Annotated in this window: 60 protein-coding genes, 1 tRNA gene, 1 pseudogene and 1 riboswitch (1 of these 63 cut by a window edge); of the genes and pseudogenes, 14 read left to right on the top strand and 48 right to left on the bottom strand. The window is 40.4% G+C overall.

What is annotated here, in order from left to right; genetic code table 11:
• Positions 1-1,127, bottom strand: partial view of an acetyl-CoA C-acetyltransferase gene (locus tag AKG34_RS22880; protein ID WP_053348443.1) — the 5' portion only. The gene continues 64 nt to the left of window position 1, outside the view; 1,127 of the gene's 1,191 nt are visible here — the first part of the coding sequence; its start codon is at positions 1,125-1,127; the stop codon falls past the left edge of the window.
• Positions 1,128-1,322: 195 nt separating this feature from the next.
• Positions 1,323-3,452 carry a (Fe-S)-binding protein gene (locus AKG34_RS22875; RefSeq protein WP_053348856.1) on the bottom strand — a complete coding sequence of 710 codons (2,130 nt, stop codon included), beginning with the start codon at positions 3,450-3,452 and terminating at the stop codon, positions 1,323-1,325.
• A gap of 318 nt (positions 3,453-3,770) precedes the next feature.
• Between AKG34_RS22875 and cls the strand changes: the two genes are divergently transcribed.
• Both cls and uvsE read left to right on the top strand, forming a co-directional pair.
• Entirely contained in the window at positions 3,771-4,973 is a 1,203-nt protein-coding gene (gene cls, locus AKG34_RS22870; RefSeq protein WP_053348855.1) for a cardiolipin synthase, read from the top strand.
• A gap of 26 nt (positions 4,974-4,999) precedes the next feature.
• Positions 5,000-5,953, top strand: coding sequence for a UV DNA damage repair endonuclease UvsE (gene uvsE, locus AKG34_RS22865; RefSeq protein WP_053348442.1), 954 nt, complete (start codon positions 5,000-5,002; stop codon positions 5,951-5,953).
• 49 nt (positions 5,954-6,002) lie between these two features.
• On the opposite strand, the gene argS is transcribed toward uvsE, so the two are convergent.
• The 4 genes from argS to speE all read right to left on the bottom strand — a co-directional run bounded on the left by argS (position 6,003) and on the right by speE (position 10,120).
• Positions 6,003-7,673, bottom strand: coding sequence for an arginine--tRNA ligase (gene argS, locus AKG34_RS22860; protein WP_053348441.1), 1,671 nt, complete (start codon positions 7,671-7,673; stop codon positions 6,003-6,005).
• Positions 7,674-7,676: 3 nt separating this feature from the next.
• Positions 7,677-8,117 carry a YwiB family protein gene (locus AKG34_RS22855; protein WP_053348440.1) on the bottom strand — a complete coding sequence of 147 codons (441 nt, stop codon included), beginning with the start codon at positions 8,115-8,117 and terminating at the stop codon, positions 7,677-7,679.
• 282 nt (positions 8,118-8,399) lie between these two features.
• Positions 8,400-9,278 carry an agmatinase gene (gene speB / locus AKG34_RS22850; protein ID WP_053348439.1) on the bottom strand — a complete coding sequence of 293 codons (879 nt, stop codon included), beginning with the start codon at positions 9,276-9,278 and terminating at the stop codon, positions 8,400-8,402.
• A gap of 14 nt (positions 9,279-9,292) precedes the next feature.
• Complete coding sequence (gene speE / locus AKG34_RS22845; RefSeq protein ID WP_053348438.1) at positions 9,293-10,120, bottom strand: spermidine synthase; 828 nt, start codon at positions 10,118-10,120, stop codon at positions 9,293-9,295.
• 202 nt (positions 10,121-10,322) lie between these two features.
• Between speE and AKG34_RS22840 the strand changes: the two genes are divergently transcribed.
• Complete coding sequence (locus AKG34_RS22840) at positions 10,323-12,389, top strand: transglycosylase domain-containing protein (protein WP_053348437.1); 2,067 nt, start codon at positions 10,323-10,325, stop codon at positions 12,387-12,389.
• Positions 12,390-12,545: 156 nt separating this feature from the next.
• Here AKG34_RS22840 and AKG34_RS22835 read toward each other — a convergent pair whose 3' ends face one another.
• Entirely contained in the window at positions 12,546-13,055 is a 510-nt protein-coding gene (locus AKG34_RS22835) for a YwhD family protein (protein ID WP_053348436.1), read from the bottom strand.
• A 38-nt stretch (positions 13,056-13,093) separates the two neighbouring features.
• Positions 13,094-13,768, bottom strand: coding sequence for a site-2 protease family protein (locus tag AKG34_RS22830; RefSeq protein ID WP_407946291.1), 675 nt, complete (start codon positions 13,766-13,768; stop codon positions 13,094-13,096).
• A 138-nt stretch (positions 13,769-13,906) separates the two neighbouring features.
• Here AKG34_RS22830 and AKG34_RS22825 point away from each other — a divergent pair, with 138 nt between their 5' ends.
• On the top strand, positions 13,907-14,092 hold the full coding sequence (locus AKG34_RS22825) for a 2-hydroxymuconate tautomerase (RefSeq protein ID WP_053348435.1): 186 nt from the start codon (positions 13,907-13,909) through the stop codon (positions 14,090-14,092).
• A 28-nt stretch (positions 14,093-14,120) separates the two neighbouring features.
• On the opposite strand, the gene AKG34_RS22820 is transcribed toward AKG34_RS22825, so the two are convergent.
• The 3 genes from AKG34_RS22820 to AKG34_RS22810 all read right to left on the bottom strand — a co-directional run bounded on the left by AKG34_RS22820 (position 14,121) and on the right by AKG34_RS22810 (position 16,429).
• A complete protein-coding gene (locus AKG34_RS22820) occupies positions 14,121-14,630 on the bottom strand; it encodes a YwgA family protein (protein ID WP_053348434.1) in 510 nt (169 codons plus the stop codon).
• A gap of 32 nt (positions 14,631-14,662) precedes the next feature.
• The gene (locus AKG34_RS22815) at positions 14,663-15,970 is read right to left on the bottom strand and encodes an HD domain-containing protein (RefSeq protein WP_053348433.1); all 1,308 of its coding nucleotides are present in this window, start codon (positions 15,968-15,970) and stop codon (positions 14,663-14,665) included.
• A gap of 237 nt (positions 15,971-16,207) precedes the next feature.
• Positions 16,208-16,429, bottom strand: coding sequence for a YuzB family protein (locus tag AKG34_RS22810; RefSeq protein WP_053348432.1), 222 nt, complete (start codon positions 16,427-16,429; stop codon positions 16,208-16,210).
• Positions 16,430-16,762: 333 nt separating this feature from the next.
• Between AKG34_RS22810 and AKG34_RS22805 the strand changes: the two genes are divergently transcribed.
• Positions 16,763-17,509 (top strand): RsfA family transcriptional regulator, encoded by a 747-nt coding sequence (locus AKG34_RS22805; RefSeq protein WP_053348431.1) that lies wholly within the window; start codon positions 16,763-16,765, stop codon positions 17,507-17,509.
• 260 nt (positions 17,510-17,769) lie between these two features.
• Here the strand turns inward: AKG34_RS22805 and AKG34_RS22800 are convergent, their stop codons facing one another.
• Together AKG34_RS22800 and pta are read right to left on the bottom strand one after the other, a co-directional pair.
• Entirely contained in the window at positions 17,770-18,621 is an 852-nt protein-coding gene (locus AKG34_RS22800; protein WP_053348430.1) for an octanoyl-[GcvH]:protein N-octanoyltransferase, read from the bottom strand.
• Positions 18,622-18,659: 38 nt separating this feature from the next.
• Positions 18,660-19,646 (bottom strand): phosphate acetyltransferase, encoded by a 987-nt coding sequence (gene pta / locus AKG34_RS22795; RefSeq protein ID WP_053348429.1) that lies wholly within the window; start codon positions 19,644-19,646, stop codon positions 18,660-18,662.
• Positions 19,647-19,905: 259 nt separating this feature from the next.
• On the opposite strand from pta, the gene hemQ reads away from it, so the two are divergent.
• Together hemQ and gerQ are read left to right on the top strand one after the other, a co-directional pair.
• Entirely contained in the window at positions 19,906-20,655 is a 750-nt protein-coding gene (gene hemQ, locus AKG34_RS22790; RefSeq protein ID WP_053348428.1) for a hydrogen peroxide-dependent heme synthase, read from the top strand.
• Positions 20,656-21,085: 430 nt separating this feature from the next.
• Positions 21,086-21,601, top strand: coding sequence for a spore coat protein GerQ (gene gerQ, locus AKG34_RS29065; RefSeq protein WP_082612735.1), 516 nt, complete (start codon positions 21,086-21,088; stop codon positions 21,599-21,601).
• Positions 21,602-21,737: 136 nt separating this feature from the next.
• Here gerQ and AKG34_RS22780 read toward each other — a convergent pair whose 3' ends face one another.
• From AKG34_RS22780 to AKG34_RS22765, 4 genes are all read right to left on the bottom strand, one after another.
• Positions 21,738-22,106 (bottom strand): DUF423 domain-containing protein, encoded by a 369-nt coding sequence (locus AKG34_RS22780; protein ID WP_053348427.1) that lies wholly within the window; start codon positions 22,104-22,106, stop codon positions 21,738-21,740.
• 26 nt (positions 22,107-22,132) lie between these two features.
• Positions 22,133-22,390, bottom strand: coding sequence for a YwdI family protein (locus tag AKG34_RS22775; RefSeq protein WP_053348426.1), 258 nt, complete (start codon positions 22,388-22,390; stop codon positions 22,133-22,135).
• Between the two features lie 88 nt (positions 22,391-22,478).
• Positions 22,479-22,691 carry a hypothetical protein gene (locus AKG34_RS22770; protein ID WP_053348425.1) on the bottom strand — a complete coding sequence of 71 codons (213 nt, stop codon included), beginning with the start codon at positions 22,689-22,691 and terminating at the stop codon, positions 22,479-22,481.
• Positions 22,666-23,346, bottom strand: coding sequence for a uracil-DNA glycosylase (locus AKG34_RS22765; RefSeq protein WP_053348424.1), 681 nt, complete (start codon positions 23,344-23,346; stop codon positions 22,666-22,668). Before AKG34_RS22765 ends, AKG34_RS22770 begins: the two co-directional genes overlap by 26 nt.
• 150 nt (positions 23,347-23,496) lie before the next feature.
• Between AKG34_RS22765 and AKG34_RS22760 the strand changes: the two genes are divergently transcribed.
• A complete protein-coding gene (locus tag AKG34_RS22760; protein ID WP_053348423.1) occupies positions 23,497-24,930 on the top strand; it encodes a phospholipase D family protein in 1,434 nt (477 codons plus the stop codon).
• A gap of 147 nt (positions 24,931-25,077) precedes the next feature.
• Entirely contained in the window at positions 25,078-25,425 is a 348-nt protein-coding gene (locus AKG34_RS22755; RefSeq protein WP_053348422.1) for a YflT domain-containing protein, read from the top strand.
• Between the two features lie 86 nt (positions 25,426-25,511).
• Here AKG34_RS22755 and AKG34_RS22750 read toward each other — a convergent pair whose 3' ends face one another.
• From AKG34_RS22750 to mobA, 4 genes are read right to left on the bottom strand one after another with little or no spacing between them, the layout of a single operon-like run.
• On the bottom strand, positions 25,512-26,531 hold the full coding sequence (locus tag AKG34_RS22750; protein WP_053348421.1) for a thiazole biosynthesis adenylyltransferase ThiF: 1,020 nt from the start codon (positions 26,529-26,531) through the stop codon (positions 25,512-25,514).
• A 25-nt stretch (positions 26,532-26,556) separates the two neighbouring features.
• Positions 26,557-26,790 carry a molybdopterin converting factor subunit 1 gene (moaD, locus tag AKG34_RS22745; RefSeq protein WP_053348420.1) on the bottom strand — a complete coding sequence of 78 codons (234 nt, stop codon included), beginning with the start codon at positions 26,788-26,790 and terminating at the stop codon, positions 26,557-26,559.
• Positions 26,783-27,247 (bottom strand): molybdenum cofactor biosynthesis protein MoaE, encoded by a 465-nt coding sequence (locus AKG34_RS22740; RefSeq protein WP_053348419.1) that lies wholly within the window; start codon positions 27,245-27,247, stop codon positions 26,783-26,785. Before AKG34_RS22740 ends, moaD begins: the two co-directional genes overlap by 8 nt.
• Positions 27,237-27,872, bottom strand: coding sequence for a molybdenum cofactor guanylyltransferase (gene mobA / locus AKG34_RS22735; protein WP_053348418.1), 636 nt, complete (start codon positions 27,870-27,872; stop codon positions 27,237-27,239). The genes AKG34_RS22740 and mobA overlap by 11 nt, the downstream gene beginning before the upstream one ends.
• A gap of 427 nt (positions 27,873-28,299) precedes the next feature.
• On the opposite strand from mobA, the gene pdxK reads away from it, so the two are divergent.
• From pdxK to bshB2, 3 genes are all read left to right on the top strand, one after another.
• Positions 28,300-29,124 (top strand): pyridoxine/pyridoxal/pyridoxamine kinase, encoded by an 825-nt coding sequence (gene pdxK, locus AKG34_RS22730; protein ID WP_083450946.1) that lies wholly within the window; start codon positions 28,300-28,302, stop codon positions 29,122-29,124.
• A 125-nt stretch (positions 29,125-29,249) separates the two neighbouring features.
• A complete protein-coding gene (locus AKG34_RS22725; RefSeq protein ID WP_053348417.1) occupies positions 29,250-29,597 on the top strand; it encodes a YojF family protein in 348 nt (115 codons plus the stop codon).
• 96 nt (positions 29,598-29,693) lie between these two features.
• Positions 29,694-30,359, top strand: coding sequence for a bacillithiol biosynthesis deacetylase BshB2 (gene bshB2 / locus AKG34_RS22720; protein ID WP_053348416.1), 666 nt, complete (start codon positions 29,694-29,696; stop codon positions 30,357-30,359).
• 148 nt (positions 30,360-30,507) lie between these two features.
• Here the strand turns inward: bshB2 and AKG34_RS22715 are convergent, their stop codons facing one another.
• From AKG34_RS22715 to AKG34_RS22590, 26 genes and pseudogenes are all read right to left on the bottom strand, one after another.
• Positions 30,508-31,713 (bottom strand): MFS transporter, encoded by a 1,206-nt coding sequence (locus tag AKG34_RS22715; protein WP_053348851.1) that lies wholly within the window; start codon positions 31,711-31,713, stop codon positions 30,508-30,510.
• A 22-nt stretch (positions 31,714-31,735) separates the two neighbouring features.
• Positions 31,736-32,152 (bottom strand): MarR family winged helix-turn-helix transcriptional regulator, encoded by a 417-nt coding sequence (locus tag AKG34_RS22710; RefSeq protein WP_056524067.1) that lies wholly within the window; start codon positions 32,150-32,152, stop codon positions 31,736-31,738.
• 959 nt (positions 32,153-33,111) lie between these two features.
• Positions 33,112-34,197, bottom strand: coding sequence for a PQQ-dependent sugar dehydrogenase (locus tag AKG34_RS22705; RefSeq protein ID WP_053348415.1), 1,086 nt, complete (start codon positions 34,195-34,197; stop codon positions 33,112-33,114).
• 25 nt (positions 34,198-34,222) lie between these two features.
• Positions 34,223-35,095, bottom strand: coding sequence for a Cof-type HAD-IIB family hydrolase (locus tag AKG34_RS22700; protein WP_053348414.1), 873 nt, complete (start codon positions 35,093-35,095; stop codon positions 34,223-34,225).
• Between the two features lie 178 nt (positions 35,096-35,273).
• A complete protein-coding gene (locus tag AKG34_RS22695; protein WP_053348413.1) occupies positions 35,274-36,392 on the bottom strand; it encodes a PRK06851 family protein in 1,119 nt (372 codons plus the stop codon).
• A 106-nt stretch (positions 36,393-36,498) separates the two neighbouring features.
• A complete protein-coding gene (ybaK, locus tag AKG34_RS22690; RefSeq protein ID WP_053348412.1) occupies positions 36,499-36,975 on the bottom strand; it encodes a Cys-tRNA(Pro) deacylase in 477 nt (158 codons plus the stop codon).
• A gap of 99 nt (positions 36,976-37,074) precedes the next feature.
• Complete coding sequence (gene gntK / locus AKG34_RS22685; protein WP_053348411.1) at positions 37,075-38,619, bottom strand: gluconokinase; 1,545 nt, start codon at positions 38,617-38,619, stop codon at positions 37,075-37,077.
• A 24-nt stretch (positions 38,620-38,643) separates the two neighbouring features.
• A pseudogene (locus AKG34_RS27255) lies at positions 38,644-39,191 on the bottom strand (GntT/GntP/DsdX family permease); the annotation flags it as partial.
• Positions 39,192-39,224: 33 nt separating this feature from the next.
• Positions 39,225-39,920: a hypothetical protein gene (locus AKG34_RS22675; RefSeq protein ID WP_053348409.1), complete on the bottom strand. Its 696-nt coding sequence runs from the start codon at positions 39,918-39,920 to the stop codon at positions 39,225-39,227.
• Positions 39,917-40,411 carry an ECF transporter S component gene (locus tag AKG34_RS22670; RefSeq protein ID WP_053348408.1) on the bottom strand — a complete coding sequence of 165 codons (495 nt, stop codon included), beginning with the start codon at positions 40,409-40,411 and terminating at the stop codon, positions 39,917-39,919. The genes AKG34_RS22675 and AKG34_RS22670 overlap by 4 nt, the downstream gene beginning before the upstream one ends.
• Before the next feature lie 2 nt (positions 40,412-40,413).
• Complete coding sequence (locus AKG34_RS22665) at positions 40,414-40,998, bottom strand: cob(I)yrinic acid a,c-diamide adenosyltransferase (RefSeq protein WP_053348407.1); 585 nt, start codon at positions 40,996-40,998, stop codon at positions 40,414-40,416.
• A gap of 14 nt (positions 40,999-41,012) precedes the next feature.
• On the bottom strand, positions 41,013-41,441 hold the full coding sequence (locus AKG34_RS22660) for a bifunctional adenosylcobinamide kinase/adenosylcobinamide-phosphate guanylyltransferase (protein WP_053348406.1): 429 nt from the start codon (positions 41,439-41,441) through the stop codon (positions 41,013-41,015).
• Entirely contained in the window at positions 41,393-42,010 is a 618-nt protein-coding gene (locus AKG34_RS22655; protein ID WP_053348405.1) for a histidine phosphatase family protein, read from the bottom strand. Before AKG34_RS22655 ends, AKG34_RS22660 begins: the two co-directional genes overlap by 49 nt.
• On the bottom strand, positions 41,968-42,759 hold the full coding sequence (gene cobS / locus AKG34_RS22650) for an adenosylcobinamide-GDP ribazoletransferase (protein WP_053348404.1): 792 nt from the start codon (positions 42,757-42,759) through the stop codon (positions 41,968-41,970). Before cobS ends, AKG34_RS22655 begins: the two co-directional genes overlap by 43 nt.
• Positions 42,756-43,331, bottom strand: a complete 576-nt coding sequence (locus tag AKG34_RS22645) for a bifunctional adenosylcobinamide kinase/adenosylcobinamide-phosphate guanylyltransferase (RefSeq protein WP_053348403.1) — start codon at positions 43,329-43,331, stop codon at positions 42,756-42,758. The genes cobS and AKG34_RS22645 overlap by 4 nt, the downstream gene beginning before the upstream one ends.
• Positions 43,304-44,377 carry a threonine-phosphate decarboxylase CobD gene (gene cobD / locus AKG34_RS22640; protein WP_152952395.1) on the bottom strand — a complete coding sequence of 358 codons (1,074 nt, stop codon included), beginning with the start codon at positions 44,375-44,377 and terminating at the stop codon, positions 43,304-43,306. The genes AKG34_RS22645 and cobD overlap by 28 nt, the downstream gene beginning before the upstream one ends.
• Positions 44,352-45,317, bottom strand: a complete 966-nt coding sequence (gene cbiB, locus AKG34_RS22635; protein WP_053348402.1) for an adenosylcobinamide-phosphate synthase CbiB — start codon at positions 45,315-45,317, stop codon at positions 44,352-44,354. The genes cobD and cbiB overlap by 26 nt, the downstream gene beginning before the upstream one ends.
• Positions 45,314-46,786, bottom strand: a complete 1,473-nt coding sequence (locus AKG34_RS22630) for a heme ABC transporter ATP-binding protein (protein WP_053348401.1) — start codon at positions 46,784-46,786, stop codon at positions 45,314-45,316. The genes cbiB and AKG34_RS22630 overlap by 4 nt, the downstream gene beginning before the upstream one ends.
• Positions 46,787-46,791: 5 nt before the next feature.
• A complete protein-coding gene (locus AKG34_RS22625) occupies positions 46,792-47,847 on the bottom strand; it encodes a FecCD family ABC transporter permease (protein ID WP_053348400.1) in 1,056 nt (351 codons plus the stop codon).
• Positions 47,810-48,778, bottom strand: coding sequence for an ABC transporter substrate-binding protein (locus AKG34_RS22620; protein WP_053348399.1), 969 nt, complete (start codon positions 48,776-48,778; stop codon positions 47,810-47,812). Before AKG34_RS22620 ends, AKG34_RS22625 begins: the two co-directional genes overlap by 38 nt.
• Before the next feature lie 178 nt (positions 48,779-48,956).
• A riboswitch (cobalamin riboswitch) is annotated at positions 48,957-49,133 on the bottom strand.
• A gap of 87 nt (positions 49,134-49,220) precedes the next feature.
• Positions 49,221-50,084, bottom strand: a complete 864-nt coding sequence (locus tag AKG34_RS22615; protein WP_083450966.1) for a polysaccharide deacetylase family protein — start codon at positions 50,082-50,084, stop codon at positions 49,221-49,223.
• A 127-nt stretch (positions 50,085-50,211) separates the two neighbouring features.
• The gene (locus AKG34_RS22610) at positions 50,212-51,054 is read right to left on the bottom strand and encodes an ABC transporter ATP-binding protein (RefSeq protein ID WP_053348397.1); all 843 of its coding nucleotides are present in this window, start codon (positions 51,052-51,054) and stop codon (positions 50,212-50,214) included.
• Entirely contained in the window at positions 51,051-52,049 is a 999-nt protein-coding gene (locus AKG34_RS22605; RefSeq protein WP_053348396.1) for a FecCD family ABC transporter permease, read from the bottom strand. The genes AKG34_RS22610 and AKG34_RS22605 overlap by 4 nt, the downstream gene beginning before the upstream one ends.
• A 14-nt stretch (positions 52,050-52,063) precedes the next feature.
• Positions 52,064-53,194, bottom strand: coding sequence for an ABC transporter substrate-binding protein (locus AKG34_RS22600; RefSeq protein WP_053348395.1), 1,131 nt, complete (start codon positions 53,192-53,194; stop codon positions 52,064-52,066).
• A 17-nt stretch (positions 53,195-53,211) separates the two neighbouring features.
• Positions 53,212-53,805 (bottom strand): hypothetical protein, encoded by a 594-nt coding sequence (locus AKG34_RS22595; RefSeq protein WP_053348394.1) that lies wholly within the window; start codon positions 53,803-53,805, stop codon positions 53,212-53,214.
• Positions 53,802-54,419 carry a hypothetical protein gene (locus AKG34_RS22590; protein ID WP_053348393.1) on the bottom strand — a complete coding sequence of 206 codons (618 nt, stop codon included), beginning with the start codon at positions 54,417-54,419 and terminating at the stop codon, positions 53,802-53,804. The genes AKG34_RS22595 and AKG34_RS22590 overlap by 4 nt, the downstream gene beginning before the upstream one ends.
• Before the next feature lie 398 nt (positions 54,420-54,817).
• Between AKG34_RS22590 and AKG34_RS22585 the strand changes: the two genes are divergently transcribed.
• Together AKG34_RS22585 and AKG34_RS22580 are read left to right on the top strand one after the other, a co-directional pair.
• Positions 54,818-54,891: transfer RNA gene (locus AKG34_RS22585), tRNA-Arg, on the top strand.
• 402 nt (positions 54,892-55,293) lie between these two features.
• Positions 55,294-55,521 carry a hypothetical protein gene (locus AKG34_RS22580; protein ID WP_053348392.1) on the top strand — a complete coding sequence of 76 codons (228 nt, stop codon included), beginning with the start codon at positions 55,294-55,296 and terminating at the stop codon, positions 55,519-55,521.
• Positions 55,522-56,181: 660 nt separating this feature from the next.
• Here the strand turns inward: AKG34_RS22580 and AKG34_RS22570 are convergent.
• On the bottom strand, positions 56,182-56,835 hold the full coding sequence (locus AKG34_RS22570; protein WP_053348390.1) for a hypothetical protein: 654 nt from the start codon (positions 56,833-56,835) through the stop codon (positions 56,182-56,184).
• Positions 56,836-57,671 lie beyond the last annotated feature (836 nt).

Below are 57,671 nucleotides of genomic sequence, written 5' to 3'. Positions count from 1 at the left end.
GCAATACCTAATCCACCGCCACGCCGTTTCAATTCATGCATTAGCGTAATGATGATTCGAGCTCCACTGGCTCCGATTGGGTGCCCTAATGCTACGGCTCCACCGTTCACATTGACTTTTTCCGGCTCGATGTTGGCAATTTTCCCACTGGCCAGTGCCACCGCAGCAAATGCTTCGTTTACTTCAAATAAATCAATGTCTTCTATCGATTTACCTGTCTTTTCTAAGATTTTATTTATGACTAAGCCCGGTGTTTTAGGAAAATCCTTTGCTTCAACAGCCACTTCGGCATGACCTAAAATATAGGCAAAAGGCGTTTTCCCTTCTTTTTCCGCACGATCTTCGCTCATTAACACGAGTGCGCCTGCTCCATCATTGACCCCTGGCGCATTTCCTGCAGTTATAGTCCCTTCGTTATTAAAAGCCGGACCTAATTTAGCGAGTTTCTCAGAGGATGTATCTTTTCTTGGCCCTTCATCATGTTCAATTGTAATTGGTTCACCTTTTCGTACCGGAACCTGTACGGAAATAATTTCTTCAGCAAGGAAACCGCCATCAATTGCTTTTATCGCTTTTTGATGACTTTCGTAGGCCCAGCTATCTTGGTCCTCACGGGTAAGTTCAAGTTCCTCAGCAGTACTATTGCCGTATGTACCCATATGTACGCCGGTAAAGCTACAGCTAAGCCCATCAGAAATCATTGTGTCCTTAAGCGGGGCATCACCCATCCTAAGTCCCCATCTTGCTTTCGGAAGAATATAAGGTGCATTGCTCATCGATTCCATCCCGCCGGCAACAATGATTTCTTCCTCCCCCAAGCGAATAATCTGATCAGCCAATGTCACACTACGAAGTCCTGATGCACATACTTTATTAATGGTTTCGGTTTTCACTTCCCAAGGTAATCCTGCAAGACGTGCTGCCTGGCGAGAAGGTATTTGGCCTTGACCTGCTTGTAACACATTCCCCATAATGACCTCGTCTATCTGGCTGCTTTCAATCCCTGCCCGCTTAACCGCCTCCTTGATTGCAATTCCTCCAAGTTGTGATGCTGTCAAACTGCTAAGGCCTCCGCCGAATTTACCAAAAGGTGTTCTCACACCACTAACAATCACTGTTTTTGTCATCATTTTTTCCTCCTTTAAGTAACATTGATTGAACGCTCGCTCAATATAGGATCAAAAAAATATTTATTGTAAGCGCTTAATATCATATTACATAATTTTTACAAAAATTAAAATATTTAGTTCAAAAATAATTAAAAATTGCCTACTTCAATTGAATTTATTCATTTAAAAGAAGCAGGCAATTTCAATTTAAAATTAAGATGCTATTGACTTATTTTCACCAATAACCGCTTTTTCGAGTAATTCGGCTACATCATACGTTTTTACATTTTCTTCAACTTCTTTTGCTTTTGTACCATCAGATAACATGGTCAAACAGTACGGACAGCCGGAACTGATAACAGTTGGGTTAACGGCGAGTGCTTGTTCAGTACGTGCCACATTTATACGGTTTCCGGTTTCTTCTTCCATCCACATCAAGCCGCCTCCAGCTCCACAGCACATGCCTTTTTCACGGTTACGTTCCATCTCAATAAGCTTGACGCCTTCAATAGATTGTAAAATTTCACGTGGCGGACTGTATACATCATTGTATCTTCCCAAATAACAAGAATCATGGAATGTAATCGTTTCATTAACCGGATACTGTGGTACCAATCTGCCTTCACTGACAAGTTTGGCTAGTAATTCAGTATGGTGATATACCTCAGCTTCCAAACCAAAATCCGGATACTCATTCTTAAAAATATTGTAGGCATGCGGATCAATTGTCACGATTTTTTTAATTTCATTTTTCTGGAATTCCTCTATATTTTTCATTGCAAGCTCTTGAAAAACAAACTCATTACCTAATCGGCGAGGAGTATCTCCTGAGTTTTTCTCCTTATTTCCTAAGATTGCAAATTTGATGCCCGCTTCATTCATTAATTTAGCGAAGGAAAGGGCAATTTTCTGGCTTCGGTTATCGTACGATCCCATTGAACCTACCCAGAATAAATATTCGAATTCCTCGTCTGCTTTTTGCAATTCTTTAACTGTCGGGATGTTAACATCATCACGCAGGACTCTCCAGTCTTCTCTCTCTTTACGATTCAATCCCCAAGGGTTCCCTTGTCTCTCAATGTTTGTCATCGCACGTTGAGCATCTGGATCCAACCTACCTTCAGTCAAGACTAGATATCGGCGCATATCGATAATTTTGTCGACATGTTCATTCATTACCGGACATTGGTCTTCACAGTTCCTGCAAGTGGTACATGCCCAAAGTTCTTCTTCAGTAATGACTTCTCCAATTAAGCTCGGGCTGTAAGCTTCAGTTGCTGCAGCTGATTCCTGTGCTCCCTGCGTGGCACTGGCTAGTGCTATCTTATTTCCCTTTGAATTGCCAAAAACGAAGGATGGAACCCATGGCTGCTTTGTTGTAACAGCTGCACCTGTATTTGTTAAATGGTCACGCATCTTGATGATAATATCCATCGGCGACAGCATTTTCCCTGTACCAGTTGCCGGGCACATATTCGTACAACGGCCGCACTCTACGCATGCATAGAGGTCCACCATTTGATATTGCGTTAAGTCCTCGATATATTTGGCACCATAATATTGATTGCCTTCTTTGTCTAAAACCTCTTCCTCTAAATCTACCGACTTTAATTTTCCTGGATTATCCAGACGGTTAAGAAATACATTTATTGGTCCAGCAATTAAGTGAGCATGCTTAGACTGCGGGATATAAACGAGGAACGATAATATGATTAGCAAATGCATCCACCAGGCTACATAAAACACAACAGTCGCTGCTGTTGGTCCCATCCAGCCAAATAGATAGGCGATACTAGAGGCAACTGGCTCTGACCAAGTTGCTTCGTGTCCGTGCCAGATCATTCCCATCCCATTACCTAGTAACACTGTAATCATGATTCCTGTTATGAAGATAACAACCAATCCTGCTTTAAAATCTCTTTTCAAACGAACAAGTTTCTCTACGTAACGACGATAAGCTGCCCAAAGGATTGCGACAAGAACCGTAAGCGTCACGATTTCTTGGAAGAAAGTAAAGGCCGGGTACACGGGGCCAAACGGTAGATGCCACCCAGGCTTTAAGCCTTTTATAAAAAAGTCCAGTGCACCAAATTGCACTAAGATGAAACCGTAAAATAACATGGCATGGATGATTCCGCTCTTTTTATCTTTAAAGAGCTTCTTCTGTCCAAATACATAAACCCCTATTTTCACGAGACGATCTTTCACACGGTTATCGAATTCCACTTTTTTACCAAGTTTTATATAAGCTATTCGAGTCCTTATCAAATAGACAAATAATCCAGCGGCGTAAGCGGTTACAAGTAAAAATGCAGTTAAGTTAATCCACAGCAGGCCATTCATTTCCATGCACTCTTTCCCCCTCTAAAAAATTTTTATTCAAGTAAAATGCCTAGTTGCTCATTTTAATAAATTTGAAAATATGGCATTTTTCTGAAATTTGATTAATTCCATTATATAATGAATGAGCATTCAGTCAACTTTTTCTTTCTAAATAATATGGTTTGTTTTTCAACATCTTATTGTATAGTTCGACAATTCTGTAAATTTACCTTCTATTTTAGAAAAAAAATGTAGTTTATCTTCACTCTTTTTTTGATGGTTATGAACAAGTAACTTGAGCCAAACTAAATTAAATCAATTAGGGGGGATTTTGTTTTGTTGAAGATAATCACTACGCTTGCCTCTATTTTTTTATTGATCTTCACTTGGTGTTGGGTCGATTTTAAGTTAGGGCATAAGCGTAATATGAAGCAGGTAACGAACATTAAATATCCGCCTCGGAAAAGTGACATGACTGTATTCACATCAGGGAAAATACTGTTTGATGATTTCATGAAAGAAATCAAGCTAGCTCAGGATTCTATCCATATTCTTTTTTATATAGTAAAAAATGATAAATTTAGTAAGGAGTTTTTAAAGTTACTTCAAACTAAAGCTGAAGCGGGTGTAGAAGTAAGGCTGTTAGTCGACAGGATTGGCAGTAAAAACATTTCCCGGGAGAGCATTCAGGAATTAAAGAAAAGCGGCGTTCATTTTTCATTTAGCTTTAAACCCAAGCTCCCCTTCCTTTTTTATTCGATACAAAAAAGAAATCACCGCAAAATAACCGTAATAGACGGTCGGATCGGCTATCTTGGCGGATTTAATATCGGCAGGGAGTATATTAACCAAGGGGAAAAGTTAAATCCTTGGAGAGATTACCATGTAAAAATAACTGGGGAAGGAGTTAAGGATTTGCAGGAAGTCTTCCTTTCTGACTGGGTTCACGATACAAACGAAGATTACCGGGGAACACCTGCATATTTTCCTACCTTGGTTCCTGGTACTCAGGCTCATCAGGTTATTGTCACGAACGGAAGCCATCTTGAGCAGACTTTAACACGCTTAATTCAGCAAGCTGAGAAAAAAATCATAATCGGAACCCCATACTTCATCCCCAGTCAAACACTGTTTCAGGAATTAAGGTCAGCCCTTGCACGCAAGGTTTCTGTGACGGTCATTGTTCCTGAAATGTCGGATCACGCCCTTGTCAAAGAGGCATCCTTCCCCTATTTCCGGGTTTTATTAAAGGAAGGTGCTGCTATTCTGCAATTTCAAAGAGGGTTCTACCATTCTAAAGTGATATTGATTGATGATATAATTTGTGATGTTGGTACTGCTAATTTTGATAAACGAAGTCTATTTTTAAATAGTGAAATCAATTGTTTGATATTTGACCGAGCATTTATAGAAGATGTAAAAAAGGAATTGGCGGTAGACATAGCTGAATCTAAGCCATTAAGCAGGGATTCACTATCCTCCATTAATGTAGTCCGTACAGCAAAAGAATCACTGGCTTCCATCCTTTCTCCTTTTCTTTAACATCGCGTTTTTAGGGAGAGAATTAAATGAAAATTAGATTTGGATATGTATCTAATGCCACCTGTCTTTGGGAAGCTTCCCCCGCTAAGACGCTTACCTTTAAGCGGTACAGCGCACTTGGACAAGAGGAAGGGATGCAAAAGCTTCTTAGTGTGACAAAACAGAACATTGAAAGTACATTAAGGGTCCTTCAATATAATACAGCCCACCAAATAGAAATCTACCGGATGTCCAGTTCAATTGTTCCTTTAGCCACGCACCCCGAGGTAGAATGGGATTTTGTCACTCCTTTTAAACAAGAATGGAAACAGATCGGCGATTGGATATCTGCACATAAAATGCGGGTTAGCTTTCACCCTAATCAGTTTACGTTGTTTACAAGCCCTAAACCCGAGATTACACAAAATGCCGTAAAAGACATGGAGTTTCACTATAAGATGCTTGATGCGATGGGGATTGCCGACTCCTCTTTTATCAATATCCATGTCGGTGGAGCTTATGGTGATAAAGAATCAGCCATAATACGGGTTCATGACAACCTTAAGTCGCTCCCCAAGCATGTGAAAGCAAGGATGACCTTGGAGAATGACGATAAAACATATACAGCATCAGAAACCTTGATCGTGTGTAAAAAGGAAAACATTCCGCTTGTCTTTGATTACCACCACCATCTAGCGAATCTATCCGATGAGCCGCTTAACGAGCTGCTCATCCAAATTTTCTCCACCTGGAATCAGACTGGGACGGTTCCTAAGGTTCATATTTCTTCTCCAAAGTCGGCAGGTGCATTTCGCTCGCATGCAGATTATATCGATTTTGAATTCATTATGCCCCTTTTGAAAGTACTAAGGGATCTCAGACAAGACGTCGATTTCATGATTGAAGCTAAAATGAAGGACCGGGCAATGTTGAAACTTATTGAAGATGTCGCTAAGGTACGTGGTGTGAAAAGAATTAGCGGCGGTGCTGTAGAGTGTTAATCAATACAATAAAAAGCGACTGTTTCACAAGAAACAGTCGCTTTTTTTATTACATTTTTTCCGGAGCTGAAACACCAATCAGTGCTAATGCATTTTTCAACGTAATTTGAACTGATTTGACAAGACCCAGACGGGCCTTACTTCTATCCATCTTCTCAACATCCAATACTTTATCTGCATTGTAGAAGCTGTGGAATGTAGAAGCCAGGTCGAAAATATAATTTGTCATGCGGTGAGGCATCCTTTTTTCGGCAGCTTCTGCAATTGCCTGAGGGAACTCTCCCAATTTCTTCAATAATTCTACTTCCTTTTCAGTAGAAAGAGCAGAGAAATCAGTGGTACCTTCATAGCTGATTCCTTGTTCCACACCTTGGCGTAAAATACTTGAAATGCGGGCATGGGCATACTGTGCATAATAAACTGGGTTATCATTGGATTGTGACACTGCAAGATCCAGATCAAAGTCCATATGTGTGTCCGCACTTCTCATCGCAAAGAAATAACGTGTTGCATCCAGACCCACTTCTTCAATAAGATCACGCATCGTCACTGCTTTACCAGTACGCTTACTCATTTTCATTTTCTCGCCATCTTTGTATAGATGGACAAGCTGAATGATTTCTACTTCAAGCTGCTCGCGTTTATAACCTAACGCTTCGATTGCTGCTTTCATACGCGGGATATAACCATGATGGTCCGCACCCCAAATATTAATCAACGTTTCAAAGCCGCGCTCCAATTTATTGCGGTGGTATGCAATATCCGGTGTCAAGTATGTGTAAGACCCATCCTGCTTAATAAGAACGCGGTCTTTATCGTCGCCAAGTTCTGTAGAACGGAACCATGTCGCACCATCTTCCTCATAAATATGACCTCTTCCCTTCAACACTTCAAGCGCTTCGTCAATTTTACCGTCTTGATAAAGAGAAGTTTCAGAGTACCATACATCAAAACCGACACGGAAGTTTTCCAAGTCTGTTTTCAGTTTTTGCATTTCATATTTCAAGCCATACTCACGGAAAAAGTCAAAACGTTCTTTTTCATCAACGTTTACATATTTATCGCCATATTCACTTGCAAGTGTTTTACCGATGCCAATAATATCTTCGCCATGATAGCCACCCTCTGGCATATCTTTTTCGAGGCCTAGCGCTTGGAAATAGCGTGCTTCTATGGAAATAGCCAAATTATTTATCTGGTTTCCTGCATCATTGATGTAGTATTCACGTGAAACATCATAACCTGCTTTAGACAATACATTACACAAAGTATCACCTACTGCAGCACCACGAGCATGGCCAAGATGAAGATCACCAGTCGGATTCGCAGAAACAAATTCAACCTGGATTTTTTCACCTTTTCCAAAGTCACTTTCTCCATATGCTTCGTTCGCTTTCAAAATGACCGGAATTAGTTCTGTCAAATACGAATTATTCATGTAGAAGTTAATGAACCCTGGTCCTGCAATTTCGATTTTTTCGATTGATGCTTTTGAGTTGTCAAAGTTTTCAATGATTGCTTCAGCTATCATTCTCGGCGCTTTTTTTGCAATCTTTGTTAATTGCATCGCCATATTTGTGGAATAATCTCCGTGTGTTTTATCTCTCGGCAGTTCCAATACTACGTTTGGAACTTGCTCTTCCGTTGCTAAACCAGCCTTAATAACTGCAGCGTTAATTTCTTGTTTCAGTTTTTCCTGTACCTCTTTTACTATGTTCATGTTCTATGCTTCCTCCTTGTAGGAAATCGTCATTTCATATTGCCCGGGTTCGCTTCCCTGCATATGTAACGTATAGTGAAGGACCAGCTTCCCTTCCTTTTTTTGCTCATCCCATTGATGATGAATTTTCTTCGTGGTCGTCAGTAACCCGAGCCTGCCATATATACTTTCATAATGTCCATTTGTCGCTTCCTGCAAGCGGAAAAGCTGCCTCATTTTAATGGCACCGTTTCTAAGCAGAATCGTATCATTCGTTTTGTGCTTGATTGTTGTCTGCGTTTTACCAGCTTCATTTTCTTCTGTATATTGCAAATACAAATCGGAACCTTTATACATTTTTGTACCAAATGTAACCAACTCATACGTTTCCGTTTCCGAGCCATGCTTGATTTTTGTCTGTAAAGTAACTTTAATATTATGTTTATCTATATCATGAAGAGACAAGGCTACACTTCCTTCATCATGTCGTTCTTAACTTTATAAGTATAAATATTCTTCAGGGAAGTTTCAACTTGGAGCGGAAAATAAAGTTTGAATCTAAATTGGGCGGATTAGTCTGCTGAAAAACATGTGATGCCAATTCATTTGATTTTAACGCAATAATTGCTTCGTGTGGTGGAATTTTTAAAAAAGTATCTTTCAGATACAGAAAATCTACACGTCTTCTTGTTCTCCGTATACAAAAAAGACCATTCCTGCTTAAAAACAGGAACAGTCTTCCATCCATTAACCTTTTTGAACCCAACCCAGGAGCATTTCGCGAATCAGCTTGCTTGCTGTGTTCGCTGTTTGCTCGGATGGATCATAGATCGGTGCCACTTCAACTAAATCGCAACCTACTACATTAATTTCAGAACGCGCTATCTCATGAATCGAGGCTAAAAGCTCTTTAGATGTAATGCCTCCACAATCAACAGTGCCTGTTCCCGGTGCATGCGCAGGGTCAAGAACATCGATGTCAATCGTTACATATACCGGACGACCTGCTAGCTGAGGCAATACTTCTTTCAGTGGCTCAAGAACTTCAAATTTCGAGATATGCATGCCGTTTTCTTTTGCCCATTGAAATTCCTCTTTTAAGCCAGAACGAATTCCGAAAGAGTAAACATTTTTCGGACCGATAAGCTCTGCTGATTTGCGGATGATGGACGCATGTGAAAGCGGCTCACCCTCATAGTCCTCGCGTAAATCTGTATGGGCATCCATATGGATAATAGCCATGTCTGGATATTTCTTATACATAGCCTTAATAACAGGCCAAGTGACGAGGTGCTCCCCGCCCATACCCAATGGGAATTTACCTGCATCAAGTACGCCGTCAACAAATTTTTCAATCATATCGATACTGCGTTGTGGATTCCCAAATGGCAATGGAATATCCCCAGCATCATAGAATTTCACTTCTTCTAATTCACGATCTAAATACGGGCTGTATTCTTCCAAACCGATAGAAACTTCACGAATTCGAGTAGGACCAAAGCGGGAACCTGGACGGAAACTTACTGTCCAGTCCATAGGCATACCGTAAAGCACTGCTTCAGATTCCTCAAAATCCGGATGACTTTTAATGAATACATTGCCTGAATAGGCTTCATCGAATTTCATAGTCCACGCCTCCCTTATTTCACTAAATCTTGAACGAATTTAGGCAGAACGAAAGCTGCTTTATGAAGTTCTTTTGTATAATATTTCGTTTCGATTTCATGGAAACGGTCTTCCGTCACTTCTAGTGGATTATATTTTTTTGATCCGATCGTAAACGCCCAAAGGCCGCTTGGATATGTCGGGATATTCGCTAAATAAAGACTAGTGATTGGGAATATTTCTTTCACATCACGTTGTACATCACGAATTAGGTCTGCTTTAAACCAAGGATTATCGGATTGTGCCACAAAAATCCCATCTTCTTTCAACGCTTTGGAAATCCCAGCATAAAAACCTTTAGTGAATAAGTTGACAGCGGGTCCAACTGGTTCAGTTGAGTCAACCATGATCACGTCATATTCATTTTCACTTTTGGCAATGTGCATGAAGCCATCGCCTACTTGTACGTCTACACGTGGATCTTCAAGCATGCCTGCAATTTCAGGTAAAAACTTCTTTGAGTATTCGATAACTTTCCCATCGATATCAACCAAAGTAGCTTTTTTTACGCTTGGGTGTTTTAGGATTTCACGGATTACTCCACCGTCTCCTCCGCCTACAACCAAAACGTTCTCTGGATTAGGATGAGTAAATAAAGGAACATGGGCTACCATTTCGTGGTAAACGAATTCATCGCGTTGTGAAGTCATTACCATGTCATCTAGCAATAGCATATTGCCCCACTCTTCTGTTTCAATCATATCTAGCTTTTGAAACTCAGTTTGCTCCGTATGTAAAGTACGATTCACTTTCATCGTAATACCAAAATTCTCTGTTTGTTTTTCAGTAAACCAAATGCTCATTTATTAACGCTCCTTTTCCAATTCATATAGTAAGTCACCTAATAGGTTTCCCATTTTCGTTATTGTCATTAGCTAGAAAAATTATAGACGAATCTAGCAGAATTGCAAGTTAAATTTCACAAATACAGTTCTTATGTTTAAAAATTTCTTTTTTTTCCATAATAGTAATAGATTCTTTTTATAAAAAGAGAGGTGAAAGCAATTGGAGTTAATTCCAAGCGAACGATTTAAAAGGACAACTAAATATGTGCGGGCCTTTATTATTCTTGCCACAATCGGACTTACAATACTCTTTGTATTGCTTCTCTCTTTACTGGTGTATGCAAAAATATTAGGTCCGCCGCCTTTGGTTGTGCCACAGTCCACTCTCTATTATAGTGATAGCGGAAATGTGATTGGTGAAACCGATAATGGACAGAAACGTTATTGGGCTGGAATGGAATCGATTTCTCCACAGCTTATCAAGGCTACTGTTGCGGTTGAGGATCGACAATTTTACACTCATAAAGGCTTTGATATAAAACGAATCGGCGGAGCTATCCTTGCCGATATTCGTGCAAGGTCGAAGGTCCAAGGCGCAAGCACGATTACCCAGCAGTATGCCAGGAATCTGTTTCTCGGCCATGACAAAACTTGGACGCGAAAGTTTAATGAAGCCTTTTATACGATACGGCTGGAAATGAACTATTCCAAAAAGGAAATTCTAGAAGGCTATCTAAATACGATTTACTACGGTCATGGCGCCTATGGAGCTCAGGCCGCAAGTCAATATTACTTTGGCAAAGATGCCAAGGATTTAACTCTTTCAGAAGCGAGCATGCTAGCCGGGATACCTAAAGGGCCGTCCAACTACTCTCCATTGGATAACTTGGAAAAAGCAAAATCAAGGCAACAAATTGTCCTGCAAGCCATGAAAAACAAAAACTACATTTCAGAAGCAAATATGGATAAAGCCTTGCAAACAGCTCTTACATTAAAAGGCGAGCACGGGACTGTAACCAATAAAACAGCCCCTTATTTCCAGGATGCTGTTAAGCAGGCTTTAAAATCTCAGCTTCATATAGATGACAGGACGATTGAACTGGGGGGGCTTAAGGTTTATACGACTCTTGATGAAAAACAACAGGACATTGCCGAAGAGGTTCTTTCTACTACCATACCCAAGTCCTCAGGCATTCAAGCTTCTATAGTCGCAATGGATCCGGGCACAGGGGAAGTCCGTGCATTAGTCGGCGGTAAAAATTACACAGAATCACCGTTTAATCGTGCCACACAGGCCGTTCGCCAGCCTGGTTCTACGATGAAGCCATTGCTCTACTATTCAGCACTGGAAAATGGTTTTACACCATCTACCACCTTGAAAAGTGAGACAACTACGTTTTCTTTTGATGATGGTCACTCTTCTTACACGCCGCACAATTACAATCATCAATATGCGGAAGGCGAAATCACATTGGCTCAGGCCATTGCTTTATCGGACAATATCTTTGCCGTAAAAACGCATTTGTTCCTTGGTGAGCAATCTTTGGTAGATACGGCGCATAGGTTCGGCATCACGTCGAAAATGGATGCTGTTCCATCTCTAGCACTTGGCACTTCAGGTGTTCGAGCCATTGAAATGGTTAATGCCTACAGCATTCTGGCTAACGGTGGTAAAAAAGTTGAACCCATCTTTATCAAAAGAGTTGAAAATCAAAAAGGCGAAGTGATTTTTGACCATACTAAAAAAGCGGAACAGATTCTGGATGCGGATAAAGCCTTTGTAATGACCGAGATGCTTACCGGGGTTTTTGATGAAACTTTAAATGGCTATACGAAAGTGACTGGCAGCACAATCAGTTCCCAGTTGACACGCCCATACGCTGGAAAGTCTGGCTCCACCTCTACAGATAGCTGGATGATTGGCTACACACCGCAACTTGTTGCCGGAGTTTGGACGGGTTATGATCAAGGAAAGAAAATCGAAATTCCAGCTGAAAAAAGCTATGCGAAGAAGATTTGGGCTTCCTATATGGAAAAAGGCCTTCAAGGACAACCCCCAAAATCGTTTAAGGAAACGGAAAATGTAATCGGAGTTTATGTGAATCCTGAAAGCGGTAAATTGGCAACGAAGGCCTGTCCTGCTTCGAGGTTGACCTACTATGTTAAAGGAACTGAGCCAGTCGAGTACTGTGTAGAGCACTTCAAGGGCAAGAATTCAAAACGTACTCCGAAGGAAGAAGAACAAAAGACTCCATGGTACAAAAAAGTATTAAAGCCATGGGGATAACGAAAAACCCCGAAGCCGGTAGCGGCTTCGGGGTTTTTCTGTCCTAGTTCCACAGTGTCTAAACTGCTGTCTTTAAGTTTACTGATTTTATCTGTTTCCTACAAGTGCATTTTTCACTAAACTTCAAATTTCATACATAAATACATTAAATCACATTCAAACCGTCAATGACTGCTTGAGCTGGGCTGATGAGCGTTCCCACATGCCTGCATCATGGTTTTTCAGGAAGTCCGCAAGTATCCGCTTTGATTTGTCATCCATGTCGTCGACGATGATATGTCGTTTTAGCGATTTATCCATCCGGTTAACATGCTCCGGAAGGGATTTGTACCCGCGTCTAATTAAACGATCGACCATCATTTCACAAGCTGTCACACCTGCATAATGCGGACCATTTTGAGTGGCTTCAATAGTCACCCAAACAAGCCAGTAAGGTTTTGCATTCGGGACCTCTTCCTTAGTCTTTAAAAATTTGATTCCTTTTTCCACTGCACTTCTCGCATGCATCGCCCCAATATCGACCTCGGCTTCGCCCGCGTCAACATCAATGATGACCGGAGAAATATTATCGAGCGTCAAAACCCCAGCCCCATATCCGCTATGACCTTTCATCGGATCGTTTTTAATAATATTAAACCCTACCTTTTTCTTTGGTTGTTCTTCCATGTTTATATCCCCCTTTATTGTTTGTCATTCCTTATCAGTTAAAAAAACAAAAGTGAAAAAAATTGACTCAAGGTGCCACCTACAAATGGCACGATAGTATCCAAAATGGGCCTAATTGTATAATGACTCAGAGGTGTGATAATCAGAATCAAAAAAATAAGGGAGCCATATTGTTCATACTGGGTCATTTTTGCCCGCAAGTCTGCTGAAACAAGATCTTGTACGATCCTATAACCATCGAGCGGTGGTAGCGGTATCAGATTAAATACAAATAAAAGGATATTTAAGTTTATTAGAATTCTTAAGAAGGTCTCGACGAAAAAAGGTAAATCAGGTCCAACGCCTGACGCAAGCAACCCGTAAAAAATTAAAAACCCCAAAATTGCAACAAGCAAATTACTGAACGGACCGGCAAAAGAGACGAGTACTCCTGCCAATTTTGGATTCTTAAAATGAAAACGATTGACCGGGACAGGTCTTGCCCAACCAAATCCGGCTATCAATATCAGCAGTGTTCCTATCGGATCCAAATGCTGAATCGGATTCAATGTGACTCTTCCTTCATTCTTTGCAGTCGGGTCACCGAACTTATAGGCTACATAAGCATGGGAAAATTCATGAACCGTAAATGCGATTAACAGTGACACAATGACATATGGAAGTTCTTCCAAACTATAAGCCAAAAACCGTTCTATTTGCTCCAAGAATTGCATAAATAGCTTCTCCCCCAATATATATTACCGTTAGTATACAACAAAAGACCAAGAAGTGAAAAAACTCTGATTTCAGTATCTTGCAATTCCATTTCCAATGTGAAACACTACAACATAAGGGGAAAGGGGGGAAAGAATATGCCATATGTAACAGTCAAAATGCTTGAAGGCCGTACGGACGAGCAAAAAAAGGCTTTAGTTGAAAAAGTAACCGCAGCGGTTACGGAAACGACTGGAGCACCAGCTGAAGCTGTAACGATTTTCATTGAAGAAATGACAAAAAATCATTTAGCAGTAGCAGGCGTCCGCAAAAGCGACCAATAGATTTACATAATTAGGAAAAGCTAAGCCATCAATTCGGCTTAGCTTTTGTTTTTAATTGATCAATATATACATATGCTTCATCAATTTCTTCAAGCGTATATTTTTGCTTACTTTTCAATGTAAAGATCTTTTCGATAACCTCTTCTTTTTCCAATGTATCGAAGTAAAGCACCGTCGAAACAAGCTCCAAAAAACGGGCATTTTGTTCGTTCATATCCAGTAAGCAAGCTTCAAGAGCGGGCATCTCCACTTCCTGTATGGATAGGAAATCCTGTCCAGCATCCGTTATAGAATAACAGTACTGATAATAACCTGCTTTTTTTTCTCTTACTTCATTCAAGTAACCCATATCGCAAAGCTCTTCAATTCGTAAGGTCAACTCCTCCGAATACGGTCCGTAAAAGTGAAACTGAAACTTTTCATGAAACGGAAAGGACAGCTTCTTCGCGATATACACAATTTTTTGTAGTTTTTTCCGACCTGAAATTTCACCGGCAGTAGAAATCGCATTGATAATGTTTGCATGATCCTTAAACAAGGCTCGTCACTCCTCACCAAAAATGTACCACTTTAATCCGAAAGCTCCAAAAGCTTACGAATTTGTTTTTTAATATTTTTCTTCGTTGATTCATCGCGCAATAAATCGGATGGATAATACAATTTATGATCCGTTCTTCTTTTCCCCGAAATTGCATCGACTATTTCAGATTCACGTGACAATTCACGGATTTCCCCATTATTTTTCAACAAGTGAATCGGTAGTCTCTCCTCTTCCTCACCTGGCCGGTAAAAATCATACGGCAAATCCGATGAGGAATCGACGACGAGATAATAATCCGGATCGATTCCTGCCTTCTTAAATAACGTTCTTAACTCCATTAATCTGTTCATCTGACTATTAGATGGATGAAATTCTACATATTTAAATAGTTTACGGTTAACGAAGCGAGTGCATAAATCCTTTAATATCGCATCATTTTCCTCTTCCCATGCTTCAAAATAATAGAGCATCACAGCTTCATCCATTTTCAAATAGTCTGCTAACGTTACTTCTCCCTTAAACAGAGAATAAAAATGGTGAGGTTCCTGAGCAAACTCATAGCCGGATTCATATAAATGCTTCGCTCTGTGTAATATTTTGGTAAGAATGACTTCCGCACTCCTCGTCACTGGATGGAAATAAACCTGCCAATACATTTGGTAACGGCTCATAATATAGTCTTCCACCGCATGCATCCCACTTTGCTTAATGACGGCATGCTCTTCACGAGGCCGCATTACCCTCAAAAGCCGTTCCATATCAAAATGTCCATAACTTACCCCAGTAAAGTATGCATCCCGTTGCAAATAATCCATTCTATCGGCATCAATCTGACTCGAAATCAGGCTGACTACTAATTTGCCTTTATACGTTTTTGCAATAACCTCTGCCACTTTTTTAGGAAAATCACGACCTACTTTGAGCAGGATTTTATTCACTTCTGTATCACCCACAATTATCTGTTGGGTGAATTGCTCGTGATCTAGGTCAAACACCTTTTCAAAAGAATGAGAGAATGGACCATGTCCTAAATCATGCAGAAGTGCCGCACATAGAGAAAGTAGCCGTTCCTCCGGTTTCCATTCCGGTCTGCCTTCGAAAACATCATCAACGATTCTCCGGACAATCTCATATACCCCAAGCGAATGGCTGAGTCGACTATGTTCCGCACCGTGAAAAGTTAAATAAGTCGTCCCCAGTTGCTTGATTCTACGAAGACGTTGGAATTCCTTCGTCCCAATTAAATCCCATATAACCCGGTCACGAACATGTATATATCGGTGCACCGGGTCTTTGAATACTTTTTCTTCCTGTAATTTTTCGCCGGAATATCCCATGAACTACCCTCTTTTTCATATTCTCAATGCTTTCATTATAGCGTGTTTTGACAAAAAACCCTAACTCACCCCTTGATAGCAAGAGGGACCATTTTGTAAGAAAACGGAAGTTTTTATCGATTTGCGTATCGAAAATAAGGAAATAAAAAATCACCGCAGTTTGTTGAATCTGGGTGATGAATGGCGTGTTTCATTTATCAAAAGTAGTCAATCTACCCTAATTATCTATCATGAATTCTACTTTAGTTTTTTATTAATTTTATCTAGTAACTCGTCTTCCGTTGGAGCTGCAACTGGACGGTTATTGACAAAGGCAAATGATTTCTTTCTGCCTGGACCGCAATAGGATTGACAGCCAATTTCAATTTTCGCATCGGGATCAAGCTTTTCCAGACGGGGAATTAACGTTTTAATATTTACCGCCAAGCAGTCATCACACACTCTGAATTCATTGGACATCCTTCGGTCACCATCCTTTCTATGACAAACTATTTTTCATCCCATTTACATAACTAAAGGGTATTTTACCGTTTCTACCTATTAATATCAAGAGGGTTAGATGGATGTGAAAAGGGAAGTCCAGCCAAAAGGAAATGGTGTAATTAATGATTTCTGAGTCAGTGCATCCTTTATTTTCCCTAAAATTACAAAAAACTAGTATCCTTTCAACCTTTTTGTATAAAAAATCCAGATTTTGTCCAAAATGCTAGTAGAACACCCCATAAATCATTGCCACACGATATTTTATATAGTTATTTATTTTAAAAGTTACCAGAAAGGGAGTATGTAGAAATGAAGGTTCGTCAAGATGCCTGGACAGAAGAAGATGATTTGCTTTTAGCAGAAACGGTATTGCGCCATGTGCGGGAAGGCAGCACTCAGCTGAATGCTTTTGAGGAGGTTGGGGACAAGTTAAACCGCACCTCTGCCGCTTGCGGGTTCCGTTGGAATGCAGTCGTACGCCATAATTATGATAAAGCTCTTTCCCTTGCTAAAAAGCAGCGCAAGCAGCGTCAAAGGATTCTTGGAAAAGATCAAGGAGGGAAAAAACGGCTTCTTTATACACCGCCGTCTCCAACGATTACTGATATTATGGTTCCTCACCTACAAGAAGAGGAACTAGAGTTAGAATCCGAAGTAGAAACTACTAATTATGAAACAGCAGAAGAATTCGTTGTGGCTGAAGCTTTCATGCCAAAGCAACAGAACATACCAGTAACACTAGAAAAGACTATGAACCTTGATACGATTATAGCCTATTTAGAATCTATGAACGGCCGAATGCTTCAGGCTGAAGTATTAAAAACCGAAAATGAAAGATTGAAGCTCGAAATTAAAGGTCTGAAAAAACGAAATGAAGATCTTGAAAATAAGATCAGCCATCTAGAGCAGAACAGCGGCTTGATGCAGGAAGATTATGAGACTTTGATGAATATCATGAATCGGGCAAGAAAGCTGGTCTTATTAGAGGAAGAGGAACGGCCAGCAACAAAGTTCAAAATGGACCGAAATGGCAATTTAGAAAAAATGGCTGAGTAATTAAAATAATGTGGGGTTCTGCTACAGATCAACCACATGGTAAAGGCCAACCATAGGTTACCTCAGATCGAAAAAGAGAGTCTAAAAAAGGCTCTTTTTTTCATGGCTTCAAGTGATAATAGTTGAAAGGACTAAAGACGCGACCTATCTGATTTTACTTTGGTTTCCAATCTCTGTTCCTTTAACAGTTTCAGTGAATAATAAAATTATATTGAAATGTGAAAAAGCTGTTTCCAACTTACAGAAACAGCTTTTTCATATCAGTCTTCTTTTAATGAATCAAATACCTTATCATTACGTTCTACCACTCTTGTTAAGTAAGCTTCGTATAACGGCCATTCTTCCACTGAAAGAGAATCGGAGAAGATCCTACCGCTATGTTCCTTCAATACATGCAGGAATCTAAGCATTACGTCCTGTACGCTCAATCGCACGTCTAATAGTTCTGAAAGGGAAGCCATTACAGATGGCATGATATCAGGATAAGTAAATTTTGTTTCTGCATCTCCTTTTGCGGCTTCGTAAAAACCCTTCACAAGACTGGCTCGCTCTGCACCGCTTCCATTGACGCACAAGTAAATTTGCACCGCTACACCATTGCGAATCCGACGCTGAGATATACCGGCAAACTTTCTCCCATTTATACTTAAATCATAGCTTCCAGGGCAATATGAACCGGTGATTTCCCTTGCCTCCATTTCGACTTCGAAATCAGCAAACATCAATTGAACAAGCTCCCACATCGCATCATATCCACGATTGATTTCAATTTTCCGCTCATTTTCGGGGAAAATGAGCGATAAATTAAGAACTCCCTCATCCAGCACAACTGCAAGCCCTCCAGAATTCCGTACAATGGCCTGGAAATCGTGTTCTTTTAAATAATCCACACCTTTTTTAAGAAAAGGCAGCTTCGTATCCTGAATACCAAGCACAACCGTCTGATGGTGTACCCACGCTCTTGCTACGGCCATTGATTTACCAGACCCTACGGAAGCACAAAACGTATCATCCATAGCAAAGGACTCTAGAGCAGGAAACTGAGGACCGACGGATGATTGATCAATAACCCGCCACTCTTGCTGCTTTAACAATGAATCTGTTTTACACATATAAATCTCCCTCTACTTTTTATCCTTCATGACATGACTTATTGATATTGGGCCACTAAGCCCTGTGCAGCTGTGATAACAGCTAATTTATATACATCCTCTTCACTGCATCCCCTTGAAAGATCATTTACAGGACGGTTAAGTCCCTGTAGGATCGGGCCGACCGCTTCGAAGCCACCCAGGCGCTGTACCATTTTATAGCTAATGTTTCCTGCCTCAAGACTTGGAAAAATAAAAACATTAGCATCTCCTTGAATAGGAGAATCCGGTGCTTTTTGTCTAGCGACCGACGGAACAAAGGCCGCATCAAATTGAAATTCTCCATCAAGAAGAATTTGAGGGTCCATTTCTTTTGCCAATTTGACAGCATCAACGACTTTCTGAGTCTCCGAAGATTTTGCCGATCCTTTTGTCGAAAAACTCAGCATCGCCACACGCGGTTCGATATCGAACATAAGGGCCGTCTTCGCACTTTCTACGGCGATTTCTGCCAGGTCCTGGGAATCAGGGTTAATATTAATTGCACAATCAGCAAACACGTACTTTTCCTCGCCACGGACCATAATAAAGGCACCTGATGTTTTTTGAATACCTGGCTTTGTTTTAATGATTCGTAGAGCAGGACGAACCGTATCAGCTGTTGAATGAGTTGCGCCACTCACCATGCCATGTGCCTGTTTAATATGAACAAGCATTGTTCCAAAATAATTCTCATCCAATAGGGTTTCACGGGCTTGTTCTTCAGACACCTTACCATTTCTTACCTTTACAAACGCTTCGACCATTTCATCCATCATGATATAATTCTTCGGGTCATATATTTCAATTGATTCAAGAGAAATTTTTAATTCCCTAGCTTTCTCTTGAATCAACTCGATATCGCCAATCAATACAGGCGTTACTAGTTTAGCTTTGGCAAGCCTGCCTGCAGCTCCCAAAATGCGTTCATCCAATCCTTCTGGAAAGACGATTTTTAAATTATGCCCTGTAATTTTCGATTCTAATATTTCAAATAAATCACTCACTACCGCATCCTCCTTTTATGTACGCTGCTCTTGTTATTTCTATATCAACCATTCAGCAAAACTTCCATTTTCGTCTTCTTTTAAGAATACTCTAGCAGCTAGGTAAATTCCAGCCACTTTGGTCACCATCACGAAATCGGCAAATATGAAATTTGTTTGAACACCGAAGAACAGTAACGGTGTTTGCGGACTGATATAAATTTCCTTATACTTAAACTATGTTATATTAAAGATATACTAAGACTTAGGAGTGATCGCAATGAGTGAAGCAGCACAAACACTTGACGGCTGGTATTGTTTACATGACTTCCGTCTGATTGATTGGGCTTCTTGGAAAACGTTATCAAGTGACGAACGCCAATTAGCTATCTCAGAATTCCAAGGTTTACTGGATAAATGGAATACGACTCAAAGCAATAATGAAGGCAGTCATGCCCTCTATTCCATCGTTGGCCAAAAAGCGGACTTCATGCTTATGTTTGCCCGCCCAACAATGGAAGAATTGAATGCAATTGAAAACGAATTCAATAAAACGAAACTTGCCGAATATACAATCCCAGCTTATTCCTACGTTTCTGTAGTGGAATTAAGTAATTACCTAGCAGGTGGAGATGATGAGGATCCTTACCAAAACCCTCATGTACGTTCAAGACTTTATCCGATTCTTCCACAAGCGAAGCATGTATGCTTCTACCCAATGGACAAGCGTCGTGAAGGTGATGATAACTGGTACATGCTTTCTATGGAAGAACGCAAGGGCTTAATGCGTTCACATGGTTTGATTGGCCGCAGTTATGCCGGTAAAGTAAAACAAATCATTTCCGGTTCTGTCGGCTTTGACGATTATGAGTGGGGCGTTACGCTATTTGCAGATGATGTCCTTCAATTTAAAAAGTTAATCTATGAAATGCGTTTTGATGAAGTAAGCGCACGCTACGCTGCGTTCGGTTCTTTCTTTGTAGGGAATATCCTTCCAGAAGAAAGCGTACCCTCTTTCTTATACGTATAAGACATGAGCTTCCGGATCATCCGGAAGCTTTTTACTTTTTGAAACCCTCCTTTTATTTCCCCGGCTGTGGAATAAATCTATGACACATCCCATACATTTTCAATAGTGATGAATTTATTTTTTCACAGGTTTATTAAACTTAAGGAATATTGACCAAGGCAACGCCTAACTCCAGCGAGGTGAAGGAACTTTACTTCTTTTTACTAGCCCGTCAAGAGGATTTGACTTTACCCGTAAATCATTAAAGGCAACCGTTATGTATCGCTTAAAATTCATTGTGGTTTTTTAAGCCACCCGGGGATTGTCAAGAACAGTGGTATAACCAATACAATACCGGTCGCTATAAATCGCACTGTTTCTTCCAGCCCACGCACTCGGATTGTCCAAATTCCACAAAATCAAATAAACCTTGAATTTAGGAGGGAATGTAATGTCACAAAATAACCCTTATGGTAATTATCCGTACGGAGGAAGCCCATATTACCCCTATGAAAATAATGAGTCTGACCTGCGACAACAGGCTCCTTACCCGCAACAAAATTTCCAGCAGCAGGCTTACCAACAACCATCATACCAGCCACAGCAGCCCACTAAAGCAGGCACGCCTCAGCAAATACCTATGCCGATGAATGCTCCCACATCCGGACCACAGGTACCTGGCATGCTTCCAGTCGAGGCATCGTATATCGAGAACATCCTACGTCTAAATAAAGGGAAATTGGCGACCGTTTATACGACGTTTGAAAACAACAAGGAGTGGAATGCAAAGATCTTCAAAGGAATTATCGAAGCTGCGGGACGCGACCACTTAATCATAAGCGACCCGCAAACAGGAAAACGTTACTTAATCCCGATGGTATACTTAGATTACATTACCTTTGACGAAGAAATTGAGTATGAATATCCATTTGGAGGCGCTGGGCTTGCCACGTATTCGCCAAGGTGAAGAAAGCTTTAATGTTATAAGAAACAGGCTCAAATTCTTGTGATTTTGAGCCTGTTTTTTATATGAAAATATCCTGGATAATTCATTTTTCATCCATGATGAAAAAAAAGCTGACCTAGAAAAAGGTCAGCTTTTTTTATAAGTATTTATATGCAGCAATGATCATTAGAACCCAAGCAACCAAGAATGAAACCCCACCAATTGGTGTAATGGCTCCCAGCACTTTGATTTGAGTAACACTAAGAACGAATAAGCTTCCGGAAAACAGGATAATTCCTATCAGCATAAGCCAGCCTGACCAATTAATTAGCGGGCTTGAGATCTTTCCCGCCAACAAACCAATCACTAATAAACCCGCTGCATGAAACATTTGATAATCGACAGCCGTCTGCCATGTTGCTAAATATTTATCAGGAATTTTCCCTTCCAGTCCGTGCGCTCCGAATGCACCTAGCGCTACGGCAATAAAACCATTCAATGCTCCTAAAATGATAAACAGTTTCACTTTTTCTTCGCCCCTCTTTATTTAATTTAAAAATCGAATAAGGATGCGCCATTTGCTTCATCCATTTTAACCGGCTCTACATTGGATACAGATGACATAACAGGCTGGGTCAATGTGATTGGCTTTGGGATGCTGATGTTTCCGGCTTTTTCATCCACCATTACTTCACATAGAGACTGAATGGCAATTACATACCCCTGCAACTTATCCTCTGAATTTGCCTGTTTCGCTTTCAAGACAAGCTCTTCCATTTTATCTAACATTCGTTTTGATGAAATATCCACCTTTACCACCTCGTCTACATACATGTCAAAACTTTCATCCCTAGCATAGCAAAAATTTGAGGTGAAGAAAACATCCTTGCATACTGATCTACTTTTTTAACAGCTTGGATTCAAACTTCATGCAAAGCTGTCCGGAAGAACGAAAAACATCAAGAGATGGTTGGTTTAACGTTTTAAATTGAAAAGCACGGCAGCCTTTTGGAAAATTAGGATCCCAAGTTACATAAAAATGCCTGCACGCCATACAATTTACCCGTTCAATTTTCTTCTCCACATCAACGATTCGAGATTTTCCAATCAATTGGGGATTCCCCCATTTCCTTCAGCAATTGATTTGTTTTAGAAAACGGCTTGCTACCAAAGAAACCTCGGGTCGCCGACAATGGGCTAGGATGGACGGACGTAATGATCTTATGACGGCTTTCATCGATCAAAGGGATTTTAGTTTGAGCCGGCCTCCCCCACAAGATAAAAACAACCGGTTTTTGTCGGTCATTCAGCAAGCGGATAACTTGATTCGTAAAGATCTCCCATCCCTTTCCTCTGTGTGAATGGGCTTCTCCCTCACGCACAGTCAAGACGGTATTCAACAGAAGTACACCCTGGTCTGCCCATTCAACAAGGGAACCATTATCAGGAACCTCACAACCTAGATCACTTTGTAACTCTTTAAAAATATTTCTTAGAGAAGGCGGAATACGCACCTCCGGCTTCACGGAAAAACTAAGGCCATGTGCTTGGTCCGGTCCATGATAAGGGTCCTGACCAAGAATGACAACCTTTACCTTTTTATATGAAGTAAATTGAAGTGCATTGAAAATATCATCCTGATTCGGATGAATGACATGCTGACTGTACTCTTGTTTTATAAACTCCCTTAGCTCTTGGTAATAATTTTTTTTGAATTCCTCTTCCAACAGAGGCCACCAATCATTTGTTAATATCTGCTTTGCCATCTGCCATAGCCCCTTTCTTCTTTTTATACTATTATATCAAACTCATTTTCTTACCCTTTTTCACATAGATTACGATTTATGTTTCTATATACCCCCTAATTGGGGAAATAGGTAGTTAGCAAGCAATTTAACCATGTTGGAGGATTCCCTATGAAAAAGTGGTACAAAAGAAAACGATTTTATCTGCTTGTTAGTATTTTAATCGCCATTACATTCGTGATTATCTATAACAGCTACAAGCCCTTGCCTGATGGCATTTCTTATGAAGGAAAGATTCATCATGTCGAGGATATTGATTTTATTTATGACCTGTCTTATCACGATAAAAAGGGAAATCCGCAACATGAACAGCGAATCTTCCAAACCATCAATCAAGCTATCGAAGAGGCTAATTCTTTTATCGTAATCGATATGTTTTTGTTTAATAATTTTTATGATGAAAAGATAAACTTTCCAAAGTTAACTGAGACTCTAACGGATAAACTGGTTGCCCAGAAGAAAAAGAAACCTAAGCTCCAGATTATGTTCATTACTGATGAAGTAAATACTACCTATAATGCCTACCAATTAGAGGCACTGGAAACCCTGAAGCAAAATGACATTGATGTTATTGTAACCAACTTAGATCGGCTACGGGATCCAAACCCGCTCTATTCAGGTGTGTACAGGACCTTCTTCCAATGGTTTGGCGAAAGCGGAAAAGGTTGGATTGTGAACCCAATGGCCAAAAGCGCTCCAAAAGTCACCGTGCGCTCTTATCTTAGATTGATGAATATCAAAGCCAATCACAGGAAAGTGATCGCTACAGAAAAGACGGCCATTATTTCATCAGCAAACCCTCATGACGCGAGCGGATTCCACTCCAATATCGCCTTCCAGATGGATGGAAATATCATCGGTGATTTTGTTAAAGCAGAAGAAGCTGCTTCGAAATTCTCAGGGGGTCCGAAGGCATTTCCAGAATTCAAGGAGGCCTCTGTCGATAAAGGGCCGATTTCTGTACAGTTACTAACAGAGGGAAAAATCAATAAACATGTTCTTAAAGCAATTAAGGAAACGGAGAAAGGCGACCAAATCCAGCTTGCCATGTTTTATATTGCCGATCGCCATGTTGTCGAGGCCTTAACAGATGCAGCTAAACGAAACGTGAAAATTCAAATGATATTAGACCCGAATCAAAATGCATTTGGAAGTGAGAAAATCGGGCTCCCTAATCTTCCAGTTGCTGCTGAATTCGAAAAGCTGGGTGATGAAAACATCTCGATTCGTTGGTACAAAACAGATAAAGAACAGTTTCATACAAAGTTGATGATGATTCAAAACGCAGATGAAATGATTATTATTGGAGGATCGGCTAATTACACTGCACGCAATCTAGATGACTATAACCTCGAAGCCAATGTTGAAATCCACGCTCCGAATGATGCCGAAGTCACCCAGGATGTCGATAACTATTTTCAAAGACTTTGGAAAAATCAAGACGGAATATACACTGCGGATTATAGTGAATATCAGGATAAATTACCTGTTTTCAAATATTTAACCTACCGATTACAAAAGGTGTTCCGTTTCACCACATACTAAATATTATTATCATTATTCCATTGCAAAATGTTTATCCATGTCCAAATAAGGTTATATACTACTATAGCTAATCAACAACTAAGATAAGCAAGATACTATTTACCTAATTTAAGAAAGTCTTACACTAAAATTCAAGGAGGAGTTTATATGTATCAAGTACATGTTGTAGAAAACGGATTGCAAGCAAAGGAAAAAATTGATGAATTAGTTACATTCGGGTATACAAAGGATGATGTATATTTGTTTGCCCATGACAAAACTCGTTCGAAGCATCTTACCGAGAACACGAATACAGAAGATGTTGGCATGAAAGAACAAGGCTTCCTCGATACTGTTGGAAATCTCTTTAAATCACGTGGAGACGAACTTCGTAATCGAATGAGCAATCTTGGACTTAGTGATATGGAAGCAGAACGTTATGAGGAAGTACTTGATGAAGGAAAAGTCGTCATCGTTGCATCAAAACAAGATAATAAAGACGGTATTACTCACTAATTCTAATCAATCTTTATACATTACCCTATATAGCATTCTATAAAAAAGCGAGGCGCCTCTACCGGCAGCCTCGCTTTTTACATTTGTTATCCCAGAATACTTTGGTACATGGCCTTTGCATGGACCATGTTCTTCGTACCGTGAACCAATGCCCGACCATCTTGGAAAACAACCATCCGTTCACCATTCTTTTCACAAGAGAGAAGAAATGGATTAACCTTTACCGAATAACCACTTCCGTTCAAGTCTTTGGCCAACTTCTCTAGTTGAAGTTTCAATGGTTTTGGCGGTCTGACCTGTACTGTATCTCTTCCGCAAAGAACCGCTGTTTTCGTCGCGTTTTCCAAGGTTAAAAATGGATATGTCCGCTGATCTCCGCAAGAAAGACAATCCTTCTTTTTCACTTTTGTTAATCTAACAGTTTGGTATTGATTCCGCCACAAATCAAAAGTAACGAGCGAAGGACGAACTGATTCCCAATCCTCAACGAGAATTTTTAAGGCTTCGGCTATTTGATGTGCCACCACCATCGTTACAGCCGGTGAAATAATCCCACCTGTATCACAGGTCATTCCTTGAATCGGAATAGTTTTTAGCAAACAGTGCAAACAAGGCGTCTGTCCAGGCAGGATTGTCATTGTCATTCCAACACTACCTACACAGGCCCCATAAATCCACGGAATTTGAAGCTTTTGTGACAGATCATTGATAATCATCCGTGTTTCAAAGTTGTCAGTAGCATCCATTATCAAATCAACATGACCTAGCAGTGGTTCCAGAGTCTGCGCGGTTGCATCCATTATGACCGCCTTTACTTCTACTTCATGATTGATAGCATGCAAATGGCGTTTTGCCGCTTCAGCTTTTGGCAGCTTTTCTTCAACGTCCTGTTCAGTATACAGCTGTTGTCGTTGTAAATTACTGGTCTCGACATAATCCCTGTCCACAATAGTCAGCTTACCTACACCAGCGCGAGTCAAAGCTTCAGCGTTAGCAGATCCCAGTGCTCCGGCCCCGAGAAGTAATACATGCTTCTGTTGAATTTTCACCTGTCCCCCTTCACCAATGGGTGAAAATAAGGTCTGTCTTGAATATCGCTCGTTCACTATGATTCCCTCCTATCTGATCTAATCAGCCTCCACTAACAGGTGGAATAAAGGCTACTGTATCTCCATCAGATAAAATCGTTTCATCGTCGGCAAATTCTTCATTAACCGCTGTCATCACGGTTTCAAGACCCTCTAATTGAAATTCAATCTTCATTTTCCCTTTTAGCTGAGCCACACTCATTCCATTTCCTTCTATAGAAAGAGCTTCTTTTCCTAATTCATCTTTTAATTGAGCAAATAAGAGTACATTAATCATCTATATCCACCTCTTCTGGTTTTCCTTTCGGATAAGGAACAGTTTCCAATTGATTACCAACCCATGTTTCCCCATCCTCCCAATGTTCTTTTTTCCAAATTGGGACAATTTCTTTAATTCTTTCAATCGCATATCGATTTGCCTCATAGGCATCATTTCGATGTGGAGTACTAACAGCGATAACAACGGCGATATCCGTGATTTCCAATTTACCTACGCGATGGGTAATCGCCGTTTCTGCATCAGGCCAACGCTCCTTGATTTCGGAGCCGATTTGCTCTAGTTTCTTAATTGCCATCGGTTTATATGCTTCGTAAATTAAGAATAAAGTCTTTTTACCCTTCGTCATTTCCCTTACTGTACCAATAAAGGTCGTGACAGCACCCGCATTACGATTGACTACTTTATCAATCACTTCCTGGATGACAATCGGTTCTTTAGAAATGTCATAGTTCATGGCTACCATCCTTTATTAAAAATTCAGTTTGATTAATATGCCCTGCCTCTTGATAATCTTCTCTCGTATTCATATTGAAAAACAGGCGTTGAAAACGCTTAGGATTCTTATGATATAGCTCAAAGTCAGTTTCCTTAATAATTTTCACCGAAATCTTTTCTAAAAAGATCCTCATTTTCAATTCCTGTTTCACTAAACAATCCGTCAGTACAGGTAGGCACCTTTTATGGTAAACAGCGAGAAGCGGCTGAAGCCTGCCGTTGATTTCAGGGATGATGGCATCTAGATCAGGCTCATAATAGGAAATAATTTCATTTATTGCTTCTGCACTCACAAAAGGCATATCACAGGCCGTAAGAAACTGCAGCTCTGTTTTTGAGTAGGACATTCCTGCATGTAGTCCTCCAAGGGGGCCTCGATCTTTATGTAAATCGGGAATTAGCGGAAGGTGAAGAAATCGATAATCTTCAGATGTATTCGTAATGACTAGAATGTTTTCCGAAACTTTTTTCAGCTCGGAAGCCACTCTTGAGATATTCACGTCCTCGCCTATCTTCAACAGAGCTTTATTCACACCCATACGGCTAGATTTCCCGCCTGCTAAAAGCAGCATTGTGCATTCCATCTGATTCCCCCCTTCCTATTTCGGGATTAACCTCGCATCTAATGGTAACGCTATAAGGAATATATCCTTTAAAGAAGTTTTCAATGTATCCATATTTTAAATCAACTTCGAAAATAATGACACTTTCACAAACTTTGCTTGTTAATTAAAAAATAGAATATAGCATATTTTTTATATAAACCAAACCCTAACACCCAGGAATTTCACACTGCCTAATCTCTTAAATTTCGTTCATTGGTTCATAATTTCCGATAATATTTTTTCAATTAAAACGTGTTTATTCGAAGCCTCTCCATGTCTCTCAAAAAGGTACTCATTTAGAGTGACAACTAAGTTTTACATAATAGAAATTTTGGTATATTCTAAAAACAGGATATTACCTGGTATGCTGATAATATCGATACAATTCTCCTGAGGAGGTCACATAATGACTATGAAAAGAGCTATGACAGTTGCTGGTTCTGATTCCAGCGGCGGCGCAGGTCTTCAAGCTGATTTAAAGACATTTCAAGAATTCGGTGTTTACGGAATGTCCGCTTTAACGACTATCGTTACGATGGATCCTAAAAACGGCTGGTCTCATAATGTATTCCCTACACCGGTTGAGATTTTAGAAGCCCAAATCGAGACGATTTTATCAATCGGTATCGATGCTATGAAAACAGGAATGCTTGGATCAGTCGAAATCATTGAACTTGTTGCCCGTAAAATTGACGAGTTGAAATTAGACAAAGTCGTAATTGATCCAGTAATGGTTTGTAAGGGTGAAGATGAAGTATTGCATCCAGAAACAGCTGTAGCACTTCGTGACCTACTTGTTCCACGTGCAACAGTAGTTACACCGAACCTTTTCGAAGCTGCCCAATTAGCAGGCACACCGCCAATCAAGACGATTGATGATATGAAGAGTGCAGCTGAAAAAATTCATGCACTTGGTGCGAAATATGTCTTAATCAAAGGTGGAAATAAGCTGAATCATGACAAAGCTATCGACCTTTTATATGATGGAAAAGAATTTGAGATTCTTGAATCTGAAAAAATTGAAACAACCAATACACACGGTGCCGGCTGTTCATCTTCAGCAGCTATTGCAGCTCAATTGGCTGAAGGTAAAAGTCCGCGCGAGGCGATTCATGTTTCAAAAGACTTCATAACCGAAGCTGTTCGTCATTCTTGGAAGATGAATGACTATGTAGGTCCTGTCAATCATGGTGCATACCATAAATACGGGGTTGCTGAAAAAACAAAATAATTAATTAAAAATAAGGGCCCGCTCAAAATCATTGAGCGGCCTTTTTCGCTTTTTTAGTTTATATTTAGTAAAATAGAAAGAAGGAAATGCTTATCTAGCCGCCCAGTTAAGGAGGAAATTGTAGAATGAAACCTATAGACCGTACAGAGGTGCAGAATGCTATCGATTCTTTTGCAGGACAAGATGTATATCTTCACCTTGAAACAACCAACGGCGCCTATGCCACTCATGTAGATGAAGCTTTTTTTTCGGCAGGCGCTTATATCCGTAATGCTTTTATACAGTATGAACATGGGAAGATAGTTGGAGACGGACCCTATCGTATCGGCTTAAAGCTCAATATTGGCTGGGTATACGCTGAAGGAGTAAACCACTTCGAAATTGATGAACATGGGAGATTGCTACTGGCAGGGCTTGATTTTACCGGAAAACTTGCTGTTTCCATGCAAATTAGTTCTACTCCCTTTGAATAATTACAATCTTGCTGCAGGTGTCAAAAATCCGCCATGCACGCCCCAATTGGCAGAAAACTATACTCACTGTAAGTAGAACGGAAGGAGAAATATACCTTGGAAAAAGAACGCCATGTATTAGTTATTTTCCCACATCCTGATGATGAAGCCTTCTCGGTTTCTGGAACGCTTGCTTTACATAGAGAAGCAGGCACCCCCGTTACCTACCTATGCTTAACACTAGGAGAGATGGGACGGAATTTAGGAAATCCTCCTTTTGCAACAAGAGAATCGCTTCCTAAAATTCGTAAAAAGGAATTAATCGATGCTGCAAACGCGATTGGTATCCAAGATTTACGTATGCTCGGTTTGCGTGATAAAACCATCGAATTTGAAGATGATGAAAAGCTGACTTCTTTATTTACAGATGCCATTAATGAACTTAATCCTTCATTAATCATTACGTTTTACCCAGGATACAGCGTTCATCCAGATCATGAAGCAACTGCACGAGCTGTGGTCCGAGCTGTGGAAAGAATCGAAGAAAAAGAGAGACCTAAACTTCACTGTGTCGCTTTCTCTAATAACTGCATCGACGATTTAGGACAACCTGACATCGTCCATGATATCTCTGCCGTCGAAAACAAAAAGGTAGATACATTTACAGCACACCGTTCGCAAACGGAGGCGATGGTGGTCGACTGGAAAGAAAAATTCGAAAACCAAGATGCTGACTTTCTTGACTGGATCCGTAAAGAACGATTATGGACCTATAAATTTTGAACCCGCCAATTTGGCGGTTTTTTTTTGTTATATCATAAAAAAAAAACGCCTGTATATAACAGGCGGAGAAAAGGGGGATTACTTAGAAAATCAATCATAATTTAAGCATCCCCATTTTTTTTGTTTTTAAACAGGAAAATGCAGAAAATTAAGCAGAAAACCGCTCTTCAGATTGCATTTTCTTTCTTGCAGAAGCCTTTTTACCATGTGCTAAATAGTAAATGACTATGAGAACAAATGACAAAATGGACATGCCTATAAATAACCCTTGGAACCCGGTAAAAGGAATGAGGAATCCAAGTAGGAATGGACCTACACCAATACCAAAATCATACATTGTAAAGTACGTAGAAGTTGCTAATCCCATTCGGTTTGATGGGGCCTCCTTAATTGAAATCGCCTGACAGCTTGATTGGAACGTACCATATCCCACTCCGATTAATGCGCCAGCTATTAGAAGGGTGATTCCATGATGGGCTTGGCTAAGAATGACCATACCCACCGCAAATAGTAGGAGCGATGGATAGATAACTGCATTTTCACCTTTCACATCAAACATACGCCCTGTAAAGGGACGTGACACCAAAAGGAATATAGCAAACACTACAAAGAAAAAGCTCGCCGCGTCCATTAAATTTAGTTCCTTTGCAAAGGATGTTAAATAGGACAAGATGCTCGAATACGTAAAACCGGCAAATCCAATAAAAATAGAAATAGGTAAAGCTCTTTTTTCAAAGTAATCGCCAATTTTAAAGCCTTTTTGTTGAGATACTCGTTCTTTTTCCCCCTCAGGTACATGCATAAATAATGAAGCAACTAAAGAGAATGCAGCAAATAAAGATGCAGCATAGAAAATAATGGAATAGCTAAAATGCTGTGTAATCAATAATCCAATAAACGGCCCAAATGCCATTGCCAAGTTAGTGCTCATGGCAAAGTAACCTGTTCCTTCACCACGTCGTTCATTCGGAATAATATCTGCTGCAATCGTTCCCGTTGCTGTAGTAGCAAGGCCAAAAGAGATACCGTGAATTAATCGATCAATTAACAAAAGTGATAAACTATCTACTAGAAAATAGCCAATGGATGATATTAGAAATAAGATCAATGATCCAAGCAACATTCTTCTGCGGCCAATCTGGTCAATCTTTTTCCCTGCAATCGGCCTTACAAGCACAGCCCCTAGGACGAAAATACTTGAAGCAAGACCAGCTTGCGCTTGGGATGCATGAAAGTTATCCATCGTGTAAATGGTCAATGTCACCATTAAGACATAAAATGTTAAAAATAGAAAAAAGTTTGCAGACGATACAATCAAAAAGTCTTTCGTCCACAATTTCGGTTTCTGATTCATTTCAATCCTTCTTCCTTCCAAATTATTTTAATTTTTCCTTTAAGAAAAGCAAAGTTCGTAACGTTGTCTCACGATCCTCTTCAGCCAAACCACTCATTAATTGAAGTTCAAATTCCTCAACTACTTTTTTGGCTTCTTGATAGGTTCTTTCACCTGATTCAGTTAACTGTATTCTCCGTTCCCGCTTATCTTTTCCGGGTATTTGTTCAATCAACTTACGTTCTTCTAAACGATTGACCGTCCGAGTTACTGTCGGTTTCTCCACATCTAGATAATTACTGATTTCGACAAGCGTAGAACACCCATACTGATTCAAATAATATACAATCAACCATTGAGAATGAAAAAGATCAACCTTGGCCAATTGTTCATTTAACTTTTTAGTAAATGACCTTGAAAATTGCAGATTATGATGAAAAAAACCATTATGAAAGGACAAAGGTATTCCCCCTATTAAATAGTTACCTAGGTAACTATACGCTGATTTATTAGAAATGTCTACCCTACAGATGAAGAAAATGCCCAACTACTTAAATAGTGCACTGATATTTTTCTCTAAACCTTCAGCAGTATTCAAGCTGATTATTTGCTAAGTTCGATGCTTCTTAAAACACACAAAAAAAAGGCCCTTTTAGGGCCTTTCAGACTGTAGACAAACTCGAAGAAAAGCGAGTTTGCCTACAGTTTTTTTATTTGAAAAACGTTCCAGCTTGATTTCAGAAATCCGCTCCCTTTCCGCCGACTGTCTGCCAAGCCTCCTCGCCGCAAGCGCCTCCGGGGTCTCGGCAAGCCAGTTATTCGGCAGGAGTGTCGCAAATTTCTTCAATCCAATGAGGGTTTCATAAAACAATAAAAAACATGAAGTATAACCTAGTCTTGTTTTATAATCATGGTTCGGGAAGAGGCCATTCCGAACCCCTCCAGACTATAGCCAAATTCGAAGAAAAGTCAGTTTGCCTATAGTTTTTTTATTTGAAAAACGTTCCAGTTGATTGGAACGGAAGGCGAGACTCCTGCGGGAAAAGCGTGTCCAAGGGAGACCCCGCAGGCGAGCGCCGAGGAGGCTCCCGGACCGCCCGCGGAAAGCGAGTGCCTGGAGTGGAAATCAGCGATCAGATTTACAAACCCTCAAAAAAACGTTCCAGTTGATTTCAGAAATCCGCTCCCTTTCCGCCGACTGTCTGCCAAGCCTTCTCGCAGCAAGCGTCTGCGGGTCTCGGCTATCCAGTTATTTGGCAGGAGTGTCGCAAATTTCTTCAATCTAGTAAGGATTTCATTCCATATATATAAAAGTGAAAATTCATGAAGGATAACCATGTCGTCTTTTATAATCATCGGGGTGAGACCATTCCGAACCCCATTTTGTCTACAAACTGAAAGGCCCTTTTAGGGCCTTTTTCAATTTATCTGAGAGAGCGGCAAGCGATACAGCTTATCATCTTTTTCATCAGGGTTTCCCCGACCATCCGTATTGTTGCTTATAAAATAGAGAGAATCTTCATCCACAAACACATCACGTATCCGCCCGGAATCTGTGATAATATCAGTCATTTTTCCGCTTTGTACATCATAGCTCTTGAGCGATTCTCCCCTTAAGGTTGCAATGTATAGCTTTCCGTCAACATAAGCAATTCCAGAAGGGGCCCATGTATTTTCACCGGAATGTATCAATGGATTTACCATATTCGGCTTTTGTTCATCGCCCTCTATTTCTGGCCAGCCATAGTTCATACCGGGGGCAATTTTATTTAATTCATCGTGAGCAGACTCACCATGTTCACTTTCATACATCTGTCCAGCCTCATCCCAGGCCAAGCCTTGTGGGTTGCGGTGTCCGTATGAATAGACGTATGAATTTTCGATTGGATTATCTTTCGGAATGGTACCATCAAGGTTCATTCGTAGGACCTTCCCACCTAAAGAATCAAGATCCTGGGCTATTGTTGGATTCCTCGCGTCCCCTGTTGTTGCATATACCTTATCATCCGGGCCAATCTTGATTCGACCTCCATGATGGTAGTCACCGCTTGGTATTCCGTCGATTAATGTCTCCAACTCCCGCCACGTATCATTATCCTTTTGTAAAGTAACGATTCGATTAATAGAATTCCCGCCTTCTTCATACGTGTAGTAGGCAATTGCACGCCTGTTATTCGAGAAGTCAGGAGTTAACAAAAATCCAAGTAATCCAGCTTCGGCCTTCACAGACAATGTCTTTTTAAGCTTAACCTTTTGCCTCGTCATCTCGCCCCTTTCCCATTGAACGATGGTACCTGTCCGCTCTGACACATACATTGTATCCCCATTCTTCTGAATCGACCAAGGTGCAATTAAGTTCGTTAACAGCACCTCAGGGCCCTCTCCTAGAGTTTCCGACACTTCTTTATCAGGGCTCGGCTGTGCTTTACTGTTCTCTTCTTTATTAACGTTACAACCAGTTAAAGTTAATGCGGCCATGAGAAAATATAAGCACCATCTTTTCAAAAGTTCTTCTCCTTTCGTTCCATATTTAGTATGCTGATGACTGCGTAAGTACCTTTAAAATAGCTGTAGCAACACCGTGATCATCATTAATACCTGTTACTTCATCACAAAGCTTTTGAATATCAAGCGGGGCATTTCCCATTGCGACAGACAAACCCACTCTTTCAAACATTGATATATCATTATAATTATCTCCGATGGCCATAGTTTCCTGCATCGAAGCAGACTTTTTAGTCACATATTTTTCAAGCGCAGTACCTTTTTGCGCCTGCCCACTCATGATTTCCACATTTTCACGTCCTGAAGAGGTGACGGTCACCCCATCCTGAGTTTTCAATTGTGAAGCAATTTGGTCTAATTTACTTAAATTTTGGGAGAAGCTTAGAATTTTATAATATTCTATATCAGAGTGGCTGAATAAATCTGAGTAATTGGAAACGGACTTTACCTGTCCAAGCTGTAAACGGTCCTCTGCAAATTTTCTGATCCCCACAGGGTCAATGTCCGGATTAGCTGTAACAAAAACATCCACTAAAGCAGATATTGCGTTTTCATAGTCTTTAGAATAGATTCCTTGACTCGTATAAATTTCAAAATAAATTTCCTGTTCTTCAAGGTATTCGGCAACACTCTGTGCAGTAGCAGGTGACATCGGATTGGAAGCAGCAATTTTTCCGTCCTGCGTGAAAATAGCAGCCCCATTTACACAGATAATCGGACACACAATGCCCGTTTCATCTAAAGCGTACTTTGCTTCCTCGTACGATCTTCCTGTAGCAATGATCACCTCAACTCCTTCTCTTTGCGCCCTCTGGATAGCGGCTTTATTTTCATCACTCACCTTTTGCATCTTGTTTAATAATGTTCCGTCCATATCAATCGCAATCGTCTTAATCAATTCAACCCGCTCCTTTTTTTTCAATATAACCCTTATTTTAACCGAAAGAGAGTTGATAAACACGTATAACAAACGGGAGAGCTTTTTAACGCCAATTTAAAAAATGATTATCTTTCAGTTGTCTCTTCTATGTATATAAAAAAACTGCACCTATTTGGAATAGGTACAGTTTTTTTCCTTAATGTAAAATCGTATGACTATCCACAGTCTTTGACCGTGCAGTAATTTGTTCTTGAATGTCCTTTTGAATGTCATCAATTGCAGTAAAGTCCATTGCTTTTACATAAATGGCTTCAAGTGCGTCATGCTGCTCTTTCGCTTTTACAAGACATGCAGTTGCTTCATTCATTTTCGCCCGGTATCTGGAGGAAACATCCTTGATCTGATCAGCATAAATTTCATCTGTTCCAGAGTGGATGGCTGTTTTATAAATATCAATGATTTCATCACCCTCTCTACTCGGGAAATATTCATGCGGAGAGGTGCTGTCAAAAATAGCGATTCCTGCCTCCCGGACGATTACCATATCCAAACTTTCAGGATCAAAACCGCAATGATACACTTCTACATCAAATCCTCTTTTCTCCGCAGCCTTTGCAATCTTTTTCAGCATCGTCGATTTCCCTGAGCCAGGTCGGCCCTTTAAAAAGTAGCGTTTTTGCACTCCTTTAGTAATACTCGGGATGTAATCAACTGCTCCCTCTGGCGTAGCGGCACCTAAAAACCGGTGACGAACATCTGCTTTTTTGTTGAGAACAATATCTCTATAAAAGCCTTCTATCAATTTATTGGTTAATCCATTTAATTTAACGAAATCAATGTTCGCCTTATAAATATCTTCCCATTCATCATGTATCTTTAATGCTTCTGCGAAAAGAGCATATGCCTTCTCAAAACTCTTGCTTCTGGCATTGGTAAATCGTATGATTGTCGTTCTTTCAGCTGCCAGCTGTTGAGTATTCCAGGCAGCCCCTAGATTGACGTATTCCTCAATGGCTCCCGGTGCTTTCGGTTCAATCACATGTGGAGCAGTCCCATCAACGAGACCGATTTTTAAGGCGGGAATAATTATCCCATCAATGGAATCATTATCCGACGAACAATGCAAAAACTCGATATCATAGTCTTTATCCAGCCATTCCTGGCCAATTTTTTTCATAATAGTCGATTTACCTGAACCAGGTCCGCCTTTTAAAATAAATAATTTCTCTAAGCCAGCTAGATTGGAATCATATAAACTATAAAAACCTTTAGCCGTATTGCCTCCAGCGAAATAATGCATCACATTTCCTGCCACTTTCACACTCTCCTTCACCATACAGATGTGCATCTTCAAGACAGCTTATGCAGGAAAACCCAGGTAGGTGAATGCCTAAAGGTTTAGGTTTAATAGTATTCTTTATCTATTTGATAAGAGCTCTAGGTTCCGCTTGTGCGGCCACAAGGAATTCTGACGGTTTCAAAACAATTTGTGTCCCAATTTTTCCACCGCTTACGATGATTTCACACAGATTGGTTGCACTTTCATCAATAAAAGTCGGATACTGCTTTTTCATACCGATTGGTGAGCAGCCCCCCCGAATATACCCTGTGTATTTCTGCAAGTCTTTAACAGCGAGCATTTCAATTTTTTTCGCACCTGCTGCTATCGCTGCTTTTTTCAAATCCAGCTCGGTGTCTACAGGAATGACAAATACATAAAGCTGCTGAGGTCCGCTGTGGGTAACGAGTGTTTTAAACACGGTTTCTGGCGCTTTACCAATTTTACTCGCCACGGTAACACCGTCTATTTGGCCGTCGTGGACATCATAGCTCATCATGTCATACTTTATATGTTTGTTATCGAGAATTCGCATAGCATTTGTTTTACTGGCTCCCATCTCAATAGTCCCCTTATCCTTTTTTCTACCATTTTACCATTTTTATATGTAAGCCAAAAGAAAAGCACAGCGCTTCTGCATCTGTGCTTTCACTCAAATTTATTCTAAATGACGTCTTTGATAATCAGCAATACGCTTGTAGTCGCCTTCTAATTGCCGGCTTACAGATAAATAAATCGACATTAGTTCTTCATATACTTTAACGTTCTCCTCGATTGGAACAAGTTCATTTGTATGCCCAATCATGTTTTCAACCTCATCCAGGCTTTCAATTTCACCTAAAGCATATAATCCTAGAACGGCAGCACCTAAACTCGAGCTTTCAAAGCTTTCTGGGATTGTCACATTCTGATTAAATACATCAGCCATAATTTGCCGCCATAGCTTGGAGCGGACAAATCCGCCACTTGCATGGATTTTCTCCGGAGCACCTGTCAGTTCCCTTACAGCAAGGAGGACACTGTATAAGTTGTACATCACACCTTCAAGCACAGCCCGCACCATATGATCGCGAGTATGATGAAGAGCTAGTCCAAAGAAGGAACCCCTAGCATCAGCACTCCATAATGGCGCCCGTTCCCCTGCCATATACGGGTGGAATATTAACCCGTCTGAGCCAGGTGCAATATTTGAAGCCATTTCGGTCAGTATCTCATATGGATCCTGACCCGAGGCCTTAGCTCTTTCGATTTCTACCCGACCAAATTGATCCCGGGCCCATCGGAAAGTGATTCCCCCATTATTGACTGGTCCGCCAATTACCCAATGATTCTCAGTGAGGGCATAACAGAACGTCCGCCCTTTCGGATCAGTAAGCGGATGGTCACTGACGGTTCGCACTGCACCGCTTGTTCCTATTGTTACCGCAAGCACACCCGGCTTGATAGCATTTTGGCCTAAGTTGGCAAGCACCCCATCACTTGCACCTATAACAAATGGAGTACTAGCATCAATGTTCATTTTTGCAGCTAATTCCTGGCTCAATCCAAAAAGGATATGGGTCGTTGGCACAAGCTTAGGAAGCTTGTCCGATTCAATTCCAGCAATAGTCAATGCCTCTTGATCCCACGCCAAGTTTTTCAAGTTGAACATACCTGTTGCAGATGCAAGTGAATAATCCATTACAAACTCTTTGAAAAATTTATAGATAATATATTCTTTAATCCCTAAAAATTTATCCGTTTTGTTAAAGATTTCTGGATGCTCTTTTCTAAGCCACATAACTTTCGTGATTGGGGACATAGGGTGAATGGGTGTTCCCGTTCTGTGATACAATTGTGTCCCCTGATCCGATGCCTTCAATTGCTCTGCATAGGCGACACTTCGGTTATCTGCCCACGTAATACTATTTGTGAGCGGCTTACCGTCTTTACCCATGGCAATCAAACTATGCATCGCTGAACTAAACGAAATAAAACTTAGTTCATCCTTTTCAATTCCGCTTGCAATCATCACTTCACCGATTGCAATAATAACCGCTTTATAGATTTCTTCTGGATCTTGTTCCGCAACAGACGGAGTTGGACTGTGAAGCGGATATCCTTTAGAACATGAATGGACGACCTCGCCCTTCTTTGAAAAAAGTACAACTTTCGTGCTCGTCGTACCAATATCGATCCCCATCATATAACCTGAATGTTTCATATTTTTACATCGTGCTCCTTTCTCTTAAACAATTGAATTCAATAGTAAGATTAGGATAAGTGAAACGACTGAAATTATCGTTTCCATAACCGTCCCAGATTTAAACGTTTGTGCGACTGTTAAATTAAAGAATTCTTTAATCATCCAAAATCCAGCATCATTCACGTGGGAAAGAATTAATGAGCCTGAACCGATTGCAAGTACCAGTAATTCAATATTAACACCCGGTACCGATGAAATAATTGGTAGCACAATACTTACAGCTGTCGTCATTGCGACGGTTGCTGAACCCGTTGCTATACGAATCATAGCTGCCACTAACCAGCCAAAGAGAATTGATGAAATGTCAAAGGATGTGGCTAACTTGCAATAGCTTCCCCTACTCCACTTGTGATTAATACATTTTTAAATGCGTCACCAGCTCCGATAATCAAGATAATGGATGCAGTTGGAGCAAGGCAAGCAGACATAAATTGGTTAAGTTCTTCATTATTAAAACCTCTAGTATAGCCTAATGTACAGAATGCAACTACAAAAGAGACCAATAGAACGAGGAACCAGTTCATAATGAACTAAACTCGATACCTACTTAATTCATAAAATAATCATTCACCCATAAAAAAAGAACCGGATTGGAGCTTGATTTCATCCTCCAGATGTTCAGGATAAGCAATAAGAAAGCAAGTAGACGGTCCTGATGATTTTTCGATATCCACTTTACTTCTTATATGTGCAGAAACACCTTCCCCACTTGGGTCCAGATGCTTCCATTCATTTGCTATCCCTTTTGAGCCAACAGGAAGTACCTGAACTTCTTCCAGCTCACAAAGGCTTTTATATAAAGATAACGGCGCGATCCACTCTTGTTGTTTCATAACTTCTTCACCAACAAGTGGCATGCCAATAAGGGCCATTTTCCGTTGAAGAATTGGCTTCATTACACGTTCATTCCTGCGTTTTCCAATCACCATAAGACCAAGTGCGGATTGAAGAAGCGGCATGTTACTTTCGGTGCTACCTGTAATAGAGAGATCCAGACCGATTTCATCCATTCCCTTCATGACGCCTATTTTCAAGGCCTCCCAGGCTTCATCGCCGCAGAAATTATGAAGGACAACGGTCATTGGACTTCCGCCAGCAGCCAGGCACTCCATAACGGCAACCCGGAACGAAAAATATCCAACGACTTCGTATGGGACTTGAACGAGATCTTTTTCCTTCAACCCAATTCCGCCACTATTATCACAAGAAACGACTAATGATTGTGACTCCGTAAACGGTAAGATCAATGAATCATTCATTCTACGATTCCATCTTTAAAAATCACTTTTTTCAAAACTGGTTCTAGACGTGGAAGTAAAAGGGCCACCAACACTATATTTATTGCTGTAGCCCCTGTTAACCCCGGAACTAGCATCGTGTAAAATTCAAGGCTAACCAGAAATACGAAAGGTAGAGCTAAGATGAAGGCATTACCGATAAAGAAGAGGAAAAATGCGCCTATTTTCTTTCCGTGTACATATAAAACACCAAACATCCAAACGAGGACCGCCATTTCTACCATGATCAAAAAATGGAAAGGGCCTAGTGTCATGCCACCGATGAAAGCTGAAATAATATGACCAAGTCCAGCTACTATAGCTCCGGACACCGGACCAAGTATGACAGCCGCCAAAAGGGCCGGAAAACTGTCTAAAGCCATACTGCCTATTGGGGAAGGGACTTTAATCATTGCCCCAACCGCCGATAAAGCAATAAAAATAGCAATTGTACTAATTTTTCTTACGTTCATGTTTACTCTTTTTCCTTTCTTTTTCCTCCACGGAATACATTTGCGCTGCGGATATATTCCACATCTTTCACGCCAAGGCGGAAGTTAATCACGCGTGCTACAGCAAAGAAGTAATCAGACAAACGATTTAAATATTGAAGAGATAGTGGTGAAACTGCCGCACCCGACTTAATCAAAGAAACAACCAACCGCTCCGCCCTGCGTGTAACCGTCCGGGCAATATGAATGGTTGCAGACGCTTTTGAGCCTCCTGGAAGGATAAACTTTTCTAATTCCGGTGCTTCGACGATAAAGGCGTCAATTCGTTCTTCCAAATAGGTAATTGCCTCATCCGTTAGCTTCTGCGGGGCTTTCTCAGAAACTGTCGCCAAATCACCGCCACAGTCAAATAACTCATGCTGAATTTTTTCCAAGTCCGTTAGTACGTCTGCAAAAATTGCTGAGTCCAATTCAGTTACTGCAAGGCCGATATAGCTGTTCACTTCATCCACTGTTCCGTAAGATTCGACACGGATGTCATCCTTGTCCAGACGTCCTCCGATTACGCTAGTTTGTCCCTTATCCCCAGTACGTGTATAAATTTTCATCTCTATTTCCTCCTCTATTTTATTTGCTGATTGATACCGTACCAAATGACATCCACACGGTTTGATAAGGAGGCGACATCTTGAAAAACCCAGCCGCAGGCATCGCGCCATTTGCGATCTTGTGCCTCCATCGGAACAATTCCTTTGGAAATATCTGATCCGATTACAATACAGTTGTGATCATCCTTTTCCTTCTCCCATATTCGCCAGTCAGCCATGATTTCCTTCCACCGTTTTCGAATCGACTCTGCATTCATCTTTTCTGCATCTTGTTGGATCCATGCATCCAAGCCATGCAATACCACTGTATTACCTTGAAAATCCGTCATAGTTGGCTGTTCTTTTTGATAACCGGATAGCCAAAGAGTCTCACTTTCCAACCCATAAAAGTGCTTTACCCATTTTGTTTTCCCATTATAGGCGCCACCTGTAACAAAGTGCAACGTTCACCCCTCCTTAAGCTGTTCCGGTCCTCCCAAATCAGCTCATATCCCATACCGTGGGAAATTCCCCAATCAAAAAAAGACTTTTCCATCGGTGCATAGCGGACAAGTAATTCACGTACTACACCCCCATGAGTCATTAATACATATTGGCTTTCCTCACCGGAAATCAATTGGCTCCAGCCATTTTGAATACGTTTGGAAAATGCCGGATAGCTTTCACCACCAGGCACCATTGCCTCCATAGGACGCTCTAGCCATTTTTGATAATCGCCATCAGTCTTCAACTCTTCATAAGTTCGCCCTTCCCAACTGCCGAAGTTCATTTCACGGAACGCAGGGTGTTTTATCGGAACAACATCTGGAAACAACAGTCTTGCGGTTTCAATACAACGAGGCAAATCACTCGTGTGAATCTTTTCATACTGTGGGTAAGAGCCCCTTAAGTCTAGAATTTCCTTTTCTCCTTTCAGACTTAATGGAGAATCTGTCCAGCCTAAATAGGATCTTCGCTCATTTGCTTCTGTCAGCCCATGGCGAAGTAGTGTAATAGCCACAGAATCAGCCATAACCAGAGCTCAACTCCTTCCACGGATGCACCCAATACATCCCCCGTTATCCCGCCGAACCAACTAACGATTTTCCGCTTTATATACAATAGGAAGAGTAGAGAAGCCAGACACATGATAAAAAATAAAGTGACCAGCTTGAAATCGAAGCTCCATGCAACCGCAAAACTCACAATAAAATACAACCAATAAATATATAAACTGTTTTTCCTTACTGCACTTTGAAAGAAAGCACCAAGTCCCTCTTTTTTTGCCAAGGGCATCCGGCTAAGTAAATAGCCCATCACACATTTACTTAAAAGTGGAAGACTAATAATTAAAAAGTATGTCCACGCATTGACTCTATCGACGATTTCATAAATAAATATAAACCGGGCGGCCAAAAGGACGATGACGGAGATGACACCGAATGCGCCTGTCCTGGAATCCTTCATGATTTCTAAACGCCTCTCTTTATCCTGATAGGAAAAGAAGGCATCACTTGCATCAATCCAACCATCTAGGTGCAAACCGCCTGTTAATGCCATCGTTAAAAACCAAACCACAAACGCAATCGAAAGGGATGACAATGGGGTCCACTCTACTAACGCGTATAAAACACCTCCCAATATCAAGCCTAGGAAAAGCCCGACTAAAGGAAAGGTTTGAATCGCACGGTGGATATATTTCTTATCCATCGGTAGCTGCTTCTTTATTGGGAACACGGTAAAGAACTGCAGGTTAATCAAGAATCCAATCCATCCGTTCATTCCTGCATGCACCCTTTCATCAATAACGGAATCCCTGATTCAACAAGATAAGCCTCATCTGCCTGTTCGACGACTGCTTGATGAAGCAGGCCAAGTATTTTTCCGTATATATGGAGGAACTCATTTTGAAAAATCGGCTCCTGTACCACTTCGTTGCTTACGATTATCAAACAGCTGGCTTGTTTTCTTATCTCATTAATTCCGCTGATTATTTTTGTGAAAACACTATGTAAAAACTCCTTTTCAAGCGGTATATTGGGACCGAATAATTCATTATCAAGTAGGGTTGTCAGGCAATCGAGTAGGATTATTGAATCTTGATTTAGGTCTGAACCAATCCGTGTAATATTCGTCGAGTACTCCCAGGTCCTCCAAGCAATTGGACTACTTTTGCGATCCCTTTGGTGCCGGCGGATGCGTTCTTCCATTTCAGCATCACTGACTCGGCCACAAGCGAGGTAATGCAAGTTCCCACTCAATTGGATTGCATATTCTATTGCCTTTTTTTCTGCAAAACGGCTTTTACCGCTCCGGACACCACCGGTTATAAAACAGAGCCTAGATTTCTCCACTGTCTTACCCCCTCCATCAGCATGGCATTATCACACTCACTCTTCACTGCGAACCGGAGCCACTTTCCATCTAGCCCTGGAAAATTATACGTATGACGTGGTACGATGCCCTTTTTTAATAAAAAAGGCAAAAGGGATAAGGATTCATCTTTCACTAAATAAAAATTGACCGTGCTATTTGAGACAATCAACTCATGCTCTTCATAAAACCGGAAAAGTTTCTGCTTTTGCAATTGAATATACGCTCTCGTTTTTTCTATATATTCTTCTTCAGCAAGGCAGATTTTCCCGACTTCTAATGCCACATGATTGACGCTCCAATGCGATTTATAGGTTTTTGCCTGATTTATGATATCTGGTGCCGCCAGCAAATAACCCAACCTCAAGCCTGGAATTGCAAAAATTTTCGTCATTGATCGTAGAATCAGTAAATGGGGGAATTGCGTAATTAAAGAAGCATAAGTAAAGGCGTTTTCCGTAAAATCATAAAAAGCCTCATCCAAAACAACCAGACAATTTGCTTTTCCGCATTCTTTGATTAATTCCCTAACTGCTTCTTGCTTAAATGAAATCCCTGTCGGATTATTAGGCGTACATAAAAAAATCGCGTCATATTCAGGTAATTGAGGAATCAAACGATCGAGATCTAGTTGCCACTCAGGTGCATCAAGTTGATGAAAGTCTACCTCGCATTCGGCTGCTAAACAAGCTTCTGCATATTCCGCAAATGCAGGCTGAATGATTAAGACCTTTTTATTGGCTAACCTGTTCGCTACCAACATTATTATTTCCGCACCACCGTTACCTACCAAAACGGATTGCTCAGGAAGCGCTTCTTTTTTTGCAATTAATTTTGTCAGTTCAACGGCATGCGGATCTGGGTAATTTAAGATTCCTTCGAAGAATTCGGACCACCGTTCCTTTATACGTAAAGGAGGACCCAATGGGTTGATATTAGCACTAAAATCGAGAACCGATTCAGGCATTTCGATTTCCAGCGCTTCGTAAAGATAATGCGGATTAGAGCCATGAGAAGGTAATGCCAAGAGTAAGTCCCCCTAACCAAAGCATCAGTAAAAATATAAAAGATGTCCGATGCATGATAGTAATCGTTTTTTGAATATGTATTGCTTCTAATGGAACAAGCGGAACGCCCATCCTGGCACGGTCAGAAACTACTCCTTTGTACATATTCCGGCCGCCAAGCTGTACACCCAAAATTGCAGCAACGCCTGCTTCACACCACCCACTATTCGGGCTTGGGTGCTTTTTCGCATCATTGAACAAAATCTTCCATCTAGCCCCCAAGCTATGATAGCTGGATTTCGAGCTTAGCAGCATCAAGAAACCAGTGAGGCGACTAGGAATCCAGTTCACGATATCATCGAGCTTAGCTGAAGCCCAGCCAAATTGTCCATATTTATCATTTTTGTAACCAACCATTGAATCGCAGGTATTAATTGCCCTGTACATCATCGCGAGTGGAGCACCGCCGATTGCTGCCCAAAACAGTGGAGCCGTAACTCCATCACTCGTATTTTCAGCTACGGTTTCTACAGTGCCTCTGACTATTTCGGATTCATCAAGATCAGCAGTATCACGACCGACAATATAGGAAAGCTTTAGCCTCGCTTCAGGAAAAGCTTGTTCATTCAGAGGATGACACACATCCATTCCTGCCTGCTTTAATCCCTTCTGAGCAATCGTCGTAGAAATAACAACAGCTTCCCATAAAATTCCCGCAAGCGGATGGATAAGATAAGCTAAATAGACAGTTAGTCCTGTTGCCAATAACACCAGTGTTAAAACAATTACCAGCATGAAGAGGCCATTTCGTTTTTTATGTGTGCCTCTATTGAATGAATGATCCAACTTGCTTATCAACGTTCCTATCCATTTAACGGGATGTGGCCAATTTGGTGGATCACCTATTAATAGATCAAAGAAAAAAGCCAGTGTAACAGCAAAAAGGTGATGGTAAATCATAGTTCCTCAATCCGTTTCCGATTTTTCTTTATTGCTTCTACGGTACAATCATATACACCGCGACTGATCAACTTCCCTAGCGGAGTAATGGTGCCTGCATATTGAAGTGCCTTCCCTCTTTGGGTTGCGGCAATCAAAATACTGTCTGTCGATGTTCCTGTCGCCACTGTATTTGTCACCTTATCCAAAACACGCAAATCATGAAGCGCTTTTACTTTTGCCTCGGTCGCGGTGACAATGCTGTGGATAAAGGCCTCTTCTGCCATGTGCCCATTTACAAAGATCCATGTATTTATGGTTCCTGGAGTGGAAATCCAAGAATGTTGGTCAGCTAAAGAGGCGTCGATGGCATTCCCTACTCCAGCCGTCACGATGATAAAAACCGAGAAATCATCATCTCTTAAAAACTTGAAGGCCACCGTATCGAGAAAGACAGCTGTCATCATTCCGACCGTTTCCTGTGGTTCAAAACCGTGTGTTTTTAAAAAGTCAGCCATTTCAGCAAAATGATCCTCGTAATTATAATCACGATGGACATGCCTATTCACGAAATGTTGATGCCAGCCCGTTCCTGAACCGGTCACACCAGAAGACATCGTTCTAAGCGGAATTGGTGAATTCAATTGAATTATTTCGGTGCCAACCGTCAAATAGGTTTCATTAATTTCCAAAGGTGCGAAATCACAGACATGCTTTTCCGGGACAATGAACATTTGCGGCTTCGGAAGGGCAGGATGCGGATGTTTTTCAATCGTCGTCCGGTATACCTCCTGAATCCGTTCCTGTTGGAGCACTTCATTCGGCACATTAATGACTTGAATTTGTCCTTTTTCAAGTAACATCAGCCGATCACAGTACAAGCCGGCCAAATTCAAGTCATGGAAGATTGAGATAACTGTTAGCTCCAGCTCCTTGGCCATTTTCCTCATTAAATCAAGAAGCTCCTTTTGATAGGAAAGATCCAAGTGGTTCGTTGGTTCATCTAAAAAAAGAATTTCCGGTTCTTGGGCAAGTGCTTGTGCCAGTAAGACCCGCTGTCTCTCACCGCCTGATAACCGTTCAAAATGAAGATCCTGAAAATCCGCGACTCCCGTTTGCTTCATCACACGTTGGACAATCACCTCATCCTCAGAAGTCCAACTATGAAACCAGCCTGTTTGGTGAGCATAACGGCCAAGAGAAACAGTCTCTTTTACCGTATAAGAAAAGGCTAATGAGGAATGTTGAGGCAACACGGCTATAACTTGTGCAAGATGTTTGGCCGAATACTCCTTCAAGTCTCTTCCCCTTATTCGTATGCTTCCTACCTTATAATCGAGAACCCCGCTAAGCATACTTAATAGCGTCGTTTTCCCGCTGCCATTTGGACCGAGAATCCCAAATAATTCCCCTTTATGTACGTCAAAAGAGACAGAGTCCAAAACAGCTTTATTGCCATATCCACCTGTTAACCCTTTAACTTCAAGCATGAATTCTACCCTTCTCTCCGTCTCTTTAATAAAATCAGGGCAAATGCCGGGGCCCCGATAAGTGAGGTAATTACACCAATCGGCAGTTCCGAAGGTGCAATGATCGTCCTTGCTACAAGGTCAGCCAAAATTAAAAACCCGCTTCCTACGAGCAAAGATAACGGCAACAAATGCTTATGATCTGGCCCCCAAATCCTACGAACCAAATGAGGAATAACCAATCCTACAAAGCCAATCGTTCCCGAAACAGCAACGGCTGCCCCAGTTAATATCGAACCAGCTATCAGAATCCACATTTTTCTCCGCTGAACATTCACACCCAAATGCTTTGCACGATCTTCCCCAAACGTCATCGCATTCAATTCTTGGGTATTCATAATCAAGATCAACGAACCAATGATAAAAAACGGCAAAATAATCGCGATATAATTCCAGCCGCGCATTGAAACGCTTCCCATCAGCCACCCGATGATTTGTCTTAATTCCTCGCCCGTCAACGCAATCATTAATGAGATGAAGGCACTTAAAAACGAGCTGAAAATGATTCCGGTTAAAATAATTGTTTCTACTTTCATCGATCGATCCATTTTTCTCGCAAAAGTTAGCACACAGAAAATCGTAAGCAATGAAAACATAATACTTAACGTCGGTAGGGTATATAAACCGATCAACGGCAATGATATATTCAAAAACAATGTCAATACAGCGCCTACTGATGCTCCTGATGAAATCCCTAATGTGTAGGGGTCAGCAAGCGGGTTCCTGAGCAGTCCCTGAAAGGCTGCCCCGGCAATCGCAAGCGAAGCCCCAACCAAACCTGCAAGTAATACACGTGGCAGGCGGATGTTCATTACGATATTCGTCAGCATCACATCTGGCTCAACTGAGATTGGTAAATGAAAAAATTCCTTGCCGATAATTTGTATAAGCGCGGGAATCGGTACTGACACCGAACCAAAGGAAATGCCAATCGTCATTGCGAAAAGCAAAAACAATAACGCAATCAAATAAGCAAACGCCCACTTAGTTGTCAAATAGGTTCGGATAGACTGATTTGGCAAGTTCCTCTACTCCCTCTATTAAGCGTGGACCAGAACGGGTCACTAAGTCAGAATGGACATCAAAGACTTGACCATCCTTAACAGCAGCTACATCTTCCCATCCTTTTCGGCCCGTCACTTCACTAACTGGATCTTTTGTATAATAACCATATGTTGTGATAATGACATCCGGATTTGCAGCAATCATAGACTCTTCATCAATTTTCGCCCACCCGTCCAATTCGGCTGCTGCATTTTTCGCTGAAATTATGTTAAGCATTTCATTCATGAATGTATTTTTTCCAGGTGTATAAATATCCGGTGATGGCGAAACCTCTACTAGAACGGTTTTTCTTTCCTCATCCTTAACGGATTTAGCTTTTTCCTGAATTTCCTTCAGTTTCGTTTTCATATTCGCAACGATTTCTTTTGCCTTATCATGTTCTCCCGTTGCCTGTCCAATCATATCAATAGACTCATACACTTCGTCAAAGCTTTGTGCATCATTGACTACAAGGACATCTATTCCAGCATCCTTAAGCTGCTGCAATCCCTCATTCGAATTATGGGCACTGGATGCATGAGCAAGAACAAGATCAGGCTTTAAGGAAACGATTAACTCCGTGTTCATTTCCATTCCGCCAACTTTTTCAATTTCTTTCGTTTCTTCCGGGTAATTATCATTGTCGGATACACCAACAACCTTTTTACCCAAACCAAGTGCAAAGACCACTTCTGTATTACTTGGTATCAATGTAACAATTTTCTTTGGTTGTTCTTCTATCGTTACTTTTTCACCCGTTGCATCTTTTATCGTAATCGGGAAAGCTTGGTTTTCAGTATGATTTGTTTGTTGCTTTTCTTTCGTTCCTTCTTTTGATGTATCATTGCAACCAACCATCATACCTGCAGTTAGTAACATCACTAGAATCAGACCATAGATTTTCTTCATTTTACATCCCTCACAATCTTTTAATTCAATTTCCGACCACCTAAAGAAAACGCACCCTGAAGTGAAGAGGCGAATTTCAAAACAAAAGCATCTCCCGTCAAACGGAAGATGCTTGTATGGCAACAATATAATTACGGACTCAGAAGGTCTGCCACACACCTTCCCATCCGCGTAGGTTACAGGTGTACGAATCTTGGCAGGTCTCCTGGCTAATGGTCATCGTCAACGGCACCTTCCCATATCTCACATACAGTGGTACACAGCCGCTAACTCCCATTTACAGTGGCGGGACCGCGTTGGTATTTCACCAACTTCCCTTTTAAGTCATTAAGACACCAAATCGTTCATATGTATATAATTTTCACTGCTTTTCATTATACACTATGTAAGAAATGATTATTATATGATTTTTCAGACTGATTCCGAAATACCTTGTCTTCAATTAATAACGTGATGCATTTTCAATCAGCGCTGCAAATCCATCGACTGACAATCCGGGTGAAATCCGAACTCGGTGCAGTGCATGCATCCCTTGGTCCCTTGAAGCTCCACCAGCTTCGGTGGTTACTGCCATCTTGTATCCAGCATCTTCTGACAACCTAAGGCTCTCCTCGTTATACCGACCAACAGGATATGAAAGTACTGTCGTGTCCTGTTGGAGAATACGATCGAATAAATCCTTTGACTGGACCATTTCAGCTTCCTGCTGCTCTACCGTCATACGGTTAAGCTCAAGATGGTTGATAGTATGACTTTCAATAGAAATCCCATTCTCGCTCATCTCCACCATTTGTTCTCCAGTCAGGTGATGACTTTTTTCAATAGATTTCCCGATCATAAAAACAGTTGCTTTCATATTATATTCTTTTAATATAGGAAAAGCCTCCGTGTAATTATCTGTATAGCCATCATCAAAAGTAAGCCAGACACACTTTTCACTTGGCATCCGATTTTCCGTTAAAACAAGAAATGCTTCCCTAGGGGATAATGTATAGTAATCATTCTCCCGAAGCCAGTTCATTTGTGATTGAAATTCCTCTCTTGGTACCCGAAGGTTATTACCTTCAGAAATACTATGATACATCAATATTGGAAGTTGAACCGTGGACTCGGCTCTTATCCAGTTTCTCGTATCGATCTGTTCAGGATATAATCTGTCCTCCGAATTCTGCCCGGCGTCATTCTCCGCTGCTGCAACCACTTCAATGTTATCTTCCGCAATCGGTGCAGCCGTCTTTGTACCTATATTCTCTAAAACCCCTTGTGAGCATGCAGGCAAAATTAAAATTCCCAGCAATGCTACCATCAATAAAACTCTGTATTTTCCCACTATCATTCTCCTAATTTTTTCTAGCATAATAGTACCAGAAAACCAGTAAATAATAAAGTATTCCATTTAGCGCAAAAAAAGGCAACTCGGTGGCTGCCTTTTTTTAACTAGTAAATCGACAAGTACTTTGATCACGCGGAATGCCTAAATCTTTCGGCACCATCGTTTCAATCAAAAAGTTATCATCTTCTTCATAAATAATCTTCTTCATTTCAATTCCGAAGTATTCCTTCATCCGGGATTCTGTCATGACTTCCTGGACTTCCCCGTAAACGACCGGCTTTTGTTTTGCTGTCATTAACACATGGTCAGCAAGGAAAAACGCATGGTTTGGGTAATGCGTGTTTATGATACAAGAGATTTTCTTTTCTTGTGACAAACGCTTTAATGTCTGTAAAATCACAACCTGCTTTTGAACATCAAGATGGGATTCCGGTTCATCGAGAATGAGCACTTCCGGGTCTGATACCAGCGTACGTGCAATCAATGCTAGTTGCAGCTCACCACCACTGACTGTATTGCAGGACTTCCCAGCAAGATGGCCAATCCCTACAGTTTCCAGGGCTAGGTGAGCGGCTTCACGGTCCTTCACGGAAGGCTGGGCAAGCGCACTGATGTATGGGGCTCTTCCCATAATGACCAATTCTTCGAGTGTAAAACCAAATACCATTTTATGCGCCTGCGGAACATAGCCAATCCGTTTCCAGACTGTTTTGCGTGAAAGCGAAGGAAGCGGCTTTCCATCAATGAGCGTTTGACCTTTTTTCCAGTCCAGAAGACCTGTGATGCATTTTAACATTGTTGTCTTTCCTGCACCGTTTGGTCCTAGTATCGCCATTATCTCTCCGTCATTCAGCGAAAAGTTAATGTCTGTTTGGTAAAGGTAAGGAACTTCTTCTTTTTTCCGAGCATAAAAGTAATTTCCTCCCTGCACCTCAATTCTCATGACCAGCCACCTCCTGTTTTTCTAAGCAATATTGCGAAAAATGGTGCACCTATAATTGCCGTCAAGATTGAGAGTGGAATTTCTGTAGCTGTTACCGAGCGAGCCAGATTATCAATCAACAATAAATAGGCTCCACCGATTGAAAGAGATACTGGTAAGACTAGTTGATTGTTATTACCAACTAGCATTCTTGCAACGTGAGGAATAATTAACCCAACCCAACCAATGATACCCCCTATCGCAACTGAAGCAGCAGTAATAAGTGTTGCGCCAAAAATAACTGTCCACTTCAAACGTGTTACTGGAATACCAAGTGATTTAGCTTCATCCTCAGGCAACGTCAATAAATTTATTCTCCAACGAAGAGAATATAGAATCAGAATGCCCACAAGGATAATCGGTCCCCCAATATACAAGTCCTTATATGTTGCCGTACCAAGACTTCCCATCAGCCAGTAAGTAATCGCTGGCAGTTTTGCTTCCGGGTCAGCGACGAATTTAATTAAGGAAATCAGCGCCTGGAATAATGCCGATGTAACGACACCAGCCAGAACAAGCATGAAAACAGGTGAATCTTTTTTTCCGCTAATCATGAAGGTAAAGACGATTGCCGCTAGGCCGAAACCAAGTGCCATCACTTGTGTAGCGAAGCCATGACCTAGTAATAGAATCCCAAGGGAAGCGCCAAACCCGGCACCAGCCGAAACCCCAAGGATATCCGGACTAACCAACGGGTTGCCAAACATACCTTGGAATGAGGCACCTGCGATTGAAAGACCAGCACCTATTAACAAGGCAAGCAAAATACGCGGCAGGCGTATTTGCAGGACCACCGTTTCTTCCATCTGCGTCCAAGTATGGTCAATTGGAAGAAAAGTTGATAGTAATATCTTGATTTGAGTCCCTAAATCCATTCCGTAACGTCCAATGCTTAGAGACAAAATAACCATAGCGATTGGTAAAATCCAGAACAGGAGCGTTTTCCATTTTTTCATATTCATTCCCTACTTTACTGTTTTGCAGCATCAGAAGAAGGGTGCAGAATATTCTCTACTTGTTCTTCCGTTACATCGTAATCATAGAATTCTGAATAATAGTCTGTGATTTCTTTCTCCATATCATAGTCAAATAGTTCAGGATGATTTTTCTGTGCCATCCACTCCAACATAAGCGGCGCATCTCCACTTGGCGGGAACCATCTGTAAATACCCAGAGGAATTTTATAAACATTTCCTGCTTGCACAGCCTTTACCTGACTCCAGTCTTGACCTTCAAATACATTGTTTGTTAGGTCTTCAGGTTGTGTAGTTGAAAAGTTTGTAATGTAAATAATATCGGGATTCCACTTATAAATTTGCTCCATATTCACTTCTTTTGTTCCGGTAACTTCTTCTGCCGTAACGTCGTATGCTCCTGTTGCGTTTAGCCATTGATTACTAAAGAAGTTTTTACCGCCAACCATAATGCTTTTATCGCTGTGTTGGTAAAGTATTAATGCTCTTGGCTTATCTTTCTCTTTGATACCATCCAATTTTTCATCCAACTCAGCTTGGACCTTTTTGCCTTTTTCCAAGAACATGTCCGTTCTCTCAGTTGTTCCAGTAATGTCACTCGTCACTTTCAACCAACTGTTAAAGGTCGCTAATGGTTCAGCTGCCGCTACATCAATAGCACTTAAGGCCACCACAGAAACGCCTGCATCCTCTAATTTATCAATAGATTTTTGATTCTGTGAGTTTTCAAAATAAAGCTGCGGATTGATTTTCATTAATTCTTCTACGTTCACTTCACCATTTTTAATAAACGACGTATCCGCTTTTAAAATATCCGGCGACATGTCAGCAAGGATGGAATTCTCCGCCGCATTATAAGCATTCGGATGTAATCCAACAACCTCCTTTGTTGAGTTTGTAGCCACATACCATGTAGAAAAGTATGGAAGAATACCACCAACAGCTATGCGCTCCACTTTACCTGGTACAGTTACGTCACGGCCAAGCTGATCTTGAATGACTTTCTCTTCAGCCGTCGTTTGTTTTTCAGCTGTATCTCCTTTTGTTTCTTCCGCTGTATTGCCGCAGCCTGTAATCAAGGCTGCCACCACAGTTGTTGCCGCTAACATTGTCCATTTTTTCTTCATGATGTTCTCTCCCGTACTTATTTTTTAAGCCATTTCGCCATCCCATGTAAAAATGGTTTGGATTGATCTATGAATCCTAATCCGATATGAAAGATTGGATCTAGTGTAGTAATAACTAATTCTCCGTTATATGACACGTCATCTATATAAATAATTGAGCGGCCGTCCGGTGTATCCACTAGTGATTTTGCACCTTCCGGAACTTTGAACGTTCCATGATAATGCCATTTCATATCTGAAAGACATACATACTGATACAACGGATGATCTATATTATTAGCTGTTAACGGCAGGTCTCCGTGCTCTTTTACCCACCAACTAAAATTCACTTCTGAATTCTCCCAATATACTCCCGGAAGCCAATTGTCCAGTACTTCGCCGAAAACGACTAATCGCTTTCCTTCCTGAAGGAATTTAATGAAATACGATTGGTAACGTTTTAAAAGTAGTAGCGACATCCGATCATTAACAATTAGCGTGTCGTATTGACTTAAATCATAGGTATGTAGTTGCCGAATTTGGAGCACATCGTCATACATATAAGCGAATTCTTCCATTTGAAAGAAGCGATGATGAAAGCTGTAACCGTTATCTAAAATTGCTACTTTCATTTCTGTTCCTCCTTGTTTGCTTCATATTCTTGACGAATCCAATTTAGCATCTGAGTGCTTAAAACGCGTGAACTATTTTCTTCAATACCGAAACGGTAAAGGTCTGTACCAGCTCCAGCAACAATCGTGCCACCCGTCGTTTTCCGATCGATATAAATGATCGCTTTCCCATCTTGATCCTCAACAATGACTTCCGAATGTTCAGGAGCCTCTAAGTATCCTCTTGAGAAAAAGCCCCGAACTCCTTTTTTATGATTCAAATCATAAGGATCAATTCCATAGAATATTGGATGCACGGGCTCGGTAAGACGGATTTCACGGTCTCGCAAGGAAATAGGAGACCGCTTCCAATTCCCACAACCAGGTAGCCAAGGAAGGAAATTTTCAGCTTGTGAAAAAATGACGCCACCATCATTTAAATAGTCTTCAAGGATGTGTTTATGATCAAGTAAGAAGGCCTCTTCTACAAAATTCGTGATCAGGATTCCCGCATATGCAGATAAATCAGCGTATGGAATATCATATAATTGCAGAAATACTAACCCTCTTCTGTAGTCAATCTCCTGAAGCCTTGTAAATTGAATATCCATACTTATATATGCAATAGGTTTCATAACTCACTCACTTTTCTTATATTAATATAATATATTCATTTGGTAATAATTGAAAAATCGACACTCTTCTAATGTCTATTACTAATTTTATTTTATTGAAATAGAGTATTTACTATGGCTTCAGTATAGTTGATAATGATTATCAATGTCAATGAATATATTATGAATCTTCAGGAAACATAGTCTCTCCTTGCTTTAATAAATGGCTTGCTTCCCCTACTGAACTCAAGCAAGGTTCTTATATTAGACACCATCATTACCCAACTTTCTCCGACTATTAACACTGAACATCATCACTTGTTAAGCTATTATGATGAATATTTTCATAAGTATAAGCTATTAACTTGAAAAGTTTGCCTATAAGAAATATAATGAATAGGTCGTTGAACTTTTTATATGTCCCAGTAGCTCAGTAGGATAGAGCGACAGCCTCCTAAGCTGTAGGTCGTAGGTTCGATTCCTATCTGGGACGCTAATACAGACAGAAAATAACCCCTTATATATTAAGGGGTTTTCTGTTTTATATGACTTTCTCACTTTTAATACAACAGTAGATTTGCTGAAAATGAAGGATTTCAATAAAAGTATTATTTGAAAGCGCCCAGTCATGGGTGCTTTATTTTTAATGGAATTTCTCTTCCTTTGTCGAATTTCTAATTTTATCGACTTAAAGGGAGAACTAAATGACAAATACTAATTACTCACCCACACCGCTTCTTTGTCTTCATTGTGGAAACGCAACCATTAAGCAATTAGAGGTATTTTGGTTCTGGAAAATATTTTATATTAACACCTAAAAAGCACCCCTATAATCGTGCTTTTATTTCATTTATGATTTGGAAACGCATAGCGTTCTGTCTATTCCGAAAAGGTTATGAATGAAAAGTTTAATCGTTATGTCTCCTATTTCATGAGTAATGAATGGCAGCATGAACCATGGCAGCCGGAAGGTAAAAAGATTTTCCCTAAGATTATACTGATTGCTGACAACCGGTATAATTTACCGATCCATTCAGGCGTCCAATTCTTTCAATTCCAGGACATAAAACAATTCCTTACCCTCACTTCAAAAACGGAGGGAATCAGGGTAAATATCGGATAAAAAAGAGGAGCCGACGAAATGGCTGACTCCTTCTACAAATTAATACGATAGATGCTTATTTATCTTTTAAAAAATGTGGTTTATTCAATGTCCAAGGGGTTCGGGTTTCGTGAACTCCTTACTTAATGTTCCCTTCGTTCCGGTACCGTTGACAGACGCCATACGGGTCTTCTCGCCTTTATAAAGTTGCCCCTAGTTAACTTATAAAAGCCTATATATCAATGGTTAACCAGTTAAACAAAATTCCTAGAATGAAAATAAATAAAGACTATGGAAATTTTCCATAGTCGAGGAAGATCGAAATAAAAACGCATTTCTAATTATCGAAGTATATAGACAAAAAAGAATAGCTCCACATTTCAGAATAATTTCGTCGAATGTTACAATTAGATTGAGTTATAAAAAGGAGTGATAATTAGTGTTCTTTAAATCCAGTAAAAACCCAGACAAAAACAGTGTTAATATCGCCTTTTATTGCACGTTTATATATTGGTCCGTGTCTCTGTTAATAAATAGCTTTCTACAAATATTACATAAGGACATACCAATAAATTCACTGTTTTTTTTGCTAACTGGATTAGTTGTTTTCTTTGTTAGTGAAGCAGTAGCTAAATATATAAAAAAGAAGAACCATTAAATAATAATGGTTCTTCTTTTTTATCATTGAGATGTACATGAATATTGATGAGCAGTCCCTATTGAGATTTTTTTAATAATTACACCTTTACCTTTTCTATTACAAACATTTAAAGCGCTCATCCCCACTATTGGAATAGCTACCAACATAGCTGTTAACACTGTTGGATTTTTAGCCCAAATCTTCGCAATAGCAGCAGATAAAGTCCAAAACCCCGTGTTTGCTCCTACTGCTGCATTTAAATCTTTTACTTTAGCATTACTAATCTTATATTCTTTAACACTACCAAGGGCAAAAGGAGTAATTTGTTCTGAATTGTTCTGTACACTGCTATTATTTAACTTATTAAGATACGCACCCAAAACTACAAGTGTATCATCGCTTGTTAAAGGTTTTGAACTATTATTAGAATAATCTAAAATGAAATTATAAAGTTCTCTTGCATCACTGCTTAATAAATCAATTTCCTCTTGAGTATTGGAAGGCAAATTTTCCATATCCAATTTTTCATCTAATTCCTCAATCGCCCCTACAATAATTCCAGTATTTTGTACTTCTTGCTCTGTAACAGTCGTTACCTCTTCGTTTTCTGTTGTGATTTCACTAGCAAATGTTGATGGAACAATAGAAAATACCAATGTTCCTATTAACATTATACTTAATACACGTTTCTTCAAAATAAAATCCCCCTTTTTGGTACTTCTTTACTATTATTACATAATTAAACTAAAAAAGGTAATTTAATACGGTATTTCATACCTATCTCTATAAAAGGGGCCATTATATGGGTAATTAGCTTTTCACTATAAAGATCTTTTGCTTCTTTTATTAAGGGAGATTAACTTTCTTTTGTCTTAAAGGTCATTAATTTACTCCATTAAAAAAGTATAACAATAAGAAAAATAAGAAAGGTACATAATAATAAGATTGTCTTGTTCTTTTATTTTTTGTTTCTTTTCAATAATTTGATATAAACAAAACACAATCACTGCATTTATAAGAAAACCTTGTAATAATATCATATTGTTTTCTATCCTTTCTTTTAAGAGATTATAAGCTTCTTTCATATCTGCTTTAGTTGAATTACTTTCACTATATATTTGTTAAGCTGCAATACCTGTAGTACCAGCAGCACCTATTAAACCAACAATTATCCACCAATAAAGCGCACCAATACCCGCAGCTACTAAAGTAACAGACGCACTAAGAATAGTAGCTCTCGCACTTGATACATATTTAGATAATTGTTTAAAATCAACTACTTTTGTTCCGTAACTAACATTCTTTTTTGTTCTTGGTGTTCCTTTGCCACCATCTAAAAATGAATTAGTTGTCTCTTTATAAGCTTTTAACGTGTATTTTTTAGAAGATGTTTCTTTGTAAGATGTTAGAGTGCTTATTCCACCACTAGCTAGTCTAGTTAAACTTCCAGGTGATTCACTAATTATTGGATATTTGTTACATGGAATATATAATCATACCTTTTTTTGAAATAAATGTTTTAACCTGTCCC

The organism is Peribacillus butanolivorans (assembly GCF_001273755.1).
Classification (GTDB): domain Bacteria; phylum Bacillota; class Bacilli; order Bacillales; family DSM-1321; genus Peribacillus; species Peribacillus butanolivorans.
This window is presented reverse-complemented; position numbering and strand designations above follow the sequence as displayed.

Coding starts and splice junctions, on each gene's coding strand:
- AKG34_RS22875 (WP_053348856.1), bottom strand. CDS start 3,452: ATGAATGGCCTGCTGTGGATTAACTTAACTGCATTTTTACTTGTAACC.
- uvsE (WP_053348442.1), top strand. CDS start 5,000: ATGAAAATTAGATTTGGATATGTATCTAATGCCACCTGTCTTTGGGAA.
- argS (WP_053348441.1), bottom strand. CDS start 7,673: ATGAACATAGTAAAAGAGGTACAGGAAAAACTGAAACAAGAAATTAAC.
- speB (WP_053348439.1), bottom strand. CDS start 9,278: ATGAAATTCGATGAAGCCTATTCAGGCAATGTATTCATTAAAAGTCAT.
- speE (WP_053348438.1), bottom strand. CDS start 10,120: ATGAGCATTTGGTTTACTGAAAAACAAACAGAGAATTTTGGTATTACG.
- AKG34_RS22835 (WP_053348436.1), bottom strand. CDS start 13,055: ATGGAAGAACAACCAAAGAAAAAGGTAGGGTTTAATATTATTAAAAAC.
- AKG34_RS22830 (WP_407946291.1), bottom strand. CDS start 13,768: ATGCAATTCTTGGAGCAAATAGAACGGTTTTTGGCTTATAGTTTGGAA.
- AKG34_RS22825 (WP_053348435.1), top strand. CDS start 13,907: ATGCCATATGTAACAGTCAAAATGCTTGAAGGCCGTACGGACGAGCAA.
- AKG34_RS22815 (WP_053348433.1), bottom strand. CDS start 15,970: ATGGGATATTCCGGCGAAAAATTACAGGAAGAAAAAGTATTCAAAGAC.
- AKG34_RS22810 (WP_053348432.1), bottom strand. CDS start 16,429: ATGTCCAATGAATTCAGAGTGTGTGATGACTGCTTGGCGGTAAATATT.
- AKG34_RS22805 (WP_053348431.1), top strand. CDS start 16,763: ATGAAGGTTCGTCAAGATGCCTGGACAGAAGAAGATGATTTGCTTTTA.
- AKG34_RS22800 (WP_053348430.1), bottom strand. CDS start 18,621: ATGTGTAAAACAGATTCATTGTTAAAGCAGCAAGAGTGGCGGGTTATT.
- hemQ (WP_053348428.1), top strand. CDS start 19,906: ATGAGTGAAGCAGCACAAACACTTGACGGCTGGTATTGTTTACATGAC.
- gerQ (WP_082612735.1), top strand. CDS start 21,086: ATGTCACAAAATAACCCTTATGGTAATTATCCGTACGGAGGAAGCCCA.
- AKG34_RS22765 (WP_053348424.1), bottom strand. CDS start 23,346: ATGGCAAAGCAGATATTAACAAATGATTGGTGGCCTCTGTTGGAAGAG.
- AKG34_RS22760 (WP_053348423.1), top strand. CDS start 23,497: ATGAAAAAGTGGTACAAAAGAAAACGATTTTATCTGCTTGTTAGTATT.
- AKG34_RS22755 (WP_053348422.1), top strand. CDS start 25,078: ATGTATCAAGTACATGTTGTAGAAAACGGATTGCAAGCAAAGGAAAAA.
- moaD (WP_053348420.1), bottom strand. CDS start 26,790: ATGATTAATGTACTCTTATTTGCTCAATTAAAAGATGAATTAGGAAAA.
- AKG34_RS22740 (WP_053348419.1), bottom strand. CDS start 27,247: ATGAACTATGACATTTCTAAAGAACCGATTGTCATCCAGGAAGTGATT.
- mobA (WP_053348418.1), bottom strand. CDS start 27,872: ATGGAATGCACAATGCTGCTTTTAGCAGGCGGGAAATCTAGCCGTATG.
- pdxK (WP_083450946.1), top strand. CDS start 28,300: ATGACTATGAAAAGAGCTATGACAGTTGCTGGTTCTGATTCCAGCGGC.
- AKG34_RS22725 (WP_053348417.1), top strand. CDS start 29,250: ATGAAACCTATAGACCGTACAGAGGTGCAGAATGCTATCGATTCTTTT.
- AKG34_RS22715 (WP_053348851.1), bottom strand. CDS start 31,713: ATGAATCAGAAACCGAAATTGTGGACGAAAGACTTTTTGATTGTATCG.
- ybaK (WP_053348412.1), bottom strand. CDS start 36,975: ATGGGAGCCAGTAAAACAAATGCTATGCGAATTCTCGATAACAAACAT.
- gntK (WP_053348411.1), bottom strand. CDS start 38,619: ATGAAACATTCAGGTTATATGATGGGGATCGATATTGGTACGACGAGC.
- AKG34_RS22675 (WP_053348409.1), bottom strand. CDS start 39,920: ATGAATGATTCATTGATCTTACCGTTTACGGAGTCACAATCATTAGTC.
- AKG34_RS22670 (WP_053348408.1), bottom strand. CDS start 40,411: ATGAACGTAAGAAAAATTAGTACAATTGCTATTTTTATTGCTTTATCG.
- AKG34_RS22665 (WP_053348407.1), bottom strand. CDS start 40,998: ATGAAAATTTATACACGTACTGGGGATAAGGGACAAACTAGCGTAATC.
- AKG34_RS22655 (WP_053348405.1), bottom strand. CDS start 42,010: ATGGCTGATTCTGTGGCTATTACACTACTTCGCCATGGGCTGACAGAA.
- cobS (WP_053348404.1), bottom strand. CDS start 42,759: ATGAACGGATGGATTGGATTCTTGATTAACCTGCAGTTCTTTACCGTG.
- cbiB (WP_053348402.1), bottom strand. CDS start 45,317: ATGATTTACCATCACCTTTTTGCTGTTACACTGGCTTTTTTCTTTGAT.
- AKG34_RS22630 (WP_053348401.1), bottom strand. CDS start 46,786: ATGCTTGAAGTTAAAGGGTTAACAGGTGGATATGGCAATAAAGCTGTT.
- AKG34_RS22620 (WP_053348399.1), bottom strand. CDS start 48,778: ATGAAGAAAATCTATGGTCTGATTCTAGTGATGTTACTAACTGCAGGT.
- AKG34_RS22615 (WP_083450966.1), bottom strand. CDS start 50,084: ATGGTAGCATTGCTGGGAATTTTAATTTTGCCTGCATGCTCACAAGGG.
- AKG34_RS22610 (WP_053348397.1), bottom strand. CDS start 51,054: ATGAGAATTGAGGTGCAGGGAGGAAATTACTTTTATGCTCGGAAAAAA.
- AKG34_RS22605 (WP_053348396.1), bottom strand. CDS start 52,049: ATGAAAAAATGGAAAACGCTCCTGTTCTGGATTTTACCAATCGCTATG.
- AKG34_RS22600 (WP_053348395.1), bottom strand. CDS start 53,194: ATGAAGAAAAAATGGACAATGTTAGCGGCAACAACTGTGGTGGCAGCC.
- AKG34_RS22595 (WP_053348394.1), bottom strand. CDS start 53,805: ATGAAAGTAGCAATTTTAGATAACGGTTACAGCTTTCATCATCGCTTC.
- AKG34_RS22590 (WP_053348393.1), bottom strand. CDS start 54,419: ATGAAACCTATTGCATATATAAGTATGGATATTCAATTTACAAGGCTT.
- AKG34_RS22580 (WP_053348392.1), top strand. CDS start 55,294: ATGAATGAAAAGTTTAATCGTTATGTCTCCTATTTCATGAGTAATGAA.